At 58.8% G+C, this 50593-nt stretch carries 43 protein-coding genes and 1 riboswitch (1 of these 44 running past the window's edge); of the genes, 13 read left to right on the forward strand and 30 right to left on the reverse strand.

Annotated features, from left to right (window positions below; genetic code table 11):
* The 7 genes from ACUTJJ_RS02710 to ACUTJJ_RS02740 all read right to left on the reverse strand — a co-directional run.
* Nucleotides 1-159: the beginning of a glycosyltransferase family protein gene (locus tag ACUTJJ_RS02710; RefSeq protein WP_445541211.1), read on the reverse strand. It extends 993 nt beyond the left edge of the window; only the first 159 of its 1152 coding nucleotides appear in the window; its start codon is at nt 157-159; its stop codon lies beyond the left edge, outside the window.
* Nucleotides 156-1403: a glycosyltransferase family 4 protein gene (locus ACUTJJ_RS02715; protein WP_445541212.1), complete on the reverse strand. Its 1248-nt coding sequence runs from the start codon at nt 1401-1403 to the stop codon at nt 156-158. Before ACUTJJ_RS02715 ends, ACUTJJ_RS02710 begins: the two co-directional genes overlap by 4 nt.
* A 37-nt stretch (nt 1404-1440) precedes the next feature.
* Nucleotides 1441-2649, reverse strand: coding sequence for a glycosyltransferase family protein (locus ACUTJJ_RS02720; protein ID WP_063948401.1), 1209 nt, complete (start codon nt 2647-2649; stop codon nt 1441-1443).
* Nucleotides 2650-2721: 72 nt separating this feature from the next.
* Entirely contained in the window at nt 2722-3897 is a 1176-nt protein-coding gene (locus ACUTJJ_RS02725) for an ABC transporter permease (RefSeq protein ID WP_445541213.1), read from the reverse strand.
* Complete coding sequence (locus tag ACUTJJ_RS02730) at nt 3894-4892, reverse strand: ABC transporter permease (RefSeq protein WP_296071364.1); 999 nt, start codon at nt 4890-4892, stop codon at nt 3894-3896. Before ACUTJJ_RS02730 ends, ACUTJJ_RS02725 begins: the two co-directional genes overlap by 4 nt.
* Before the next feature lies 1 nt (nt 4893).
* Nucleotides 4894-6795: an ABC transporter substrate-binding protein gene (locus tag ACUTJJ_RS02735; protein ID WP_445541214.1), complete on the reverse strand. Its 1902-nt coding sequence runs from the start codon at nt 6793-6795 to the stop codon at nt 4894-4896.
* Complete coding sequence (locus ACUTJJ_RS02740; RefSeq protein WP_445541215.1) at nt 6792-8684, reverse strand: ABC transporter ATP-binding protein; 1893 nt, start codon at nt 8682-8684, stop codon at nt 6792-6794. The genes ACUTJJ_RS02735 and ACUTJJ_RS02740 overlap by 4 nt, the downstream gene beginning before the upstream one ends.
* Nucleotides 8685-8893: 209 nt before the next feature.
* Between ACUTJJ_RS02740 and ACUTJJ_RS02745 the strand changes: the two genes are divergently transcribed.
* Nucleotides 8894-9856 (forward strand): glycosyltransferase family 32 protein, encoded by a 963-nt coding sequence (locus ACUTJJ_RS02745; RefSeq protein WP_445541216.1) that lies wholly within the window; start codon nt 8894-8896, stop codon nt 9854-9856.
* On the opposite strand, the gene ACUTJJ_RS02750 is transcribed toward ACUTJJ_RS02745, so the two are convergent.
* Nucleotides 9848-10591 (reverse strand): polysaccharide deacetylase family protein, encoded by a 744-nt coding sequence (locus tag ACUTJJ_RS02750; protein WP_445541217.1) that lies wholly within the window; start codon nt 10589-10591, stop codon nt 9848-9850. The genes ACUTJJ_RS02745 and ACUTJJ_RS02750 overlap by 9 nt on opposite strands.
* The gene (locus ACUTJJ_RS02755; protein ID WP_445541218.1) at nt 10588-11685 is read right to left on the reverse strand and encodes a glycosyltransferase family 4 protein; all 1098 of its coding nucleotides are present in this window, start codon (nt 11683-11685) and stop codon (nt 10588-10590) included. Before ACUTJJ_RS02755 ends, ACUTJJ_RS02750 begins: the two co-directional genes overlap by 4 nt.
* A gap of 127 nt (nt 11686-11812) precedes the next feature.
* On the opposite strand from ACUTJJ_RS02755, the gene ACUTJJ_RS02760 reads away from it, so the two are divergent.
* Both ACUTJJ_RS02760 and ACUTJJ_RS02765 read left to right on the forward strand, forming a co-directional pair.
* Nucleotides 11813-13153 (forward strand): nucleotide sugar dehydrogenase, encoded by a 1341-nt coding sequence (locus ACUTJJ_RS02760; protein WP_404496028.1) that lies wholly within the window; start codon nt 11813-11815, stop codon nt 13151-13153.
* A 4-nt stretch (nt 13154-13157) separates the two neighbouring features.
* Nucleotides 13158-13640 (forward strand): class I SAM-dependent methyltransferase, encoded by a 483-nt coding sequence (locus tag ACUTJJ_RS02765; RefSeq protein ID WP_063948420.1) that lies wholly within the window; start codon nt 13158-13160, stop codon nt 13638-13640.
* A 35-nt stretch (nt 13641-13675) separates the two neighbouring features.
* Here the strand turns inward: ACUTJJ_RS02765 and ACUTJJ_RS02770 are convergent, their stop codons facing one another.
* The 4 genes from ACUTJJ_RS02770 to ACUTJJ_RS02785 form a co-directional block, all read right to left on the reverse strand.
* Nucleotides 13676-15370, reverse strand: coding sequence for an adenylate/guanylate cyclase domain-containing protein (locus ACUTJJ_RS02770; protein WP_445541219.1), 1695 nt, complete (start codon nt 15368-15370; stop codon nt 13676-13678).
* 209 nt (nt 15371-15579) lie between these two features.
* Entirely contained in the window at nt 15580-16440 is an 861-nt protein-coding gene (locus ACUTJJ_RS02775; RefSeq protein WP_144579231.1) for an MBL fold metallo-hydrolase, read from the reverse strand.
* A gap of 190 nt (nt 16441-16630) precedes the next feature.
* On the reverse strand, nt 16631-17086 hold the full coding sequence (locus tag ACUTJJ_RS02780; protein ID WP_063948480.1) for a cyclic nucleotide-binding domain-containing protein: 456 nt from the start codon (nt 17084-17086) through the stop codon (nt 16631-16633).
* 43 nt (nt 17087-17129) lie between these two features.
* On the reverse strand, nt 17130-19847 hold the full coding sequence (locus ACUTJJ_RS02785; RefSeq protein WP_445541220.1) for an ABC transporter transmembrane domain-containing protein: 2718 nt from the start codon (nt 19845-19847) through the stop codon (nt 17130-17132).
* Nucleotides 19848-20188: 341 nt separating this feature from the next.
* Here ACUTJJ_RS02785 and ACUTJJ_RS02790 point away from each other — a divergent pair, with 341 nt between their 5' ends.
* Complete coding sequence (locus ACUTJJ_RS02790) at nt 20189-22009, forward strand: alpha/beta fold hydrolase (protein WP_445541221.1); 1821 nt, start codon at nt 20189-20191, stop codon at nt 22007-22009.
* On the opposite strand, the gene ACUTJJ_RS02795 is transcribed toward ACUTJJ_RS02790, so the two are convergent.
* From ACUTJJ_RS02795 to ACUTJJ_RS02815, 5 genes are read right to left on the reverse strand one after another with little or no spacing between them, the layout of a single operon-like run.
* Nucleotides 21977-24433, reverse strand: a complete 2457-nt coding sequence (locus ACUTJJ_RS02795; protein WP_445541222.1) for a beta-mannosidase — start codon at nt 24431-24433, stop codon at nt 21977-21979. The two genes, ACUTJJ_RS02790 and ACUTJJ_RS02795, sit on opposite strands and share 33 nt — an antisense overlap.
* Nucleotides 24430-25413: a DUF1839 family protein gene (locus ACUTJJ_RS02800; RefSeq protein WP_445541223.1), complete on the reverse strand. Its 984-nt coding sequence runs from the start codon at nt 25411-25413 to the stop codon at nt 24430-24432. Before ACUTJJ_RS02800 ends, ACUTJJ_RS02795 begins: the two co-directional genes overlap by 4 nt.
* A 6-nt stretch (nt 25414-25419) precedes the next feature.
* Entirely contained in the window at nt 25420-26328 is a 909-nt protein-coding gene (locus ACUTJJ_RS02805) for an amino acid--[acyl-carrier-protein] ligase (protein WP_063948434.1), read from the reverse strand.
* A 4-nt stretch (nt 26329-26332) separates the two neighbouring features.
* Nucleotides 26333-27514, reverse strand: a complete 1182-nt coding sequence (locus ACUTJJ_RS02810; protein WP_296071338.1) for an acyl-CoA dehydrogenase family protein — start codon at nt 27512-27514, stop codon at nt 26333-26335.
* Complete coding sequence (locus ACUTJJ_RS02815) at nt 27514-27765, reverse strand: acyl carrier protein (RefSeq protein WP_063948438.1); 252 nt, start codon at nt 27763-27765, stop codon at nt 27514-27516. The genes ACUTJJ_RS02810 and ACUTJJ_RS02815 overlap by 1 nt, the downstream gene beginning before the upstream one ends.
* A gap of 181 nt (nt 27766-27946) precedes the next feature.
* Nucleotides 27947-28058: riboswitch (TPP riboswitch) on the forward strand.
* A 95-nt stretch (nt 28059-28153) separates the two neighbouring features.
* Here ACUTJJ_RS02815 and thiC point away from each other — a divergent pair.
* The 6 genes from thiC (at nt 28154) to ACUTJJ_RS02845 (ending at nt 33397) form a co-directional block, all read left to right on the forward strand.
* Nucleotides 28154-29977: a phosphomethylpyrimidine synthase ThiC gene (gene thiC / locus ACUTJJ_RS02820; RefSeq protein ID WP_445541224.1), complete on the forward strand. Its 1824-nt coding sequence runs from the start codon at nt 28154-28156 to the stop codon at nt 29975-29977.
* Nucleotides 29978-30925 (forward strand): glycine oxidase ThiO, encoded by a 948-nt coding sequence (gene thiO / locus ACUTJJ_RS02825; RefSeq protein ID WP_445541225.1) that lies wholly within the window; start codon nt 29978-29980, stop codon nt 30923-30925.
* A gap of 25 nt (nt 30926-30950) precedes the next feature.
* Nucleotides 30951-31148: a sulfur carrier protein ThiS gene (thiS, locus tag ACUTJJ_RS02830; protein ID WP_144579224.1), complete on the forward strand. Its 198-nt coding sequence runs from the start codon at nt 30951-30953 to the stop codon at nt 31146-31148.
* 4 nt (nt 31149-31152) lie between these two features.
* A complete protein-coding gene (locus ACUTJJ_RS02835) occupies nt 31153-31926 on the forward strand; it encodes a thiazole synthase (protein ID WP_404496048.1) in 774 nt (257 codons plus the stop codon).
* A gap of 87 nt (nt 31927-32013) precedes the next feature.
* Nucleotides 32014-33027 carry a P1 family peptidase gene (locus tag ACUTJJ_RS02840; protein WP_445541226.1) on the forward strand — a complete coding sequence of 338 codons (1014 nt, stop codon included), beginning with the start codon at nt 32014-32016 and terminating at the stop codon, nt 33025-33027.
* The gene (locus ACUTJJ_RS02845) at nt 33020-33397 is read left to right on the forward strand and encodes a winged helix-turn-helix domain-containing protein (RefSeq protein ID WP_144579221.1); all 378 of its coding nucleotides are present in this window, start codon (nt 33020-33022) and stop codon (nt 33395-33397) included. The genes ACUTJJ_RS02840 and ACUTJJ_RS02845 overlap by 8 nt, the downstream gene beginning before the upstream one ends.
* Here the strand turns inward: ACUTJJ_RS02845 and modC are convergent.
* From modC to ACUTJJ_RS02865, 4 genes are all read right to left on the reverse strand, one after another.
* Entirely contained in the window at nt 33384-34460 is a 1077-nt protein-coding gene (gene modC, locus ACUTJJ_RS02850) for a molybdenum ABC transporter ATP-binding protein (RefSeq protein WP_445541227.1), read from the reverse strand. The two genes, ACUTJJ_RS02845 and modC, sit on opposite strands and share 14 nt — an antisense overlap.
* Nucleotides 34457-35164 (reverse strand): molybdate ABC transporter permease subunit, encoded by a 708-nt coding sequence (gene modB / locus ACUTJJ_RS02855; protein ID WP_445541228.1) that lies wholly within the window; start codon nt 35162-35164, stop codon nt 34457-34459. Before modB ends, modC begins: the two co-directional genes overlap by 4 nt.
* 53 nt (nt 35165-35217) lie before the next feature.
* Nucleotides 35218-36009 (reverse strand): molybdate ABC transporter substrate-binding protein, encoded by a 792-nt coding sequence (gene modA, locus ACUTJJ_RS02860; RefSeq protein WP_445541229.1) that lies wholly within the window; start codon nt 36007-36009, stop codon nt 35218-35220.
* Between the two features lie 174 nt (nt 36010-36183).
* Nucleotides 36184-37467, reverse strand: coding sequence for an NAD(P)/FAD-dependent oxidoreductase (locus tag ACUTJJ_RS02865; RefSeq protein ID WP_445541230.1), 1284 nt, complete (start codon nt 37465-37467; stop codon nt 36184-36186).
* Between the two features lie 130 nt (nt 37468-37597).
* On the opposite strand from ACUTJJ_RS02865, the gene ACUTJJ_RS02870 reads away from it, so the two are divergent.
* Nucleotides 37598-38506: a LysR family transcriptional regulator gene (locus ACUTJJ_RS02870; protein WP_445541231.1), complete on the forward strand. Its 909-nt coding sequence runs from the start codon at nt 37598-37600 to the stop codon at nt 38504-38506.
* A 118-nt stretch (nt 38507-38624) separates the two neighbouring features.
* A complete protein-coding gene (locus tag ACUTJJ_RS02875) occupies nt 38625-38861 on the forward strand; it encodes an Lrp/AsnC ligand binding domain-containing protein (protein WP_003521320.1) in 237 nt (78 codons plus the stop codon).
* Between the two features lie 197 nt (nt 38862-39058).
* Here the strand turns inward: ACUTJJ_RS02875 and ACUTJJ_RS02880 are convergent, their stop codons facing one another.
* From ACUTJJ_RS02880 to epmA, 3 genes are all read right to left on the reverse strand, one after another.
* Nucleotides 39059-39250, reverse strand: coding sequence for a hypothetical protein (locus tag ACUTJJ_RS02880; RefSeq protein WP_003492264.1), 192 nt, complete (start codon nt 39248-39250; stop codon nt 39059-39061).
* A gap of 379 nt (nt 39251-39629) precedes the next feature.
* Nucleotides 39630-40694, reverse strand: a complete 1065-nt coding sequence (locus ACUTJJ_RS02885) for a lysine-2,3-aminomutase-like protein (RefSeq protein ID WP_445541232.1) — start codon at nt 40692-40694, stop codon at nt 39630-39632.
* Entirely contained in the window at nt 40691-41755 is a 1065-nt protein-coding gene (gene epmA / locus ACUTJJ_RS02890) for an EF-P lysine aminoacylase EpmA (protein ID WP_445541235.1), read from the reverse strand. The genes ACUTJJ_RS02885 and epmA overlap by 4 nt, the downstream gene beginning before the upstream one ends.
* 252 nt (nt 41756-42007) lie before the next feature.
* On the opposite strand from epmA, the gene efp reads away from it, so the two are divergent.
* Nucleotides 42008-42577: an elongation factor P gene (gene efp, locus ACUTJJ_RS02895; RefSeq protein ID WP_063948464.1), complete on the forward strand. Its 570-nt coding sequence runs from the start codon at nt 42008-42010 to the stop codon at nt 42575-42577.
* A gap of 109 nt (nt 42578-42686) precedes the next feature.
* Here the strand turns inward: efp and ACUTJJ_RS02900 are convergent, their stop codons facing one another.
* From ACUTJJ_RS02900 to ACUTJJ_RS02920, 5 genes are all read right to left on the reverse strand, one after another.
* On the reverse strand, nt 42687-44138 hold the full coding sequence (locus ACUTJJ_RS02900; RefSeq protein ID WP_144579215.1) for an efflux transporter outer membrane subunit: 1452 nt from the start codon (nt 44136-44138) through the stop codon (nt 42687-42689).
* 145 nt (nt 44139-44283) lie between these two features.
* Nucleotides 44284-47373: an efflux RND transporter permease subunit gene (locus tag ACUTJJ_RS02905; protein ID WP_445541233.1), complete on the reverse strand. Its 3090-nt coding sequence runs from the start codon at nt 47371-47373 to the stop codon at nt 44284-44286.
* Between the two features lie 53 nt (nt 47374-47426).
* Nucleotides 47427-48629, reverse strand: coding sequence for an efflux RND transporter periplasmic adaptor subunit (locus ACUTJJ_RS02910; RefSeq protein ID WP_296071306.1), 1203 nt, complete (start codon nt 48627-48629; stop codon nt 47427-47429).
* A 199-nt stretch (nt 48630-48828) separates the two neighbouring features.
* Nucleotides 48829-49479, reverse strand: coding sequence for a TetR family transcriptional regulator (locus ACUTJJ_RS02915; protein ID WP_063948484.1), 651 nt, complete (start codon nt 49477-49479; stop codon nt 48829-48831).
* Between the two features lie 11 nt (nt 49480-49490).
* On the reverse strand, nt 49491-50441 hold the full coding sequence (locus ACUTJJ_RS02920; RefSeq protein ID WP_445541234.1) for a phosphoribosylaminoimidazolesuccinocarboxamide synthase: 951 nt from the start codon (nt 50439-50441) through the stop codon (nt 49491-49493).
* Nucleotides 50442-50593 lie beyond the last annotated feature (152 nt).

Genomic DNA, 50593 nt, shown 5'->3' on the forward strand with positions numbered 1-50593 from the left:
CGGAAAACCCGGAACTGGAGTACCGCCGGTGACGAGAACAACGTCAAAGCCATCCGCCTGCAGAGCATTGGCGATGCGGCTGGCGCGGGCAATATGGCCGATGCCGAGAAGATGCTGGACGTAAAAGAAAACACAGGGACGTTTTTCCATCTCGGTCATGGTGTCTTTTCCCACTCGGTCTCGAACAGAGCCTTCAATTCCGCGATACTAGTGCGATGATCGAAGGCGGTTCGCACACGGTTTTCTGCGGCAGCGCCCAGACGTTGGCGCAGTTGTGGATCGGTGATCGCGCTGCGCAGCGCTTCCGCAAAGGCTGCCGGATTTTCCGGCTCCGTCAGCAGACCGTTTTCGCCATTGACGAAGAACTCCGGAATGCCTGAAATATTGGTGGAAACGCAGGTCAGCGCCTGGCTCGCTGCCTCGACCAGCACATTGGGTAGACCGTCGCGATCGCCATCGCTGGTGATGCGGCAGGCAAGCGCGAAGAGGTCCGCCTCGCGGTAATTTTCCAGCACCTGCTTTTGGTCCATGGCGCCGGTCCAGACGATCCTGTCGGCAATGCCGAGTTCGTCGGCCAGTTTTTTCAGCGCGGAGAGTTCATCGCCACCGCCGATATGGGTGAAGCGCCAATGGATGGTCTGGGGAAGCGACGAGAGCGCCCGCAGCAGAATATCGATGCCCTTTTTCTTCACTGCCCGACCGACGCTCAAAATCCGAACGGGGTCATCCGAATTGGATCCGTCCCGCGCTGGGCGGGGCGTTTCGAAATGCGGAAATCGGGTGAGATCGAGACCGTGATAGCTTAGATGCACATTCCGCCGCGCCCCGGAAAGGGTCTGCAGGTGCTGAAAGCCACCAGCGGTGCAGGTAACGGCCCAGCGGGCGCTTTGCAGCTTGGCCGCAAGGTCGCGGTCGCCGGAGGTCCAGATGTCCTTTGCGTGCGCCGAAATCGTCCACGGCACGCCCGTGATGAGATGGGTATAGGCTGCGACCGACGCGGGCGTGTGGATGAAATGGACATGCAGCCATTCGGCATCCTCTGGCCATTCATGCGCGAGCACCGCGGCCTGCCCAAAGCGGCGGAAGCGGTTGCGGCTGAAATCATGCGGCAGGTCGCTGAAAAAACGGCGAAGCGCTCTGCTGAAACCGCGCTTCTTGCGGCAGGCCCAGAGCGCTTTCAGGACCCGCAAAGGCTCTTCATGCAGATATTCCGGCAGATATGTGACGGGTGCCCGGATTTCATCGTGGACAGGATGACGCTTCTTATCCGTCGGCCGGCGCATCGACACGAGTTCGAGTTCCAGCCCCGCCTTTTCCAGCCCCAGAAGTTCCTGGGCGATGAACGTCTCAGACAGGCGCGGGTAGCCCTTCAGGAGCACCACGATTTTTTTCGTATCGGTCACAGCGTGTATGTCTCTAAAAATTGGTGCCGAGCCGACATCAGGCGCTCAGCGTCATCTGTGATCTCTCACCCTCGGGCGGCAGCCATTCGGCAATTCTGCGGGAGATGTTTTCGAGACCGTCGAGCTTCAAGCCGCGCGCGCTGACCGAAGGCGGCGCGCGATTGGGCAGGGCCTTTAGCGCTGCCGCCATTTTTGCCGGGTTTTCGGCATCTTCCGGCAGCAGCATGTCGAAAAGACCAAGCTCGGATGCACGACTGGCGCGGATCAGCTGTTCTTCCCGCGGTACCGTGCGGGGCACAACGAGGGCGGGCTTATCGAAGGATAATATCTCGCAAACAGTATTGTAGCCGCCCATCGATACAACGGCCTGCGCACCAGCGACGAGGTCTTCCATGCGGTTGTCGAATTCGATGATCTCGATATGCGGGATATCGGCGACGCTGCTCATGAAGCGCTGGCGCTGATCTGCCGGCATATAGGGGCCAAGCACGACGAGCGCCTTGTGGGTCAGTTCTGGGTCATGGTGATAGGCGTTGATGACGTCGTCGATCAATTCACTGCCGTCGCCACCGCCGCCGGTGGTGATGAGAAGATAATCGCCTTCCGGCCGGTGAGCCACTGTCTCGGCCTGCGTCTTGGATCGCTGGAGAAAGCCGACGAAATCCATCTTGTCGCGAACGGTCTTCGGGACATCGAGCCCTGTCAGCGGATCGTGAAAATCAGGCGGACCATAGACCCAGACATGGTCATAGAGCTTGCCGATCTTGTTCATGACATTGTTGCGCTTCCACTCGGCCTCGAGCAGCTGCGGCGCGTCCATGACATCACGCAGGCCGATGACGAGCTTTGTGCCCTGTCCCTTGAGATAGGCGAGCGTCTCTTCCACCTCGCCGCGCAAGCCCATGGGCTCCTTGTCGACGATGAAGATGTCAGGCTTAAAGCTTTCGGCGGTATGATAGATGATGGAGCGGCGCATCTTCAGCGTTTCCTGAAGATCGATATGCCTGTCCATCGAGGTGTATTCACCATTGCGGAGCTTGATGACGCTCGGGATTTTCACGAAATCGACGCGGGCGCGGTAATCGAATGCACCGGCAATGGTGGCGCCTGAAATGATGAGAACGTTCAGGCCGCGATAATCCTCCACCAGCGCGTGCGCGATCGTGCGACAGCGCCGCAGATGGCCGAGACCGAAGGAATCATGGCTGTACATGAGAATGCGCGCGTCGTTCAAACGGGAGCTCATGGGCCACACCTCTTTTTGCCTTCCACAAAAAAGGCGATGGCTGAAGGGCAATAGATCAAGGTGTATTCCATTTTATCTGAAGGGGTCCGCCGCATCACGTAGTCCGTCGCCGAAGAAATTAAAGGCCAGGATGACGAGAACGACCGGGATCGTCGGGATGAGAAGCCACGGATATAGCGCAATGACGCTGACGCTGCGCGCCTCCGTGAGCAGAATTCCCCAACTTGTGATCGGTGGCCGAAGACCGAGGCCGAGGAAGCTCAACGCAGTCTCGCCGAGGATCATGCCGGGAATGGTGAGCGTCGCCGAAGCGATGAGATGTGACATGAAGCCGGGAATGAGGTGTCGGCCAATGATGCGCGAAGTTCCGGCGCCCATCAATTGTGCTGACAAAACATAGTCTTCTTCGCGAAGCGCCAGCAGTTTGGAACGCACGGCGCGCGCAAGGCCCGTCCAGTCCAGCATGCCGAGAATAATGGTGATGCCGAGATAGACGAGGATGGGGCTCCAGGTCACCGGCATGATTGCGGCGAGCGCCAGCCAGAGCGGAATGCTCGGAATGGATTGCAGCACTTCGATGATGCGCTGGACGATCAGATCGAATGTGCCGCCGCGATATCCCGCGAGACCACCGATCACAATGCCGAGAACGAAGCTCATCGCGACGCCGAGAAGGCCGATAGTCAACGAAATTCGCGCGCCGTAGATGATGCGGGAAAGCACGTCACGGCCGAGCCGGTCGGTGCCAAGCAGGAACATTTCTCCGCCTTCGGCCGGGCAGACGAAGTGGGTTCTGCCTTCGAACAGGCCCCAGAAACGATAGGTGTCACCCTTGCAGAAGAAGCGCAGCGGCTGGATATCCGTTGGCACGTCGCGGTAGACGCGCCGCAGATTATTCATGTCGAGCGTCATCTCGCGGCCATAAACGAAGGGCCCGACAAATTTACCATCGTTGAAGAGATGAATGGACTGCGGCGGCGCAAAGATATGATCGATGTTTCGGGTGTGCAGATTATAGGGCGCAAGGAATTCGCAGATGAGGATGGACAGATAAAGCACCAGCAGGAAAGCGCCGGACCAGACGGCAATCTTGTGCTGGCGGAACTGCCACCACATCAGGCGCAGCTGCGACGCCTTGCTAAAGGCGGCCATGCCCGATGTGTTAGGTTCGATCAGAGAAGGATCGAAAGGCGCTGTCGAGACATAATGGGGAAGGGCGTCGCCGGGCTTCGGGATGGATGAAGTCATTTGACGTTACCACCTCCAAAACGGATTCGGGGATCGAGTATGGCAAGGGCGATGTCCGAAACCAGAACGCCGATGACCGTCAGGAAGGCAAGGAACATCAGGAACGAGCCGGCCAGATACATGTCCTGACTCTGCAACGCCCTGATCAGCATCGGGCCGGTTGTTTCCAGCGACAGGACGACCGCTGTGATTTCCGCTCCCGATATAATGGCGGGCAGGATGGAGCCGATATCCGAGATGAAGAAGTTGAGCGCCATGCGCAGCGGATATTTGGTCAGCACCTTGAAGGGGTGCAGACCCTTGGCGCGAGCGGTCACCACATATTGTTTCTGCAGCTCATCCAGAAGGTTGGCGCGCAGCCGACGGATCATGCCGGCGGTGCCCGCCGTGCCGATGATGAGCACCGGTATCCAGATATGTTCGAGGATCGACTTGAACTTTGCCCAGCTCATCGCCTGATTGAGGTACTCCCGGTCCATCAGGTGGCCGATGGAGATGCCGAACCAGATGTTGGCGAAATACATCAGGATCAACGCCAACATGAAGTTTGGAATGGCAATGCCGAGCAGGCCGAGGAAGGTCAGGCCATAATCGCCCCAGCTGTATTTGTGGGTGGCGGAATAGATGCCGATCGGGAAGGCAATGAGCCACGTGACGATGATCGTCAGGAAGGACACCAGCACCGTCAGCCAGAGGCGGTCGCCCACGACATCGCTGACGGGCAGCTGATATTCGAAGGAATATCCGAAATCGCCGACCAACATACCTGTCGCCCAGCGGAAATAGCGGATCGGTGCGGGTTGGTCGAAACCATAGCGGGTGCGCAACTCCTCGATTTCAGCAAGGTTCGCCGTCTCGCCCATGGCGCGCAACTCGGCGACATAACTTTCGAAATAGTCACCCGGCGGCAGCTCGATGATGGTGAAGACAAGCATCGAAATCAGGATCAGCGTTGGGATCATGACGAGGATGCGCTTTAAAATATACCGCAGCATATCAGGCCTCTCCGTCATACCAGAACGTATCCGGCATGTAGACGCCGAGATAGGATGTCGGTTCATAACCGAAAAGCGCCTTGTCCGGCACGTTTCGCATGCGCTTCACATGAACAACCGGTTGCAGCGCGCCGTTGACAATGCCGATGGAGAAGACCTGCTGGGTGTAAACACCAAGCATTTCCAGCCAGATCGCTTCGCGTTCTTCCTCTGTCACGCTTCTGCGCCAGGTCTTCAGGAGATCGAGCAGATGGGCGGCTTCCTTCAGGTCGGGCTCTTTACCTTCGCGGCCGCCCGAGAGATAGTGAATGCCCCAGACCGGCCATTGAAGCTGGTCGTCGCCTGTGGGGGCAAGCCCTGACGGCAGCATGTCGGCCGTGGGCACGCCATTATCCATCCCCATCCACACCGACATCAAGACTTCGCCGCCCATGGCGCGCTTTCGGAAAACATCACGCTGGGTAGGACGAACGGAAACCGCGATGCCGATATGCCGCCAGTGGTCCGTGACCAGCTCCATCACGTCGGTTTCCAGCGTGCTTTCGCCCGTGGTCTCGACGATAATGTAAGCCGGGCGGCCGTCCGGCAGAAGACGAAGGCCGGCATCGTCGCGTTTGTCGAGACCGACCTCATCGAGCAATCTATTTGCCGCTGCGCGGTCAAAGACGCTCCAGGCGTCCGCAAATTCCTGCCGGTAAAGCGGGCTTTCCGGTAGAACGGTGTCGGCGCTTTCCTTGGCGAGCCCGTAAAAGCAGACCATGTTGATTTCGTGCCGGTTGATGGCAAGCGACAGAGCACGGCGCACACGCACGTCCTGGAACGTGCTTCGCCAGACCGGATCAGCGCAGTTGAGATTTGGCAGGAGCGCGATGCGCGAGCCCTGGGAGCGCTTGTAGAGATTAACCTTCAGGGGAAAACGCTTCTCCGCGTCCTTCAGGAACGTGTAATCGGCAAAATCAAGGCCGAAATATTGCAGGTCGCTATCGCCCGAGGCTGTCTTGGCGGAAATGATATCGGATGAGGTGACGTTCAGCAGGAAGCGGTCGAGATAGGGCAGTTGCAGCCCGTTTTCATCGACGCGGTGGTAATAGGGATTGCGTTCGAAGACGAATTGTTCGGCCGGTGGTGCGGTGGTGTTGCGCCAGGCGTCAAGCGTTGGCAGAGCAGGGTTTTCCGGGCGCACCTGCCGCGACATCTTGATGTGCAGCCCGCTCCAGTCATCCGCCTTGTTTTTCTTGATGAGCTTGGCCAGGTTTTCCGGCGTCTGATATTTGACGTGGAACTGCTTCATGTACGCGGCTGGCAAGAACAGCCGCGCCGGCGACGCTGCCGCAAGCTTCGCCAGAAAATCCGGGTTCGGGCCATCCCAGCTGTAACGAACGGTCAGCTTGTCGATCACCTCGATCTGGGGTGGCTTGTTGTTGACGAGAAGCTCGATTGGCGGGCCGCCCTTGTGGATTTCCTTATTGAGAGCGACATCCTCCCAGAAATAGCGAAAATCCTCTGACGTGAAATCGCTGCCATCGGACCATTTGTGGCCCTCACGCAGCTTGAAGGTGAAGATGCGCTCTTCCTGGACCTCGTAGCTTTCGAGGATATCCGGATGCAGCTCGAATTTCTCATCATATCCGACCAGCCGGGCATAGTTGCTGATGGGCATCAGGCGGATATCTCGCTGCCCACCGATCAGCATGCGCACCGTGCCGCCGTGTTTTCCGGGCTCACGACCGAGCGCTTTCACGTCGATCACACGCGGGTTTTTCGGCAGCCGGTCGGCGACGCCCGGTAATTCGCCTTTCTCGCGCTTTTCCTTGAAGTAGTCAGGATCAACATAAGCGGCGCGCGCAAAGGCCGGCATAAAAACGGAGGCCAGAAGGGCAAGGGTGGTGCGACGCGTGATCAAGGGCGAAGCTCCCGGATATCGGCATTGCCGTTGGCCAGCACGAAATGACCCTCGCCGAGGTCGGCTGAAACCATCTGGCCGTCGCCGTCATCCCGGAATTGTTTGCCCCAGTCGAATTTGCCCGTCGCGCTGATTTTGCCGATGGTGCTAAAATCAAGCGGGCGATCGAGATCGGGGAAGGGCACGGCTGCGAGCAGCGATTTTGTATAGGGGTGGACGGGAGCGCGCATCAGGCTCTCGCGCGGCGCCAGCTCCACGATACGGCCTTCACACATGACAGCTACACGGTCCGCCATATAGTCCACGACCGCCAGATTGTGCGAGATGAAGAGATAGGTCAGCCCGAGATCCTGCTGCAAGTCCTTCAGTAGATTGAGGATTTGTGCCTGCACGGACACGTCGAGGGCAGAAACGGGTTCATCGCAGATCAGCAGTTCCGGTCCGAGTGCCAGCGCCCTGGCAATACCGATACGCTGCCGCTGGCCACCGGAGAAGCTGTGCGGATAACGGTTCAGTGCGCTTTCGCCAAGGCCGATCGCCCTGACCAGACCACGAACTTTTTCCGCCCGGTATTTGGCGTCGCCGCGTCCATGGATTTCAAGCGGTTCGCTCAGAATGTTGCCGATGGTCATGCGCGGCGAGAGCGAGGAAATCGGGTCCTGGAAGACCATCTGTATCTTCGAGCGAAGCTCTTTCAGCTCGCCGTCCTTGGCATTGAGCACATCGATATCGCCTTCCTTCCGATGGAAAGTTATCGAGCCTTCATCGGGGCGAACCGCGCGCATCAGGATTTTGCTGACGGTTGTTTTGCCGCTGCCGCTTTCGCCGACCAGGCCGAGACATTCGCCACGGCGGATTTCGAAACTGACGCTATCGACAGCCTTCGTCGCATTGGCAGCGCCTTTGCGGAACCAGCTCGATTTGCGGGTCGTGAAGGTCTTGCTGATATTGTCTACCGTCAGCAGCGGGCCGGGGGTCTTGTTAACCGCGGCGGTCTTCTTGCCGACCAGACTTTCGTGGTCGATGTTGATTTCACGCAGCGCCTTCAGCCTTTCGCCCGGCTTCATGTCGAAGTGAGGCACAGCCGCCATCAGCCCCTTCAGATAAGGGTGGGCAGGCGCCTTGAAAATGTCGTTGACGGTGCCGGCTTCCATGATTTCGCCCTGATAGATCACGGCAACCTCGTCGGCGATGTTTGCCACCACGCCCAGATCGTGGGTGATGAGCAGCATGCTCATGTTGAGCCGGCTCTGAAGATCGCGCAGCAGTTTCAGAATCTGCGCCTGTATCGTCACATCAAGCGCGGTCGTCGGCTCATCGGCGATGAGAAGTGCCGGACGACAGATGAGCGCCATGGCGATCATCGCGCGCTGTCGCATGCCGCCCGACAGTTCGAACGGATACATGTTCACGACCTTCTTTGGATTCGAAAAGCCGACGAGGTCGAGGGTCTCGTACATTTTTTCAGCACGCTCTGCCGGTGACAGAATGCTGTGAATGCGAAGCGCTTCATCGATCTGGTTGCCGATTGTGTGCAGCGGCGAAAAGGAGGTCATGGGCTCCTGAAAGATCAGGCCGATGCGATTGCCGCGGATCGAGCGGATTTCCCGTCCATCCTTCGGCAATTGCAAGAGATCGACGGGGCCGGCGGCGGCATTTTCTGGATCGGTAAAGAGCACGCGGCCGCTCACCCGCGCCGTCTTGGGATGAATGCCCATGATCGTCTGGCCGATGACCGACTTGCCTGAGCCGGATTCGCCCACCAAGGCGGTCACTTTTCCCGGAAGAATGCGAAGGCTGGTGTCCCTGACGGCATCGATGGTGCCGCCCATGAGAGAAAATGAGACCCGCAGATTTTCGATACGGAGCAAATCTGCGCCAGCGCTCATGCCAAAGTGTTCCTTGCCGTCTCTCTATCGTTGCCTTGTGACAATTGCTCAGGAGGGCTTAAATTCACGTTATCGTAGGGCTTGTTGTCTGTCTATGCCTCTGAAACAATGAATTGTTTAGCGAATTCAAAGCCGGCTTCCGAAATGCGGTGCCTGCCTCATGCCTTTTGTTTGACGATAAGTTAACGAGCCTTTCTGAACGAGGATCCATGCCCGATAAGAAATATTACGACGGCCAGCTGGAGAAAGCCCGTCAGTTGCAAACTGAGGGCCAATATGCGGAAGCGCATGCGCTTCTCCTATCACTGGCTGCAGCAAAAGATGCGCACCTGATGGGGGAGCAGACCGTGCTTGGCCTGCCGCGCCGGCTGCATGCGGCAAGGTTGCGGCTTGCCAAGGCCGAAGGTGATCTGGTCGCCAGGATCGGGTATCAATATACGCTGGTTCCGCCGCCGCAGGCGCTGGAGAAATATGCGCGGTTTTCCACGGAGGAGCGCCGCTTGATCAGCCTCAAAAGCCGCGAGCCTGTGCCAAGATGTATCCACCAGATATGGATCGGAAACAAAGCGCCCCCCGTGTCGGTTGAGGCGTGGGCGGCGCACGCTGCTAAGCACGGCTATGACTATCGCCTCTGGCGCGAGGCCGATCTGGAGCGGGAAGGGGTTTTATCGAACGGCGTCTTTAAGGCGATGCTGGATGAAGCCGATTATCCGGGCGCGGTGGATGTTGCCCGTTACATCCTGCTGGAGCGTTTTGGCGGCATCTATCTTGACTGCGACTGGTATCCGGCCAGCGACGATGTGAGCTTTGACGCCTTTCTCCCTTTGGTGGGGTTGACGGTGTTCGATGAAAAAACGCCGCGCGACACGGGGCAGGGCAGCACGCTGCTTGCCAATTCCTTCATTGCCACACCCGCTGGCCATCCGGTCTTCCGCAAGATGCTCGAGTCATTTCCAGGGATTTTGAGGGACATGCCGCGTGCGCCGGCCTGGTGGTCCACAGGCCCGCTGATCTTCACCATCACAGCGCGAGCGGGAAGCATCAACCTTGCGCCGGCGGGTTTCGTCGCCGCGTCTCTGCCGGATCGCGCGCCCTTTGAAGAGGTCGAGGCGATCAGACGCACACTTTCGAACGCGGCGAGCGGCATACTCATCGCCTGGAAATCATGGTGAGAGGTTGTCGATGAGGTCCTTCGAAGACCGCCAGCGGGCGGCCGGATGACCGCAGGTGACCTCAAAAAGCCGTCTCAGGAAACCCCAAACCGCGCCATCATGCACGAGATGATGGGCAAGGATCCCGGTCGTTGCGCCGCTTTCGGCTGCGCTCAGAATACGGGCGGCGGTTTCTGCAAATAGCACATCAGCGTCGCGACCACCTCGGCTGCCGTGCCAGTCAATCACGTCAACATGGGTGTTCAGGCGTGGCGGAAGACCGGGTTTCTCCGGACCGAAAACGGAGAGGGCGCGGTAGCCAAGACCCGCCAGCCTTTCCACGATACCGGCGTCGATGCGGTTCCATGGTGGCACGAGCATTGGCACGAAACGGCTGCCATGCAGATCGTGCAGCTTTTCAAGCCCGGACTGCAATTCGTCAAGCACCACAGCCGCCTCACGATGCGATCCGAGTTCCTGCTTCTTTTCTTTTTCGCTGGCATAGTTCGTGTGCGACCAGCCATGGACGGCAACCTTCGCGATATGAGAAGCCTCAAGACGGCGTGCGAGTTTCTCCGTCGTCTTTTCGGGAATGACCGCGAGCGTCACTGGAACGCTGAAGTCGGCGCAGAGATCGAGCAGCGTTTCGAGTGCCGGTGTCGGTTCCACCGCATCGTCGTCCCGGAGCCAGAGATCGGCCTTTATGCCGCGCCGGCTGCATTCATCCAATGCCGCGTTAAGTTTTTCCAGACTCATGATCGTCGCGCCTTTGCCTGCAAAAGGATATGGTTCAGCTTCGTTGCGGCGTTTTCCAGAGATCGTTCATTGATGACGAATTGGCGGGCCGCTTTTGCCAGTTCCTCACGCTGCCTGTCATCGCCGAGCAGGGTCTTGATCGCCTCGGCATAAGCGGCTGTATCATTTTCCGGTGTCAGTAATCCTGTTGTGCCGGATTTTACCACTTCGGGAACACCGGCCACTTTTTCGGCCACGACGGGCAGGCCGGCAGCCTGCGCTTCGAGATAGGCGAGACCATAAGCCTCGCCATGGCCCGGCCAGACGTAGAGGGATGCTCTTGAAAGAAGTGCCGCGATGTCCATCGGGCTCTTTTCCCCATGCCAGACGAGGCGGTGATCGGGAAACGCGCTGAACATGGTCTCCACGGCCGTGCGTTCCGGGCCGTCGCCGACGATGTCCAGCCTCCAGCCGAGAGTTTCAGGCAATAAAGCGAGCGCTTCGGACAGGCTACGATAGCTTGAGAGCTTATCGCCCGCGCGCATCATGGCGACGGTGATGAGCCTTGATGGCTGTGGCCGAGGCGCCTTGCCGCGAAACGACCCGGCGTCGATAAAGGGTGGTAACATGGCCCATTGCAGGCTCGGGGAAGCGCGTACAAGCCCTTCACGATCCCGCGCGGTAAAGCAGATATTGACCGCGGCCCCGTTCAGTGCGGCGAGCAGCGCGTCCTGAACCGCCTGCCAACCCACATCGTTGCGTTTCGGCGAATAGGATGCCTCGGCCGTGACATAGGGGATGCCGAAACGCTTCACCAGTTCCGGTCCGAGCAGATCCGGGGCCTTGTAATAGGGATGGTAGCAGAACCAGAGGTCCGGTGCGCCGTCCTGACGCCATAGCTCCGTGATCGTTTCGATTTCGAGCCTGGCCTCATCGGCAAGCGATGACCGTGCCGGATCGTCCGGTTGTTTCAGAAAGCTGCGCAGCTCGGAAGCGACAAAAACCTCATGGCCACCCATCGTCATCGCCTTCATCAGCAAACGTGCCATCAGCCGGTCGCCGGAGGGAACGGGATGGTTGGGCGATTTGAGCGGCGCATAAAAGGCGATCTTCATGGCGATGGTTGTGCGTTGCCGACGGCTTGGGCGTCAACCGGAATTTGAAAGGGCCGAGCCTTGACAGGCTCCTCATTCTTGCCCAACTGAGAAGCATCTTTTGCACATGCGCGGAGCGTGACACGCTTTGACTTCCCCAGACATCTCCAAGAACCTGCTTTCCAGCATTCAAAACAAAAGCGCCAAAGCTGGCGTGATCGGGCTTGGCTATGTCGGCCTGCCGCTTGCCATGACGATCGCCAGGGGCGGTTTCAAGGTTGTGGGTTTCGATATCGATCCCGGTAAAATCACGGCGATCGACGCCGGTCGAAGCTATATCGAGGCGGTTTCGGACGAGGTGCTCGGCGATGTCCGGCAGGACGACGGTTTCGTCGCAACCAACGATTTTTCCAGACTGGCCGAATGCGACGTCATCGCCATCTGTGTGCCGACGCCCTTGACCAGATATCGTGAGCCGGACCTCTCCTACGTTGAAAAAACCTGTCGGGACATTGCCGCCCATCTGCGCAAGGGACAGCTGATAGTTCTGGAATCGACTACCTATCCCGGAACGACTGATGGTGTGGTGAAGACCATTCTGGAAAGCACCGGGCTTGTTTCTGGCGTCGATTTCTTCCTTGGCTTTTCACCCGAACGTGAAGACCCCGGCAATCGCGATTTCGAGACCTCGACGATCCCCAAGGTCGTTGCCGGCGATGGGGTCGCGGCCGGCGAGCTGATGGCGGCTTTTTACGGCTCAGTCGTCAAAAAAATCGTTCCGGTCTCGACCAACGCCACCGCCGAGGCCGTGAAGATCACCGAAAACGTCTTCCGTGCCGTCAATATCGCCCTCGTCAATGAACTGAAGGTCGTCTACGAGGCGATGGGTATCGACATCTGGGAAGTCATCGACGCGGCAAAAACCAAGCCGTTTGGTTTCATGCCTTTTTATCCAGGTCCGGGTCTCGGCGGCCATTGTATCCCGATCGACCCATTCTATCTCACCTGGAAATCGCGGGAATACGAGCTGCCCACGCGCTTCATCGAGCTTGCCGGCGAAATCAACACCGGCATGCCGAGGCATGTCATCGGCCGGCTTGCCGAAGCGCTCGATATTCATGCCGGCAAGGCGCTCAGCCGTTCCAGGGTGCTGGTGATTGGGCTCGCTTATAAAAAGAACGTGCCCGACATTCGCGAAAGCCCTTCGCTCAAGCTGCTCGAGATTATCAAGGAGCGTGGCGGCGACGCTGCCTATTTCGATCCTTTCGTTGCCGAAATCCCGAAAACGCGTGAATACAGTCATCTCATGGGCATGAAATCGGTGGCGTGGGACAGAGCCACAATTGGCCGCTTCGACGCGGTTCTTGTGGCAACCGACCACGATGATGTCGACTATGCCGCCCTGAGCACATGGTCACCCCTAATCATCGACACACGCAATGTCTTCGCGCGGCGTAATATCGCTGCAAAACACATTATCAAGGCCTGATAGCATGAGCAGACTGGACAGTTTCATTCGACGGCTGAGCGCGCAGCGGGACATCCTTAATCATGTCGCCGCTGATCTCGACTTGCCGCGCGAGGGGGCGCTCATGGAAATCGGGCTCGGAAACGGGCGAACGTTCAATCATCTGCGAGAGCTTTTTCCCGACCGGCGCATCATTGCCTTCGACAGGGCCATGGGCGCACACGCTTCCTCGGTTCCAGCGGAGGGCGATCTCGTGATTGGTGAAATTGCGCAAACCGCCCCAGCCTTTATCGGCGCGGAGGCGGCCATGGTGCACGCCGATATCGGTACGGGGTACCCCGAAAAGGATGCCGTGACCCTTACCTGGTTACCCGATCTTGCGGCCGGCATGCTGGCGAAGGGCGGCGTCGCGATCAGCGGGTTGCCTCTGGATCACGCCATGCTGAAGCCGTTGCCGGTGCCGGAAAGCGTGCCGACGGACCGCTATTTCCTTTACAGAAAGATCTGATGCCGGCGGTCGCCCATGCCTGGCACGGCGCTATTTCATAGATAGCGTTGGCTCTCTTCTGCAGAAAGCAGGAAGACCTCCATCTGCGAATTACGGCCACGAATGACGATCTGTTCGCTTCTGAGATCGGCAATCGGCTGCCCCGCCTGAATGATGGCAGGTTCGGAAACCACGATGGCGGCGCCGAATTCCTTGGCTTTGGATTCGAGCCGGCTTGCAACATTGACGGTATCGCCGATGGCGGTCAGCGTTTTTGCCGCACCGTATCCCATGACGCCGACGATGGTCGGGCCCGAATGAATGCCGACCACCACGTCCAGCCGGACGGAAAATTGCTTTTCTAGCCCCTCGTTAAGCGTTGCTATATCGCGTAAAATGGTTGCGGCCGCCTTCATGACATCGCGACAGCCATTCTCCGCATCGTCACCCAGTCCGAAGAGCGCCATGGCGCCGTCGCCGATAAATTTGTCCAGATGGCCGCCCGCATGTTCGACGGCCTGGCCGACGATGGTGAAATAGCGGTTGAGCAGGAAGACGACGTCATAAGGAAGCTTTGCTTCGGATAGCGTTGTAAAGTTTCTGAGATCGCAGAAGAGGATGGCTATTTCCTCTTCGCGGCCAGGCCTGGCCGGCTGGGCATCTGCCGGCAGGTCGCTTTGCTGGGGCGGTGAGACCAGAAGTGCGATATCCAGATCTTTGGTCGGGCGCAGCTGGCAGCCCAGCCGCACATCGGAATCGGCATGAATGCGCCGTAACGTTGTCTGTTCGATATCGCCGGGCGGGGGAAGCGGCCCATTGCTATGCAAAACCTTGACGCGACAGGTCGAGCACCGTCCCTTGCCGCCGCAGACGGAGTAGTGCGGGATGCCCGCAAGCCGGCTCGCTTCGAGAATACTGAACCCCGCCGGAACGCGCGCCTGCGCGCCATGTTCGTAGTTGATGCCGATGGCGGTCAATCGTTGGCGAAAACTGCGCACCCCACGCAACATGAAGACGAGGAGAACAGCGCCGGCGAAAACCGCTTCTATTGTGCCTGCGACGAAACTGATCCGGGTCTCCATCTCCCGCTGCAGCGGCAGTTCGTCTCTTTGGATGGTGCTGTCCATCAGCCCAGGTGGAAGAGCATATTTCTGATCTATTTCCTGAAGCCAGCGGCCGGCATCACTGAAGCCCAGGAGCGCCAGAAGCGGCAGCATGACCGCCACGGTCATGAAAAGGCCGGCGATGCGCGGATACCAGTCCCGGTACCGCAGCCAGAAATAAAGGCCGATACATCCGTGGACCCAGATGACAACCAAGGCGAGGCTTTGCCAGGCGCCGCCCATGGGATTGTTGATCCAGAGCCGCCGCACCACCGAATAATAGCCGACATCGATGCCATACATCATATGCGACACGCGGATGTTGACCGCGTGGCTGATGATCAGGAATGGGATCGAAAGGCCAAAGACGATCTGCAGCGCTTCCCGTAGCGGCATGCGCAGTGTCTGTCGCAGGTAGAGCGAACGCAACACGAGACAGACGTGAACCAGAACCGAACCGTAAAACAGCAGGCTGCTGACAGGGTTGAGCCAGATCAGGCTGAACCATTTGCGCGCGCGCTCAGCAGTGTCGATCGAGATGAGCGCGAGGGAGTGGTTGAAAAGATGGGAGAAAACGAAAGAAAATATGATGAGGCCGGAGAGGATCCGGGCACGTCTCAAATTGGTTTCTGAAAAGAAACGGATCATGCAAGTCCCGTCAGATAGCCTTCACGGCATGGAATCAAAATGCAGTATGATGTGGTGGCCCCTTAATGCGGGCCGCCTCGTGGCAATATCGTGGAGCAATCGATCGCATGCGGTCAATTGTGCGTGTTCGATCGCACGCTCCAATGAAGCTACTTCATAGGCGCCGGGAAAACTATCGCGCCGGCGACAGCCATATCAGATTGGCTCGCTTAGATGTCGATAATCTGGCCATCCATGGCGGCAAACGCACCGCTGAACTCGGCTTTCGCCAGTTTGACGATAGTATCCAGTTCCTCGTCGCTGCGGCTGGGCGCGTGGTGGATGAAGCCGACATTCTTGGCATCGGCAAGTTTGGCAAGACGGATCGCCTGTTGCCAGGAAGAGTGGCCATAACCGCGGTAAAGACCCATTTCCTCATCTGTAAACATGGCGTCGTAGAGAAAGAGATCGACGTCCCTGATCAGTTCGAGCACGTTTTCGTCGATTTGTCCCGGCTCATGCTCCGTATCGGTGATGATGGCCAGCGACTTTCCTTCCCAGTCCAGACGGTACCCAACGGCGTTGCCGGGATGATTGAGCATGCCGGTTCTGATCGAGAGTCCGGGATGAACATCGAGCACATCGCCCGGCAGGAAGTCCCGCGTCGCCATCTTCGCGCAGCAAATCTCCAGTGGGACCGGGAACCAGGGGGGGCTCATGAAGTCTTTGAGCATTTCCCTCGTCGTCATGGAGCCGCAGAGGTGGCCCGACCAGATGGCAACGTCATTGGCGCTGTTATAGAAGGGTTTAAAATAGGGAAAGCCGACGATGTGATCGTAGTGACAGTGGGAAAAGAAGAGATTGACGTCGGTGACGCCTTCGGCGCGCAGGGCAAGACCCGCCGGATGAAGGCCCGAACCCGCATCGAACAACAGAACGTGATCACCGCATCTCACCTCGATGCAGATGGTATTCCCGCCGTATTTTCGGAAGTTTTCACCTGAAACGGGAAGCGTTCCCCGCGCACCCCAGATCTTTACCCGAAAATTCCTATTACTTTCCCGACGTGTTGTGTCGGAATTGAACGCCATGGCACACCCCAATAACAACGGAAACTTGCACGCTTTCCTCCCATGAAGCCCGTTGTCTCTATAGATTCTTATATCCGCCCTCGTTGGAGCGGCCGCCTTTCCCCTTATTCAGTCAGCATTTCATTTATATTGCAATAGTACGACATTTATTTTTCCAATGTCGCCGCGTCCGGTAGCACAGATATGCCATTCATGTTTTGGAGGTGGTACGCGCTTTGCTGAGTTCTGCCGTGGTCTGGGTGAGGCGTTCGGCAAGGACGCGCATGACCTTGATCGTGATATCGGGGAAGTCCGACATCAGTTTGAAGAACTGCTCCTTGCCGATGCGCAGGGCTTCCACATTGGTGGAGGCACGAATGGTCGCCGTTCTGACGCTGTCGCACAGGATGGCGATTTCGCCGACGATGGCGTTTCCCGTCATTTCGGCGACCTTCAGGGTGCCAGACGGGGAATCGACCAAGACATCCACCTTGCCGGTAAGAAGAACATAGGCGGCATCGCCCACATCACCCTGGCGGAACAGTGTATCGCCAGCGTGATAGGAGACCCGGTCTGATGCGAATGCCAGCAGCTTGAGTTTCGATGGCTCCATTTCCGAAAAAAACGGAACCCGCTTCAGCATCTGAATTTCGTCTTTAAACAGCATTGTCTTACCCTGTTCCTGTTCCACCTCGGCCACATTGTTTACGTTATGTCGCGACCATTTCCTTGAATGTACCGTTTTCCTCGGTCAAAGTCTCGAAACTTCCGTCAGCCGTTATCGACCCCTGGTGCACAACTATGATCCGCTCGAACAGGCGCGACAGATGCGCGTTCGACAGAACCCAGATGATCGCCGGATTATTGTTGTTCTGTTTCAGGAGTGTGATGACGCGTTCGACGATTTCTTCCTGCTGTCTTGGGTCGAGCCCCGGGAGAGGGCGGTTGAAGACGTAGTAGTCGGATTTGCGGATAAGCGCCCTTGCAAGGTTGAGCTTCTGGCGCTGGAGTGGTCCGAGCCGCTTGCCACCGGCGCCGAGGTTGAAATCGAGACCCACGGCCAGCACCCGCTCGTAAACGCCCTGCTTGCGCATCACATCGGCCACGATCCGGGTGATGCGGCGCGAGGCGTCGGTGTAACGGTGGCTGACCTTGCCGAAGAGGATGTTGTCCAGAAGGCTGGTCGCGCTCATGTATTTGGTTGGATCGTAGATTTCGATCACGTTTTTCAAGCTGTCGGGCAGGTTCTCATGGAACATGTGCCGGACCTCGACTATCCTGTTCATGATCTCAGGCGTCAGAAGACCAAAACGCTGGCGAGGTTCGATGTAGAAGAAGCTGAGCCGCAGCATCGCCCGTTTTTCGTTTTCATTGGCCTCGTCGAAACTGCGGCTCTGAAGACGTTGCAGCATCTGCTGATAGACCGGAATGTCATCCGGCGTCATGAAGGTCAGCTGCTGGAAGAACGGGTGGTCTCCCGGCAGGTCGGCGAAGATTTCCACGATGTTTTCCGCGATTGTGTACCCCATTTCGAACAGGGTTTTGACGAGCCCCGTTTCACGCATCAGCGAGCGGAAATAATCGCTTTCGATAACGGTCCTGATGGATTGCGACGAGTCGCGCATGGTGCCGAACAGCAGGTTTTCACCGACCGTCGCCTCGCTATTGTAGCTCTCCAGTTCGAAGGGAGCGATAAGGCCGCTCAGGTTTTCCTTTTCCAGTTCGGCACGCAGCACATGCCGCAGCTCCACGATACGGGCGGCAAGATGCAGGTCCGTCAGAGGATCGATCGAGGAGCGCAGGGCAAACTCCAGAATATCCTGGGAGAGTTCGACGCTGTCGAGTACGTCTAGAATGGCCTGGATCAGATTTTCCGGGCGGCCGTCGCCTGCGGGGCTAGAGGCGTAGTCGATCCATTCACTGTTGATGTCGATCAGCGGATTTCCCGCCATCTTCGCCTCACGGATTTCCCACTTGCGGTGTTCCAGTGCGGCGCCCTCATACTCCTTGTCCGAAAGAGGCGCGTGTTTCAGGCCGTAAAGCAGATTATCCTTCAGGCTGGCGTGGAAGAAATAGCTGTCCGACGACACGTAGGAAATCCGTCGCCCCGTCAGCGATTCCGGCAGTTCCAGGATGTCGACGTCATTGAGGCTGATCTTGCCCGATATCGGCCAGAGCGTGCGGCCGATCGCATCCGCAAGCGCCTCGGCTCCGGACCCGCCGACGATCGCGATCACCTCGCCCGGTTCGATCTTCAGCGAAGCCTGCTCCAGAAGGCGGCTGCCGCTATCGTCTTCCAGCGTCAGATTGGCGACGACGAGCGGTGCGCTGATGGCCGCGACGGCGCCCGGCGAGAGTTTCTGCACCTTCTCGTCGATCATGTTCGGCGCATCGAACTGTTCGAAGACCTGCTCGTATTTCACCTGCACGTCCTGCCGGGCCTGATCCCAGTCGATCAGCTCCTTCAGAGGGCCGGGAAGTTCCTTATAGGCATTAATGACGGCGACGAGCTGGCCGACGTCGAGGCTGCCTTTGAGGGTGAGATAGCCTCCGAGCGCATAGAAGAAAAAGGGGGTAAGCTGGGCAAGGAAGTTATTGATGAACTTGACCAGAAACTTCCACTGGTAGAGATCGTAGCGGATCTTGAAGATATCGCCGAGGCGATGGGAAGCATCCGCGCGCTCGTAGTTGGACGTGTCATATGCATGGATCGTGCCGATACCGTCAACCATTTCGCCGATACGTCCGGCAAGCTGACGCGCACTCAGCTGCCGCTGGCGGCCGAGTTCGATCAGGCGGCGGCGCATTTTCGGAATGATGCCGACCTGGATCGCCGCCATGAAAGCTGCGATCAGGCCCAGCCAGAAGTTCTGGACGAGGATGAAGAACAGCGCGGACAGCGCCTGACCGCCGAGAAGCGCCGGCTGGACGAAGGCGTCGCCGGTAAAGCCGCCGAGCGGCTCCACCTCGTCCTTCACCATGCTGGAGATTTCCGCTCCCTTGACCCGCTTGAAGTGGGAGGGCGGGAACCGCAAAATCTTGTCGATGAGCTCAAAGCGGATACGCCGCAAAAGCCGTTCACCAAGCCGGCCCTTGTAGGTGTTGATGTAATATTTGAAGAGGCCGTTGATAATGACAAGCGCAAGGAACGTGAGGCTGAGCGCCATCAACATCGACATGCGGTTGAGCTCAAGGCCCGGAAACAAGGTCACGGTGCCCCAATAGGGAATATCCACCGTGAGATGCATGAAGAGCTGCGTTGCATTCGCGCCTTCGAACCCGTCGCCCTGAATAGGACCATTAACGATCTGTTTGGGCAGGTCGAATGCCAGGAAATAGGGGATCATGGACAGGGCCACGATCAGCAGAATAAAAAGCTGCTGCCGCTTTGTGTGCGACCAGATATAACGCGTAAGGCTTTGTTCCATGTAAAACTTCTATGACCTGTCGGGCGAGGCCCGGCGTGTTGGTTTGCGCGGTGTCTAGACGATCCGGTGGCGGGGGGCGCAACCTCCTCCTGCAAATGGGAATGAGACTCGCTATTTATCAGCATATTCAAGCGGTTTCGAGCAAAATAGCGGAACTGGCGTGACTTCTGTGCCTTCCTGCGTTTGCTTTTGCAACATGCGGGCGTAGGCGATATAAATGAGACTGTATTTTTAGATTTCGCTAATATTGTTGTTTTTATTGTAGAACAGGCACTGTGATGCTCCGATATGATGATCCCGTAACGGTTGAGCCGGACACTGGCGCAACGATGGCAAGGTCGATGGCGATAGATATTTCAGAGCATGCAGGCAGCGACCGTTCTTTCGATTCATTGTTGCTTTCGGGCGACGCTGCGAATGGGGCGGTTGCGCATCCCGTGTCCTTTGGCGGGCTGACCGGAATTTTTCATCCCGCCCCCGGGGATGTGAGACAGGACCATGCTGTTCTTTTCGTCAGTCCCTGGGGTATGGAGGAGCTGTGCAGCCGCAAGTTTCAGCGTGTTCTGGCCGAGAGGCTGTCGGCGCGCGGCGTTGCAAGCCTGCGCTTCGACTATCTTGGCGCGGGTGATGCCCTTGATCCTGACGATGCGGGCCGCGCGGCCGACTGGATTGCAGACGCGCGCGCGGCGCTAACTCATCTGAAACGCGTTTCGGGATGCGCCAAGGTCGTGGTTGTGGCGCAGGGACTAGGCTGCCTGATCGCGTCAGAGGCGTTTGCCACCTCGGCCGACGTAAGCGCGATGGCGCTTTTGGGACCCGTCGTTTCCGGCCGCGCGTATCTGCGTGAGGTGGCGATGTGGTCATCCATGATCGATGACGGTTTGGGTCTTTTGCCTCAGCAACGAATGACCGACGCCGGCTCAATCGCCGGCATGGTTATGCCCCTGGGTGTAGCGGATGCGATCAGGAAGACCAATCTTTCCAACCTGACCACCGCTCCGGCAGGTGCACTTCTGGTCCTTTCGCGACCCGGTCGTGTGACCGATGCGGATTTCGCAAGGCATCTTCAGGCTATCGGCGGTTCGGTGGAGGAGGCCGCTTTTGCAGGCTACGACGATCTTGTCTCAAGCCCGACGCTTTCAAAAATATCTGGCGATGTGGTGAACCGGCTGGTGAACTGGATTCTGTCCCAGACCCATGTTTCGAGCACTTTCCAAGTCGGTGAAGACATCGTGCTCAATGCGCCACAAGTCGGTCGGGGTTTCATCGAGCAACCGGTACAATTTTGCGAAGGCGGTCGACTCTTCGGCGTCTTTTGCGGGCCTGAAAATGGCGAAGCGGTATCCTCGGTTCTCCTGCTTGGCGCTGCTTATGATCGCCACGCGGGGTGGGGCAGGCTCTCCGTGCAGATGGCCCGCGCCCTCGCGACGGAGGGTGTGGCATCGCTTCGCTTCGACGCGGCCAATATTGCTGACAGCCCTCCCGTCAAAAACGTGCCCGAGCAGGTTCTTTACGATGTCGCGCAGAATGACGATGTGTCTGCCGCGCTCGATTTTCTCAGCAAGCGGTCCAATGGGCCGATCATTGCGGCGGGACGGTGCAGCGGTGCTTATCTCGCCTTCAACGGCGCGATTGCCGATGACCGGATCAGCGCTGTGGTAGCCGTCAATCCGGTTGTTTTCCATTGGCGCAAGGGCCGCTCTGTGGACGAGGCGCTGCATAAGCGGCCCCGGTCCTTTGGGGAATACAGCCAGCGTTTTCGACAGGGTGCGACGTTCAAGCGCCTCATCAGCGGCGACGTCGACGTGGTGAGCGCCGGGCTGAACATCGTCAAGGCGACGCTCAAGCGGCTTTCGACAAAAACCGCGAGGCTTTTCCGCCGGGGCAGCGAGGAAGGGCGCGCCGTTTATGGTGCTTTCGACAGATTGAAAGCGAACAATACCGCCGTTCATCTGCTCTACAGCGAAAACGATGACGGTCTTGAGCACTTCCAGTATTATTTCGATGCCGATGGCAGGGGGCTGTCCGTCTATCAGAATGTATCGCTGACGATCATTCCCGACGCTGACCACAACCTGTCGACGCCAGAAGCCAAGGCAACGTTCATTGATGCGGTGAGGCGGCTCGCCCTAGAAGGAAAACCGGCGGCTGGAGCCCAGTGACATCACCTCTCCTGATGGAGGGCTTCCGACTGTCGCTATATCCGGCACGAGGCCTATTCTTCTGGTTTCGCCCGGGGCGAGGTGGAACCAGTTTTCGCTGGCGTGGTAACCGTCCGCCGCAATGTGGACGGATTGCGCCAGCCGGTCTGCGCCGATGTCGATGTGCCAGCTGCCGCTCGTCTCACGGAGCGTGACCTGAATGTTTGCGGCATGCAGCGCCTTCTTGCGGCCGAGCGGAAAATGGAATGCATCGGCAAGGATCTGTCCGGTCGCGACATCGCGAAGTCTGGCAACCGTGACGTCATGGGACGGCGGGCCGAAGCGATAGGCATAGGTCGTGTCGAAGAAGGCGCCGAACAGGTCGGTCGCAGCAATGGTCTGGCTCTGTCGCGGTCGCAGCGTAATTGATCGCTTGGCATGAACGACGGGCTGATTGCCGTCCCGCAGGCAGGTGAGTTCGAGCATGGCCTCGACGGCCTTGCCGGTCTCGTTGATGAGTTGAATATCGAGCCCATTGGTGCCTTCATCGAGCAGATTGACCTGAATGGGGCGAAATGCCCTTTTCAGGGCGTGCCACACCGACTTCGGCCTGCCCGAGGCATCGATGATGCCCCAGCCCGCACCGGGAACGAGGTCCTGCAATGTCCAGACCAGAGCGCCCTGACAGGAGGAACCGCTGCGCCGCCATTCGGCGAAAGTCGCCTCCATGACCTCTGCCGTCGCGGCCCGGGACATGTCGAGATAAAGGCCGCCGTCTTCGCGGCGCAGGACATCAGGTTCAACGTCATAAAGCAGCTTCAGATAGTGATCGCGGACATCCTCGAAATCCCAGGAGGCGCCACGGTCGCGCGGTGTGCGGGCCTTCCACCGTGGATCATGCACGGCGACGCCGGGAAGATATCTGTCCAACGTCTGCTGTTCAGGGATGTTGGAGAAGGCGAGACATTCGCCGGCAAAGCGCAGATTTGCCCGGCGGGCATCTTCCAGCGGCCGGCAATATGCGCCGACGCCGTAATAGTGGCCAACGCCCGCATTGGGGAAGAAAGGCAATGCACCGCCGGAGGGCGAGTTTGCAACATAGGCTGCGTCCGGCCGTTTTTCTGCGAGGAGGCTTGGCAGCACGTCCTCGGTCAGCATTCCCTTCCATATCTGTTCCGGCAGGCCGAGCATCGCGCCCTGCTGATATATTTCACTGCCGCCGCAGAAAACGGCAAGCGATGGGGAAAGTGCGGTGGCTTCCAGGAACTGCGCGATTTCCGTGACGATATGCTGGCGCAGGCTCTCGTCTTTTGCCGGATAGTCGAAATTGGCGAGCATCGCATCCTGCCAGACCATGATGCCGAGTTCGTCGCAAAGCGCAAAAAATTCCGGCGTCTCATAGGCCATGGTTCCGCCGATGCGGATCATGTTCATGCCTGCCTCGGCTGCTTTCCTGAGCCAGGGCTCGTAATCCTGCTTCGTGCCGGGGAGGCGTACAATATCGGCCGTCGTCCAGACCGCGCCTCGGCAGAAGATGGGTTGACCGTTCACCTTCAGGCCAAAACCATTGCCGTCTTCGCCCCGATCGACTTCGATCTGCCGGAAACCGGTTCGGCCGAGATGATGTTGTGCGCCATCCAGCTCGACAATAACGTCATGCAAAGCCGGTTGGGTGTGAGTGTGCGGCCACCAACGTTCGACCTCTGGCAGCCGCAGTTCCCCCGAAAGTTTGCCGCTTTCGTCCGCAGAGAGATCGACGCTGCAACCGGCGCAGACGAGCTTTGCCGTTTCTATCGGGCGTTGCGTTTGCAGTGTGATGCGGATAATTCCCGTTCCATCGCCCTGGAGCGAAGACTGGAGCGATGAGAGTACGGCGTTCTGCCGTATCAGGCTGATGGGCCGCCACGGACCGGCGGCGTGGATTTCCGGGCACCAGCCAGGCATGTAACCCAGCGCGGTGGTGCGGACCAGCCGCAACCCTTGGCTATTCATCATCTGCGGCCGCCAGCGGGCGCGGGGACCGGTTTTCTCGAGCCGTGGGGCAAGCGCCCGGAAGCAGATCGCAAGCTCGTCGGCGCCTGTCAGTTCGACGGGCACTTCCAGCCTTTCGAACATGCTTTGGCCAGCGGCAATCAACTCACCGTTCAGGAAGATTTCAGCGATGGTGGAAAGACCATCGAAGCGCAGGGTGGCCCGTTCACGGGCGCCTGAAATCATCGTCAGCCGATACCAGGCATCCCTGTCATTGAGGGGATGTGGAGCAAGGCGGTCGAATTTTCCGGCCGTTTCCAAGGCTTGCGCCACGGTCCCTGGAACGGAGACATGAAGGCCTTCGATCGAGGCGGGAATATCGGATGGGGTCTCAAAGGCATCGGCCGATGTCAGCGTCAGCGTCCAGCCCTCGCTCAGCAGCTCTTCGCTTTCGCCCGGCAGGTAAATCCTCACGCTGCCTCGCTGGCATCGGTCAGTTTTTTGCCAAGGCATTCCATCAGGCCATCCCAGGCATCGGCGGCCGGATCGAGCACTGAAGCCAGCGCATCGAACTTGCGGCGCGTGACGGCGCGCGCGAGCTGGAACTGCACGGTCTTGGCGACTTCGGCTATGCGCAGGGCGTGGTCCCTCGCTGCTGCATAGTCGTCCTTATCCAGCCACTCGAGATGGCTTGCCAACAATTCGAAATTGGCGCCAAGCTGGCGCAGCGTGTTGAAGGCATATTTGTGGAAAAAACCGAAAGGCCGGTCGGCGACCTTTTCAACCTGGGTCGGAAATACCTTTGCGAATGCCCTTACCGGATTGGTCGAGGGCCGCCTTGTGAAATGAAAATTCAGCAGCCGTTGGGCAGTCTTTCGACTATGCGCCGGCGAAGGATTATTGTCCGCGAATTTGGCAAATTCCGTATAGGGCAGGAAGGGCGGGTCCGTCTCCGTGAGATGATGCTGGAACAACCCGTCGAAGTCTTCGCCAGAGAGGTGGAAGAAGCCGGCATTGTGGAAATAGTCCAGCTCCCGCTTGTCGAGATCAAGCCGGTTGATGGCGATGGTGGTCTTGCCGTGTTCTTTCCGGTAGCCCACTCCATGGGTGTCGGGCATGTAGAAGCTGTCCATCTCGATGAGGCAGATGCGGCCGCGTTCCAGTTGCGCCTCGATGTGGTTTTCCACTGTGTCGAAGATCGCAAGCTCGGTGGCGCGGACGCCATAAAGCGCCTCCAGATCCTCCAACGGCACCTTGAAAAAGGTGAACTGGTCGCCTTCGAAATCCTGCGTCAGGGTGAACCCGAACATGGCTTCCGGGGCCAAGCCCTTCGAGGCCAGCACCTCGATCCACAAATCGATGTAGCAATTGGTCTCCGGCCACATTCTCTCGGAGGAATGGAGTGGATGCTGCACATAGTTTTTTGGATCGAGACCGGGAAAAATCTGCCGCATGAATGATCAGCCCCAGAGCGTTTCCCGGACAGGCGCAGGCCATGCCTTCACGTCCAGGCCGTGATGGGCAAACAGTGCAAGCGCGATGCGCTCAAGCCCGAAGCCGACGCAGGCAGTATGCGCGACCTCGCCGTTTGCGAGATTGAGGCCCCATTTCTGGCCGAAGGCATCCTGATGGTAATTGAAGCTCATGCAGGCCGTCGGGTTGGTCGTTGATGTCACGGGGATCAGCAGTTCGAATTTCAGGTTCTGGTCGCGCTGGTTGTTGGCGAGCATCTTGCCGGCGCGGCCGAAGAAGGGATCGTTGGCAATATCGATGGTGACCTCAAGGCCGACCGCTTTCATCATCTCCACGCCGCGATCCATCCAGGTCTGGCGGAATTCGGTGACGTTCGCCTCGGTGCCCATGCAAACATATTCGCGCATGCGGAAAAGCTGCTGGCGCGCGGGGTCTCTGGAGGGCTCGTGGCGGAAGCAATAGGACTGGATGTCATAGAGACCGCCGCCGGCGGGAAGCGCGCCGCGCTTGGCGATTGTCGGGTAAAGCGGATAGCAGGCTGCTGGCGTCAGCACGATGTCGGTTGCTTTCTGGTCCTTGGTCCAATCGCCTCCCTCATCCATGGTTTTCAGCAGGCTGACATGATCCAGTTCGCAGCCGCAGAAGGAATGGACCGTGCCGGCAAGCTGCGGGAAGCTCTTCATGTAACCGCTTTTTTCGAAGTAAGCGCGGTTGATGCCGGGCGGAAAACGGATGGCCTCGGCACCGTCGGCACCACCGGTTCGGTCGATCAGCCGCTCGAATGCGGCAATGACGTCCTCAAACTGGCCACTGCGGCCATAAAGACCATCCACACCCGTTTCAATCAGCAGGCCTTCTTCGAACAGTCGATCGAGGAACGATGTTTGCATGTCCATGGTCTTATCCCAAAAGGCTCGTGTCCTGCTTGTGAACCAGCAGGAGGTTGGCGGAATTGCCGAGAATCCGGTCATTGGAAATCATCAGGCGTGCGGAATGCGCGTCGCGCAGGTGTCGGCCAAGGCTATAGGGCGTGCCGTTCTTGTAGCCCATGATGCCGCAGACCAGCATGGCGTGATCGATGATTTCAAGAATGGTTTCCGAAGAGCAGATTTTCACGTTGTTCATGGCGACGGCAAAAGCCATGGACATCAGCTTTTCCGGGTCGCTCTTGGTGTCCTCATAGGCCTTGACGCCAGCGATGACGTTGGACTTCACCACCTGCAGCTTGCTGGAAACCTCCGCAAGGCGAATAGCGCCGGGAGGGGCGGTGCCGGGCGACTTGCGGGCTGCGGCCCTGACGAAGGACTGGGCGCGCAGCACCGCGTCGGAGGCAATACCGTACCAGACGGCGCTCCACAGCAGATGCGAACTTGCAAGCATGGATTGTGCAGCGATTTCCGCGAAGGGCTTCGGGAAAATCTGCGCTGCCGGCGCTTGCCCGCGAAACAGGAAGCCGTCCGAACAGGTGCCGCGCATGCCGAGCGTATCCCAGGTGTGGGTCTTTTCGAGCGTGTACTGGTTTTTCAGGAAGACGGTCATCACCTGATCGGCGGGCGCTGCATCCTTGTGGGCGCGCGAGGTGATGAGGATCGCGTCGGCATTGCTGCCATAGGAGATAACGGTCGCATCCTTTTCCAGCTGGCAGCTGTCGCCTTCGACTTCAATCGCGCAGATCGAATTGCGCAGGTTGCCGCCGATGCCGCCTTCAGTGGTGGCCGAGGCGAGCAGCAGTTGCTCACCGGCCACCCGGCGCATGAAGCCGGTGTGCCAGGCGCTGTCCACCCCGTGTTCCACAAGACTGGAAAGTTTGATGTGGTGCATGGCGAAGATCATCGCCGTCGCTGAACAGGCCTGGCCGAGCCGGGCGCAGATATTGGCGATCTCCTGAAGGCTCGCGCCTTCGCCGCCGAGAGGAGAGGGTATCTGGATGCCGAGCAAGCGCTCTGCACGCAATGCGTCGATGGCTTCCTGTGGAAACCGACCGGCAACATCGACGTCATCCGCATGCTTGGCGGCTACGATTGCGACACGGCCCGCGCGCGCGGACAGCGTGTTATCCTGCGGCGCGACGGTCACGTTCATCAGGCTGCCTCTTTACCATCCAGAATGAGCTTAACGGTGTCTTCAATGGCCTTGATGCTGGCAAATGACTTGCGGTTCAGCAGGTTATCCGGAAACTCGATGTCGAATGCCTCTTCTATTCCCAGCATCAATTGCACGGAAGCAAAGGAAGAAAGGCCAGCCGCGTAAAGATCGGCGTCATCTGCAATCGTATCGACGGGGCTTGGAAGCTGGCCGAATTTCGCCAGTATTTCACGTATAGTCGCGTTCATTCAGACGTATCTCCCATGAATCTCACATCAGGATGGTTTGTGCTTATCGTTACGACGCAAACGATAATATTCGCCTAAGCCAATAGGTTAATTGCAACTAACGGAAGAATGCGCCATTTGGGCATCTTTGCCAAGCGCGGATCGTGGTCTTGACAAAAGGCCGGGGGTGTTTTTTCCTGTCGCCATTCACCAGGGGTGTCCCGTCAAGGGGCTGAGATTCTGCTTTCATGCGCAGTGACCCGTTGAACCTGATCCAGTTCATACTGGCGTAGGGACGGTGCAAAGACCTGAAGGCGGGCGGGCGCATGGCGTTTCGTGTCGGCACCCAGGTATTTTCCATCATTCCGGCTCGAACTGGGTCTCCACTGTCAAACTTTGGAGCCTCAAGATGAATATCGCTGCCAAGACCATCCCTCTCTCCGTCACAACCGGGCCGCATGCCGCTTCCACGAAAATCCACAAGCCGGGCATTTTGCATCCGCAAATCCGCGTGCCGATGCGCGAAATCGCCGCGCACCCGACGGCCGGCGAACCGCCGGTCACTGTCTATGATTCCTCGGGTCCCTATACCGATCCCTCCCATCCTGTCCTGATCGAAAAGGGTCTGCCGCGTCTGCGTCACGAGTGGATCGTCGCCCGCGGCGATGTCGAGGCTTATGAGGGAAGGCACGTCAAGCCGGAGGACAACGGTTTTGCTACTGGCGAGCGCCTGACGCCTGAATTTGCCGTGCGTCATCGGCCGCTGAGAGCGACCGAGGGCAAGGCGGTGACGCAACTTGCCTATGCCAGGGCCGGCATTATCACGCCGGAAATGGAATTCATCGCCATTCGCGAAAATCTCGGGCGTGAGGCAGCGAAGGAGAAGCTCGCTCGTGACGGCGAGAGTTTCGGCGCGCATATTCCTGATTATGTCACGGCGGAATTCGTGCGTCAGGAAGTGGCGGCCGGCCGTGCCATTATCCCTGCCAACATCAATCACCCGGAACTTGAGCCGATGATCATCGGCCGCAATTTTCTCGTCAAGATCAACGCCAATATCGGCAATTCCGCCGTCACCTCCTCCATGGCGGAAGAGGTTGAGAAGATGGTGTGGGCAATCCGCTGGGGTGCGGATACCGTCATGGACCTGTCGACTGGCCGCAACATTCACAATATCCGCGAATGGATCATCCGCAATTCGCCGGTGCCGATCGGAACCGTGCCGCTTTATCAGGCGCTGGAGAAGGTCAACGGCATTGCCGAGGATCTCACCTGGGAGGTGTTCCGCGATACGCTGATCGAGCAGGCGGAGCAGGGCGTGGATTACTTCACCATCCATGCCGGCGTGCGGCTGCACTACATTCCGCTGACCGTTAACCGTGTCACCGGCATCGTTTCGCGCGGCGGCTCTATCATGGCCAAGTGGTGTCTGCATCACCACAAGGAAAGCTTCCTCTATGAGCATTTCGAGGAGATTTGCGACATCTGCCGGGCTTACGATGTCTCCTTCTCACTGGGCGATGGCCTGCGTCCCGGCTCGATCGCCGACGCCAATGACGCTGCGCAGTTCGCCGAGCTGGAAACGCTGGGCGAGTTGACGCAGGTCGCCTGGGCCAAGGATTGCCAGGTGATGATCGAAGGCCCCGGCCATGTACCGATGCACAAGATCAAGGAGAATATGGACAAACAGCTGAAGACCTGCGGTGAGGCGCCCTTCTATACGCTGGGACCGCTGACCACGGACATTGCGCCGGGTTACGATCACATCACATCCGGCATCGGCGCGGCGATGATCGGCTGGTTCGGTACCGCGATGCTCTGCTATGTTACGCCGAAGGAACATCTTGGCCTGCCCGATCGTAACGACGTGAAGGTCGGTGTCATCACCTATAAGATCGCCGCCCACGCCGCCGATCTCGCCAAGGGCCATCCCGCCGCACAGGTGCGGGACGACGCGCTGTCGCGCGCAAGGTTTGAGTTCCGCTGGGAGGATCAGTTCAACCTGTCGCTCGATCCCGATACGGCGCGGTCCTTCCATGATGAGACCTTGCCGAAGGAAGCGCATAAGGTCGCGCATTTCTGCTCCATGTGCGGACCGAAATTCTGCTCGATGCGGATTTCCCACGATATCCGCGCTGAGGCGCAGAAGGAGGGGCTGGAGGCCATGGCCGCACGTTTCAAGGAAGGCGGCGAGCTTTACATGCCGCTTCCGACTCCCGCGAGCGCCGAGTAAATGCGTGTTCTCGTCAAGGGAACGGGGGTCGCCGGTTTGACGGCGGCCTTCGAACTGGCGCGGAGGGGCGTTGTTGTCGCGGTGTCTGAGCGCGCTGCCGCGCCTTTTCGCGGGGCGTCGTTTTATGCGGGCGGCATGCTGGCGCCCTGGTGTGAGCGCGAAAGCGCGGAAGAACGGGTTCTGACGCTGGGCAAGGCCTCGCTTGGCTGGTGGGATGACGCGACACCCGGTCTGGTGGTTCGCAACGGAACGCTGGTCATCGCGCCCGCTCGTGACAAAGCGGAGCTTTCTCGTTTCGCATCCAGGACGAGCGGCTATCGCTCGGTGAATGAGGCCGAAATCGCCGATCTGGAGCCCGATCTTGCCGGTCGCTTCCGATCAGGGCTCTACTTTGCGGATGAGGGGCATCTCGATCCGCGCCTTGCACTGCAGTCACTCTACGAGCAGCTTTGCGGAATGGGGGTGCTGTTTCATATGGGCGTTTCGGTGGATGAACAGCGGTTCGACCGAGTGGTGGATTGCACCGGATCTGCGGCAGTGGGAGAAATTCCCAGCCTTCGCGGCGTGCGGGGAGAGATGCTCTACCTCGCCACGTCGGAGGTTTCGCTTTCCCGTCCCGTCCGCCTGCTGCATCCGCGCATTCCGCTTTACATCGTGCCGCGCGAGCCGGGGCGTTTCATGGTGGGTGCGACGATGATCGAGACGGAGGATGCGGGCGCCATTTCGGCCCGCTCGATGATGGAATGTCTCAATGCCGCCTATGCCGTGCATCCGGCCTTTGCGGAAGCGGGCATCATCGAGACCGGCACGGGCGTGCGTCCCGCCTATCCCGACAATCTTCCCAAAGTCACGGAGGATGGTCGGACCATCTGCATAAACGGCGCGCACCGACACGGTTTTCTGCTCTCGCCCGCGATGGCGCGGCAGGTCGCGCGGATTATTTGCTAAAATCTATCTCATAAGGAACGGGATCATGAAACTTCTGGTCAACGGCGACGAGCTTGATATCGCCGCTGAAACGCTGGCTGGTCTGCTTGCCCGCCTCGATTACGAAGGCGAGTGGCTGGCAACGGCGGTCAATGGCGATCTGGTGCATTCGGAAGAACGCGCCAGCTACGTGCTGAGAGCTTTCGACCGTGTCGAAATCCTCTCGCCGATGCAGGGAGGTTGAGACCATGCTGACGCTTTATGGCCGCGAGGTATCTTCCCGCCTTCTCCTCGGCACGGCGCGCTATCCATCGCCCGCCGTGCTCGCGGATGCGGTGCGGGCGAGCGATACGGATATTCTGACGATTTCGCTGCGCCGGGAAATGGCGGGGGCTAAGAAGGGCGGCCAGTTTTTCGAGCTGATTCGCGAATTGGACCGCCATATCCTGCCCAACACCGCCGGGTGCCACACCGCCAAGGAAGCGGTGCTGACGGCAAAGATGGCGCGCGAGGTTTTTCGTACCAACTGGATCAAGCTGGAGGTCATCGGTCATCACGACACGCTGCAGCCTGATGTCTTTGCGCTTGTCGAAGCCGCGAAAATCCTCTGTGATGAAGGGTTCGAGGTGTTTCCTTATACGACCGATGACCTGGTCGTGGCGGAAAAGCTGCTGGAGGCGGGATGCCAGGTGCTGATGCCCTGGTGCGCGCCAATCGGCAGCGCCATGGGGCCGCTCAATCTGATGGCGCTGAAGTCGATGCGGGCGCGTTTTCCTGATGTGCCTCTGATTGTCGATGCCGGCATTGGTCGGCCGTCTCACGCCGTCACTGTCATGGAGCTTGGCTACGATGCCGTTCTCTTGAACACGGCGGTGGCGGGCGCAGGAGACCCGGTCGGCATGGCCAAGGCTTTCGCCCGCGCAATTGAGGCCGGCCATCAGGCATACCTCGCCACTCCGCTGGAGCCACGGGATATGGCCGTTCCTTCGACACCGGTTATTGGGACAGCGGTTTTTTCCTGATTATCGTTCGGGTCGACATCAGGCACGTGGCGTTTGGCGTTGACAGCGTCAGATGGTGGCGAGATACCGGGAGAAAAGGGAAACGGCATGACGCTACTCACCAATCTTCTGACGGATATTTCAGGCGTTTCGGTCGGCAATGTCACCGATCTTTCCCTTGGCTCCGGGGTGACGGCGATTGTTTTCGAAAAGCCGGTCATTGCCTCGGGTTCTGTTTTGGGCGGCGCGCCGGGCGGGCGTGATATCGGCCTGCTCGATCCGGCGATGACGGTGGAAACGGTGGATGCCTTCGTGCTGTCGGGCGGCTCGGCCTTTGGGTTGGATGCGGCAGGCGGTGTTCAGGCCGGGCTGCGGGAGATCGGCCGCGGACTTCAGGTGGGTTCTACCCGCGTACCCATCGCGCCACAGGCGATCCTCATGGATCTGCTGAACGGCGGTGACAAAAATTGGGGATTGCATTCGCCCTATCGCGAGATGGGATATGCAGCTTTCAAGGCGGCGCGTGCGGCGCCTTTCGAACTCGGGACGGCCGGCGCCGGAACCGGGGCGACGACCGCGACCTTCAAGGGAGGGCTCGGCTCGGCAAGTGCTATCAGTTCCAGCGGTTATAAAGTGGCAGCTATTGTCGCCGTCAACGCGCTTGGCTCGGCAACCCTTGGCGCGAGCCGCCACTTCTGGTCGGCGCCGTTTGAAGTGTCTGGCGAGTTTGGCGGAAGCGGGTTTCCGCAAAGCTTTGAACCGGACGATACCGGCTTGCGCCTGAAGGGCGTCAACCTCACGGCAACGACCATCGGCGCGGTCGTGACGGATGCCGCACTCACGAAAGCGCAGGCGCATCGCCTTTCCATCACGGCGCATGACGGGCTGGCCCGCGCCGTGCTTCCCGCCCATCTGCCGAGTGACGGCGACACCATGTTTGCAGCGGCGACCGGGGAAAAACCGCTCGAAGGCGGCATTCATTTCGCCGAGCTTTGCCACCTCGCCACCCTCACCATGGCGAGGGCAGTGGCGCGCGGCGTCTATGAGGCAACAGCCCTGCCGGTGGAGGGGGCGCAAAAAGCCTATCGTGATCTTCATGGGTTGAGGTCGACCGATGAGTGAAGCCCGCTCCCCCCTGAAACCCGTTTTCCGTATCGACTTTCCACCCGGGGACCGTCTCGGGCATGGCAAAATCGAGTTGATGGCGCTCATTGCCGAAACCGGGTCCATTTCCGCCGCCGGGCGGGCAATGGATATGTCCTATCGTCGCGCATGGTTGTTGGTGGATGCGCTCAACCGTATGTTCGCGCAGCCGGTCATCGAATCACAACGCGGTGGAAAACAGGGTGGCGGCGCGTCGCTGACGGCTTTCGGAACCGAGTTGCTAGATCGGTATCGTGGCATGGAAAAGCGGATCGCCGACGCGTTGCGCGCGGATATTGACTGGCTGGAGAAAAACCGCAATCCCGATGCGGCCGTCAATAGGGATTGAGAGCCGCCGACTTTATGATCAAATGCACCGGTTTTCCCGGTTCCAGTTGCAGCCGCTCATGGGAGAGGGCTGTGATGCGCGACTGTATGAGATCGCCGCCGCAATCCACCTGAACCGTCATCATGCCGTCTTCGCTGAGAGAGACCGTCGCGACGTGGCCTTCGAGAATGTTGAGGGCGCTAAGCCCCCCGGGTTTGACGGTTGCCAGCATCACATCGCGTGCCGGTATCAAAACCCGCGCGGGGCTGCCGGACATTCCCTTTTTTGCCGGAACATGAAGCAGCATGGTCTTTAACCGTACGGCGGCGAGTTCATGCCGCTCGTCGAAGCTCTCAATCTGCCCGGAGAGAATGCTGCCTGCCTCGCGCCTTTCGAGGTGGGTGCTGAAATCCGGTCTCGCCAGCACGTCTGCCGCTATGCCCTGCGCTTCCACCTTGCCGTCTTTCATCACGATGATGCGGTCTGCAAGGCGGGCGACCTCCTGAATGGAATGGCTGACATAGATGATGGGGATTTTTGTCTCGTCGCGCAGCCGTTCGAGATAGGGAATAATCTCGGCCTTCCGCTGCTCGTCCAGAGAGGCAAGCGGTTCGTCCATCAGCAGCAGCCTTGGAGAGGAAAGCAGGGCGCGGCCGATAGCGATACGCTGTTTTTCACCGCCCGAGAGTTTGTCCGGACGTCGATGCAACAGATGGCCAATGCCGAGCATGTCGACGACAGGACCTTCCTGCGCCACCTTGGATTTGTCTTCGGTGAACCATTTGCCGTACTGCAGATTTTGCGCAACGCTGAGATGGGGAAAGAGCCGCGGCTCTTGAAAAACATAGCCGAACCGGCGTCTATGGGCCGGCAGAAACAGCCGCTTTTTGCTGTTGGCAAAAACCTCCCCATCCAACGTGACTTCACCTTCGTCCGGCCGCAGAAGGCCAGCGACGATGCGGATCATCGACGTCTTGCCAGAACCGGACCGACCGAACAGGGCGGTAACGCCGCCTTCTGAGGTGAAGGACGCATTGAGCTCGAATGACCCGAGGCGATGGCGGGTGGTGACTGAAAGGGTCATTCCATGCTCACCCGTTTGCCGATGATGCGCGCCAGAAACTCCGAGACGAGCAGGGCGAGCATGGAAATCACGACGGAGACGACGGTCAGCCGCAATGCGCCGGCGTCTCCGCCCGGAACCTGGGTGAAGGTATAGATGGCGGCTGAGAGCGTCTGCGTTTCACCTGGGATGTTGGAAACGAAGGTGATGGTCGCGCCGAATTCGCCCATCGCCTTTGCGAAAGCGAGAATCATGCCGGCGATGATGCCGGGCAATGTGAGGGGAAGCGTAACCGTGAGGAAGACCCAGAGCGGACTTGCGCCCAAGGTTTCCGCTGCCTCCTCCAGTTTGCGGTCCACCGCTTCGACGGAGAGGCGGATGGAGCGCACCATCAGCGGAAAAGCCATGACTGCGCAGGCGAGCGCTGCTCCCGTCCAGCGAAACGAAAAGACGAGACCGAACCAGCTGTCGAGAAATTGCCCGATCGCGCCCCTGCGGCCGAACAGGACGAGCAGAAGATAACCTGTGACGACGGGCGGCAGGATGAGTGGCAGGTGAACGATGCCGTTCAGCAGTGACTTTCCCCAGAAGCGGCCGCGCGCCAACGCCACGGCGACCGCAATACCGAAAGGCAGGCTGGCAAGCATGGCGATGGAGGAGACCCACAGGCTGAGCCGGATCGCCGTCCATTCTTCAGGGCTGAGTGTCCACCAATGCAATGCCATATCCTGCAATCGTCATCTCTCGCGGCCAATATGCTGGGCTCACGAAAGGCAGTTTATTTCAAAACGGTAAAGCCTTGCTTTTCGAAGAAGGGCGTTGCCTTGGCCGACTTCAGGAAATCAAGATAGGCTTTTGCTGCCGGGGACTTGGCTTCCGATAGAATGGCGACCGGGTAGATGATCGGCGGATGGCTGTCTTCCGGGAAGGCGCCGACGATCTTCACACCCGGATCGGCGGCGGCATCGGTCTGGTAGACGATGCCATAGGGGGCTTCGCCGCGGGAGACGAGCAGCAGCGCGGCACGCACGCTTTCCGCACCGGCGACCTTTTGTTCGATCGAGGACCAGACCCCGAGTTTTTCCAGAGCGGCCTTGCCGTATTTGCCCGCCGGTACGGAATCGACTGCGCCCATGGCTAGACGGCCGTCGCCAACCAGAGCGGCAAGATCGAAGCCCTGCTTGATTTCAACTGGCTTTGCCTTGTCTGCCGGGGCGACGAGAACGATGCGGTTGCCGAGAAGGTTGGAGCGGCTGTCAGCGTTGATCAGCTTCTTTTCGGCAACATAGTCCATCCAGGCAAGGTCGGCGGAAATGAAGATGTCGGCCGGCGCCCCCTGCTCGATCTGCTTGGCGAGCGCGGAGCTCGCGGCATAGGAGACGATGACCTCGTTGCCGCTGTCCTTCGCCCATTCCGCGTTGATGGCGTCGAGTGCGTTTTTCATGCTCGCCGCGGCAAACACGGTCACTTTTTCGGCGGCATAAGCTGGAGCGCTCACAAAGGACGCTGCGATGGAGAAGGACGTAGCTACGGCAATGGTTTTGAAAAAGCTGCGGCGCGAAGGTCTCATGATGCGTGTCCCCGATACGTGATATTCGTATGAATATATCGATATGGCGAAAGGGCAAGCATTATATTTTCATGGATATATCGCGTAAAATGGGCGTGACGATCGCAGAGGTTCGGGCGAACCACTAGCTGTTGAAGAATCCCTTGCCCCGCAAATGGTCGACCCTGTTAAGGATCAAAAACGCTCGCCGGCGAAATGAGCGATCTGCGCGCCGGCTTCGTAATAGGCTTCCTTCACCGCCCGCAAGGCCTGTGCTTTCGGCTCTGTCAACGGCAGGGGCATTTCGGCTTCGCTGATCTCACCGAGAATATGTTGCGCGAGCACCTTGCCAAATGCCGTGCCGGGCGCGATGCCGCGGCCATTGTAGCCGGAGAATCCGATGACATTGTCCGCGAAAATGTGGAAGCGCGGCACGGCGTTGTCGGTCATGCCGATCTTGCCATACCATTCATATTCGAATTCCGTGTCTCCAAGCTGCGGGAAAAGCCGCTTCAGCGATCGTTTTGCCCAGGCACGATGAATGGCGGCGCCGGTGCCGCGCAGGGCGCCGACACTGCCGAAGACCAACCGGCCGGCTTTGTCCATCCGGAAGGAGGAGAGAATTTCCTTCGTGTCCCAGCAACCCTCACACCCCGGCAAGATACTCTTTCGCAGGTTGTCGCCAAGCGGTCTGGTGGCGAAATTGAAATAGGGAAGGTAGGTCTGCTCATCGCGGACGATCCGCCATGGACCGGTGCTGTAGGCTTCCGTGGCAACAACGATCCAGTTGGCAGTTACCGAGCCTTGCTCGGTTTTGACCAGCCATTTTCCATGGCTGCGCTCGGTGGCGATCACCGGGCTATCGGTATGCAGACGCGCACCTTTCTTCCGGGCAGCTGCGGCAAGGCCCCGAACATAGGCGAGCGGCTGGATCGTGCCTGCCCGCGTGTCGAGGAGGGCGCCGGAATACGCGGTGCTGCCGATTCGTCTCGCTGTCTCCTCGGCATCTAGAACACGCACCGGCGCGCCCCTCGCGGCCCACTGCGCACAGCGCTCGTGGATTTCAGCAAGTCCCCTTTCGCCGACAGCGCAATGAAGCGTACCGTTCTTCTCGATTTCGCAGGCGATGTCGTGTCTTTCCACCAGTTCTCGGACAAGAAGCGGCGCATTGCCCAGCAGGCCGAGAAGACGTTCGCCAAAGGTTGAACCCAGCACGCCGGGCAATTCTTTGGGCATGACCCACATGCCACCATTGATGAGCCCGACATTGCGCCCGGCGCCCCCGAACCCGATCTCTTTTGCTTCCAGGAGAACGACGTCGACACCTTTTTCGGCCAGATGAAGGGCGGCGGATTGTCCGGTGAAACCACCACCGACGACGACGACATCGGCAACGGATTCGCCTTGCAAGGCGGGTGTTACGGGCGGTTGCGGCGCGGTCTTTTCCCAGAGACCGTGGGAGCGGGGGTCGTTATACATCGTTCCACCATGGTGCGGGCAAGTTCATTTGGTTTCCGTATGGGTGACAAGCCCTTGTTAATGAGACTTTACAAGCCGCGGCGTCTGTTGAATATCGACATATCGTCAAGAGTTCATTCCGCGAGGGAATATGGTGCTGCCACCCCGCCGTTTTCTGCCGTCGCTTTCGCTGCTCGCCGCCTTCGAGGCCGCTTCGCGCACCGGCAGCGTCACTGCAGCGGCGAGAGAACTCGGCCTGACGCAGGGTGCCGTGAGCCGACAGATCCTCGCCCTGGAAGAGCAGCTCGGCGTCGCGCTGTTCCTGCGCGAGCGTCAGACGATCCGGCTGACACGGGCGGGAGAGGGATATGCGCGCGACATCCGCGAGGCGTTGCGGCGCATATCGACGGCCTCGCTCAACCTGCGCGCCAATCCGGATGGCGGCACGCTCAATCTCGGCGTCCTCCCGAGTTTCGGAACCCGCTGGCTCGTGCCGCGGCTTCCCGATTTCATCGCCCGGCATCCCGGGGTTTCGGTCAATCTGCTGACGCGGGCGTCACTCTTCGATCTCCGAACTGACACCGTCGATGCGGCGATCCACTTCGGGCTGCCGCACTGGCCGGGTACAGAGCTGATTTTCCTGATGCATGAAAAAGTTATTCCGGTGTGCAGCCCGGCGTTTAAGGAACGTCACGGGCTTACGCGCCCGGAAAATCTCCTGCATGTGCCGCTTTTGCACATGACGACCCGCCCCGATGCCTGGGAGCAATGGTTTCGCAGCCACGATGTGGATTTTGACAATGTGCATGGCATGTTGTTCGATCAATTCACGACGATAGCGGAAGCGGCGAGCGCCGGCGTCGGGGCGTCTCTCATTCCCTCTTTCATGATTGAGGAAGAAATCGAGAGCGGTCGCCTCGTCGCGGCAGTTGCCGGGCAAGTGGAGAGCGAAGAAGCCTATTATCTCGCCTGCATGCCTGATCGTGCAGGCTATCCGCCGCTCGACAGTTTTCGAGACTGGATCGTTTCCCAGGCGGCAATCGGCAGTAGCGGCAGCTGAAGAGTTTTCGCCGTCAACCGGTGTCGGTCTTGCAAGAGGCGCGCGGCTGAGCCAATAGTGCCCCATGACAGGTGGCGGACGGCGCCACACACTGCACGTTCCAATACGGGAGATATCCGTGAAGCCCATTTTTGTTCAGCTTCAATGCGAACCCGGCAAGACCTACGATGTCGCCGATGCCATTTATAAGACCGAACTGGTTTCGGAACTTTACTCGACGAGCGGCGAGTATGATCTGCTGCTGAAAATCTACCTGCCGCAGGAAGAGGATATAGGCAAGTTCATCAACCAGAACATCGTCAATATTCCGGGGATCGTGCGGTCCCTGACAACGCTGACTTTCACGGCGTTTTAAGGCGCAAGCGCCATCAGTGGCTCAAGGGATAATTCTGTAAGGCTTTCGGGTGAAGCCATCCGAGGATATGCGCGCCACAGGCGGCGCAGCTATAATCTCATGCAATAAAAGAGTGCGCCATCGGCCGGTCATGCGGCTTCAATATCGGGCGCACTCTGTGTTCTGCGTTTCGATGAGAAGCTGGAACGCAAGCCGCATCAGGCAACTGCGGCCAGGTTCCGGTTACGCACGAGATCACGGATGGCGATCCGCACGTCGTCGGCACTGTCGAACTTCTGTTCGTCCAGGTCGTGAACGTGGAACTTCACCGCGATGAACTTCAGCCGGTCGTTGTCGGGTATGACGATGCCGACGGGTTCGCCAGCGAATTCAATAACTTGCTTTTGCATAGGTATACTCCCGCTGTGGCTACTTCACACAGCATGTTGTCGAACAGATTTTCTGAAAATTGTGACCGTCAGGTCACATTCGACAGCAGCGGGAACACGTGGATTTAAATCCAGCATTCCAGGACTCAAGACCAAGGATTGCGTTAATGGCACTATGTTTTGACATGACACACTCCCTGTATTGGTGTTGGCCTAGAATCAGGAGACTCGTTCTCCAGTTCCACACTGATAATCCAGACCAGCGTTAAAATCAATGCTGATTGTTATAGGTAGAATATTTTTCTTTATGATGACAGGACAGGGGCGGAAATGTGAAATTTTTGTTTCCACATGCCTGAACCCTCAAAAGCCTTGCGGCGCAGGGCCGCTATGTCATTTTTTAATCGATGTCTGTCGTTCGTGGCGGGTAAATATGATCGTTGCCGTTGAAGTCTGAAACGGCATAACAGCCATCGCGAGTCTTCGCTGCCGCATTTCGGCCAATTGCTGCCTTGCCGTGACCACCGGGGATGTCAAGAACATAGGTCGGCTGACACAGACCGGAGACATGGCCGCGCAAAGCGGAAACGATTCGCTGGCCTTCCTCGATCGTCAGCCGGAAATGGCTGGTGCCCGGTGCGAGATCGGGATGATGAAGATAATAGGGCTTGATCCGTGCCTCGACGAAGGCGCGCATCAGGTCAGCGAGAACGGCGGGATCGTCGTTGACGCCTTTTAACAGCACCGTCTGGCTCACCATGGCGATACCGGCGTCGATCAGCCGTGCCGAGGCTTGTCGCGCCGCCTCGCTCAGCTCACGGGCGTGGTTGGCGTGCAGCGCGACGTAGGTCGTCTTGCCGCTGGCTTTCAGCGCATCGATCAATGTCACGTCGATTCGACCGGGGTCAACCACTGGAACGCGCGTGTGGAAGCGCACAATTTTAACGTGTGGGATGTCTTTGAGGCGCTTCATCAGCTCCGACAAACGCCGTGCGGAAAGAACGAGTGGATCGCCACCTGTCAGGATGACCTCCCAGATGGAAGGGTTCGCGCTTATGTAGCCGAATGCGGCGTCGAGTTCCTCCGGGCTCATCATGCCATTGCCCTGCGGCCCAACCATTTCACGGCGGAAGCAGAAACGGCAATAGACCGGGCAGACATGCACCGCCTTCAGCAGGACGCGGTCGGGATAGCGGTGGACGATGCCGTGGACCGGGCTATGCGCGTGATCGCCAATCGGGTCGTCGCATTCTTCGGGAAGGTGAACGAGTTCCGCAACGTCGGGAACGAATTGCCGGGCTATCGGATCGTCAGGATCGCTGTCATCTACCAGCGCTGCTATTGTTGGTGTTATCGCAAGCGCGTAACGCTCTGTCACAGCGCGCAGATCATCAAGCGCTCCGGTCTTGATCAGTCCGGCTTCGAGCAACGCCTCCGGTGTCTTGATGGCTTCCGAATGCTTCATCGGCCATAATCCGCAACGGGTGCCCACATGACGAGATCGATGCGGGGCGCGCCGGTTGCCAGCATGACAAGCCGATCGAAGCCGAGTGCGATGCCGCTTGCGGGCGGCATGATTGCGAGTGCCGCCAGAAAATCATCGTCCAGCGGATAGGTTTCGCCGTAAACCCGCTGTTTCTCCGCCATCTCCATGTCGAAACGCCGTCTCTGCTCGTTGGCGTCGGTCAATTCGCCGAATGCGTTGGCCAGTTCAACACCGCAGGCGTAAAGCTCGAAACGTTCCGCGACGCGGCCGTCTTTCGGCGACCTGCGGGCGAGGGCCGCTTCACAGGTAGGATATTCGTCGAGGATCGTCGCCCTGCCGAAACCCAGTTCGGGCTCGATCCGCTCGACAATGACGCGGCTGAACATATCGGCCCAGGTATCGTCCTCAGCCACGCGAATGCCGGCATCGGTCAAACGCGCGGCAAGCTGGCGGCTGTCGGTCTCGCCGTTTTGGTCGATGGTGGCCAGAAGATCGACGCCCGCATAGCGCAGAAAGGCTTCGGCGACGCTTATCCGCTCCGGTTCGAGAAAGGGGTCGACGCTGCGACCGCGATAGGTGAACGTCTTCGTGCCTGCGGTTTCCGCTGCCAATGCCAGAAGATTGGCGCTGTCCCTCATCAGGCTCTCATAGGTTTCGCCCACACGATACCATTCCAGCATGGTGAATTCCGGGTGGTGGAGGGGACCTCGTTCTCGATTTCGGTAGACATGGGCGAAGCAGGAAATGCGTTTTTCGCCGGCTGCAAGCAACTTCTTGCAGGCGAACTCCGGCGAGGTGTGGAGATAAAGCGGCACGGCGTCGCCGGCCGGAGTCAGGGCTCGCGTGGCGAAAGCATGCAGATGCGCCTCGTTGCCGGGCGACATCTGCAATGTCGCGGTATCGACCTCCAGGAAATCCGCGTCAGTAAAATAGTTTCGGAAGGCCGACTGGATACGATTGCGACCAAGCAGAAACGCGCGGCGATCGGCATGGACGTCGGGCGTCCACCATGGCGACATTGTTCCGTTGCTTTCGCGCATTCTCAGTTCTTTTCCGTCTTCCATGCGGGCGCTCGATCGTCAGGATATGGCCCGCAAAGCGCCTGATCGGGTCATTTAAAGCAGGCCCGGGCGGAAAACCGCTAGGCACTCTTCCGCGAATTGCTGTAGAAGGCTGGCAATTCGTGCGGATTTAAGGTAGTTGCGCCCCAGAAAACAGACAAAACGTCTGCCGGGGCAGGTGCTGCCGTGCAGTCCTTTACGACGCATTTCATCGAGTTACAAGGAAGTCATATGGTCAAGGTTATCGCCTCATCCGTCCGCAAGGGCAATGTTCTGGACGTCGACGGCAAGCTTTACGTCGTTCTCACCGCGCAGAACTTTCACCCCGGCAAGGGCACGCCGGTCACCCAGGTAGATATGCGCCGCATCGTCGACGGCGTGAAGGTCTCCGAGCGCTGGCGCACCACCGAACAGGTCGAGCGCGCCTTCGTTGAGGACCTGAACTTCCAGTTCCTGTATGAAGACGGCGAAGGCTTCCACTTCATGAACCCCGAAAACTACGACCAGGTCGTGGTCGATGCCGAGACGATGGGCGACCAGAAGGCTTATCTGCAGGAAGGCATGACCTGTGTTCTCTCGATCCACGAAGGCAATCCGCTGGCGGTCGAACTGCCGCGTCACGTCACGCTCGAGATCATGGAAACCGAGCCGGTTGTGAAGGGCCAAACGGCTTCGTCGTCCTACAAGCCGGCAATTCTTTCCAACGGCATTCGCACCATGGTACCGCCGCATATCGATGCCGGCATCCGCGTGGTCATCGCGACGGAAGATAATTCCTACGTCGAGCGCGCCAAGAACTGAGCCTTACGGCTGATGAGATAAAAAGCACCTGATGACGGGTGCTTTTAATGTCCGCAATAAAAAAGCCCGCGTCGAGACGCGGGCTTTTTGTTTGTCATTTTGGATGCTGTCACATGCCCTTGGCGACGGCGGCAGCGGCAATGGTAGGTCCGCCCCTGTTGGGAGCCGTCGTCTGGCCGACAGCATAACCGCCACCGAGCGCGATGCTGAGGGCGACATAATCCTGAGCCGTCTGCTGTACGGCCTGAGCAAGGCTCGCCTGCGCAGTGGAAACCTGGCGCTGCGCGTCCAGAACGTCGAGCAGGGACGAAGCGCCATCGCGGTAGCTTGCCGTCGAAAGCTGAAGTGCTTCACGATAGGAAGCCACGGTCCTGCGAAGAGCGTCTGCGGTGCGCTGGTCGCGGTTGACGGCGGCAAGAGCGTTTTCAACCTCTTCGACCGCGTTCAGAACCGTCGCCTTCCAGGCAAGGTATTGTTCGCGTGCCTGCGAGTTCGCAATGTCGACATTGGCGCGCAGGCGACCACCATCCAGAATGGGCAGAACCAGCGACGGGCCAAAGGACCAGCTGTTGGCCGAGCCGCGGCTGCCACCACTGATGAAGCTATAGCTCGGCGTGATCGAGCCGCTGAGTTCGATGCTTGGATAAAGCTGCGCTTCAGCTACACCGATGGCAGCGACCGCAGCGGCAAGATTGCGCTCGGCAACGCGAATATCCGGTCGGTTACGGATGAGGTCAGCGGGGATGCCTGTGCGCGGGATGCTGCGGGCAACCGGTTGACGTGCGCCCTTCTGCAATTCCGTAATGAGCGACGATGCCGGCATGCCGAGCAGGGTTGCGATGCGATGGGCGGCCTTGCGGAAATTGGTTTCCAGTCCCGGAATTTCAGACAGGGTCGAATTGACGAGACCCTCGGACTGTACCACGTCGAGACGGGAGGCAGCACCAGCTTCAAGCTGTAGCTTCGTCAGATCCAGCGTCTCGCGACGCGAACCGAGGTTCTGGCGGGCAATCGCCAGTCGCTCCTGATAATAACGAACGTCAATATAGGCTGACGCCACCGCAGAGATCAGCGTCAGACGCTGAACATCAACGGTCGAGTATGCGGCATCAAGATCTGCGCTGGCGCTTTCCCGGGCACGCTGGTAGCGGCCGAAAAGATCGAGCAGCCAGGAAACGCTGAGGCCGCCGGAAGAGGTGTTCGTCACCGGCACATCGCGCAGGCTGCCAGATGTCTGGCTGGTCGTATGCTGCCCCTGTGCATTCAGGCTCGGAAGCGCACCGGCGCCGGCGATGATGACATTTGCCTGCGCCTGATTGATGCGCTCGATAGCCTGCATCACGGTCAGGTTCTGTTGAAGGCCGGTCGCGACATAGCCATTAAGGCGGCTGTCGTTGAATGCGGTCCACCACGCGACGCTGCTGATGTCACCGTTGCTGGTCTTGCCGCCTTCCGCGAACTTGCCCGGCAACTGGATTTCCGGTGTCTTTTGGTCGGGCCCGACGACACAGCCTGCAAGCAGCAGCATTGTCAGGGGAGCGATAGCGCGAATAGACAGCATGTAATTTTCCCAATTCTTAGGTTGGCTTACCGAGCGTGGCTGACAAATGGGCTGCGCGGTCGATATGCCGTAGAAACGTGCACTTGCCAAATCGGCGATATTTCTAGCAGCGTATTAACGGTTGGCACAGCCCATTTTTGTTTTGTTAACGCCTTGAAAGGCGGCGAATGATGACGAAAAAGGACGGAACGAAGAAAATTCCGAGCAGTGTTGCAGAAAGCATACCACCCAGGACGCCAATGCCGATTGCATTTTGCGCAGCAGAACCCGCTCCGGTTGCGATGGCGAGAGGCACGACACCGAGGATGAAGGCGAGCGAGGTCATGATGATCGGGCGCAGGCGCAGCTTCGCCGCCTCCAGAGTCGCTTCCATCAGGCTCAGTCCGTGCTCCTGCCTCTCCTTGGCGAATTCGACGATCAGAATCGCGTTCTTTGCCGCAAGCCCGATCGTGGTCAGAAGGCCGACTTTGAAGTAGACGTCGTTCGATTGACCGAAGAAATGCGCCGCCGTCAAAGCACCGAGAACACCCACCGGAACGGCCATGATGACCGAGAACGGGATCGACCAGCTTTCATAGAGGGCCGCAAGGCACAGGAAGACGATCAGCACCGACAGCGCGTAGAGCATCGGCGCCTGCGAACCCGAGAGGCGTTCCTGATAGGAGATGCCCTGCCAGGCCACCGTGTAACCACCCGGCAGGCTCGCCGTCAGACGCTCCATTTCGTCCATTGCGTCGCCCGAGGCGACGCCCGCTCCGGCAGTGCCCTCCAGCGAGATCGCCCCCGTGCCGTTGAAACGCGCCAGCGATGGCGGGGCATTGATCCATTTGACTTCGCTAAAGGAAGAGAAAGGCACCATCTCGCCATTGGTGTTGCGGGCATACCAGAACTTCAGATCGTCGGGCTGCATGCGATAGGGGGCGTCACCCTGGACATAGACGGGCTTCAACTCGCCATTAAGCGTGAAGTCATTGACATCGCGCCCCGCAAAGATCGTCGACAGCATGAGGTTCACGGAGGACAGGTCGACCCCCATGGCCCCCATTTTCTCCTGATCGAGAACGATCTTCATCTGGGTTTCGTTGTCCTGGCTGTCGCTTCTGAGCGAGCTGATCTTCGGATTGCCTGTGGCAAGCGCGATCAGTTCTTTCGATGAGGCCGTCAGGGCATCGGTGCCGTTTCGGCCGCTATCCACCAGATACATCGAGAAACCGCTCGACGTGCCCATGCCCTGAATGGCCGGCGGCAGAAGCGGGAAGACCTGCGCATCGCGGAAACCGAAGAAGGTGCCCATGGCGCGTTGAACGATGGCTCCGGCATGTTGCGCCGGCGCCGTGCGTTCCTCGAAATCCTTGAGCTTGGTGAAGACGATGGCGTTGTTTTGGCCGGAACCGCTGAAGCTGAAGCCAAGCACGCCAAACACCGATTCGACATTGGCAGCTTCTTTTTCGCGGAAGTAGCTCTCGACCTGTTTTACCACCTCATTGGTGCGTTCGATGTTCGAACCCGTCGGGGTCTGGATGATGGTCAGGAGCACACCCTGGTCTTCCTGTGGCAGGAACGAGCTTGGCAGCTTGCTGAAAAACCAGACGCAGCCACCGATGACGACCGCAAAGATGATCATGACGCGCAACGGGCGTTTCAGGAGATAGCCGATGGTGGAGACATAGCCATCCGTCGTCCTGCCGAAGCCGCGATTGAACCACGCACCCGGCCCGCGCTGCTTCTTGTGGTGGTCGATCGGCTTCAGCATGGTGGCGCACAGCGCCGGCGTCAGCACGATGGCGACAACGGCCGAAAGCAGCATCGCCGACACGATGGTGATCGAGAACTGGCGGTAGATGATGCCCGTCGACCCGCCAAAGAAAGCCATCGGAATGAAGACGGCGGTCAGGACGAGTGCGATGCCGATGATTGCACCAGTGATTTCGCCCATCGACTTCTCGGTCGCCTCGACCGGTGACAGACCCTCTTCCGACATGATGCGCTCGACGTTTTCAACGACAACGATAGCGTCGTCGACGAGGAGGCCGATGGCCAGAACCATGGCAAACATGGTCAGCGTGTTGATGGAATATCCGGTGAGTGCCAGAACACCGAAGGTACCGAGGAGCACGACCGGCACGGCGATCATCGGGATGAAGGTGGCCCTGAGGTTCTGGAGGAAGACCAGCAACACGACGAAGACGAGGATGATCGCTTCGATCAGTGTGTGGACCACCTTTTCGATAGACAGCTTGACGAAGGGGGTCGTGTCGTAGGGATACTCGATCGAGACGCCCTCGGGCAGGGAACCTTCGACATTGGTCAAAGCCGCTTTGACGCGGGCCGCGGTGTCGAGCGCATTTGCGCCTGTCGCGAGGTTGACCGCAAAGCCGGCCGAGGGACGGCCATTAGAACGGGAATCGCCGCCATAGGTTTCCTGGCCGATCTCAATACGCGCGACGTCACTCAGGCGAACGGTCGCACCGTCTTTCTCGACTTTCAGAATGACCTTTTCGAAGTCAGCAACGGTGGTGAGCTGGCTCTGTGCCGTGACCGTAACATTCAGCTGCTGACCCTTGACCGCGGGCACAGCGCCGAGAGAGCCGACGGAAACCTGGGTGTTCTGGCTTTCGATGGCGCCGGTGACGTCGGCCGTGGTCAGCTGGTACTTGTTGAGCTTGAACGGGTCCAGCCAGATACGCATGGCATATTCCGAACCGAACACGTTGATGCTGCCGACACCTTCGAGACGCTTGATCTGGTCTTCGACGCGGGAGGAGAAGACGTCGCCAAGGTCGGCCGAGTTGCGCTTGCCATCGGTGGAAATGAGCGCGCCGACCATGAGGATGCTCGATGTCGAGCGGCTGACCTGGATGCCGCGCTGCTGCACGGTATCGGGCAGCTGCGACTGAACGAGCTGGAGCTTGTTCTGTACCTGAACCTGCGCAATGTCAGGCAGGATGCTGTTGCCGAAGGTCAGCGTCACTTCGGCGCTGCCCGTCGAGGATGACGAGGTCATATAGGTGAGGTCATCGAGACCGGTCATGCCGTCCTCGATGATGGTCGTCACCGATTTTTCGACGGTTTCGGCACTGGCGCCGTTATAGGTGGCGCTGACACGAACCGTCGTCGGCGCGATGTCCGGATATTGCGAAATGGACAGGGTCCAGATCGCAAGGGCACCGCCCAGCATGATGACGATGGCAATAACCCATGCAAAAACGGGGCGCCGGATGAAGAAATGGGCCATGGCAGTCCTGCCTTACCTTGTGCGAGCTTCGACCGAGGGTTTGCTGCTCATGCTTATTTCGTTGGGGCGGCGGCAGGCGGAGCTTGCTGCGGCAGAACGACGATACCGCGATCGTCGATGGTTACTTCGACCGGTGCCACGGTCGCGCCATCGGCAATCCACTGGAAGCCATCAACGATGAGCTTGTCGCCATCCTTGACATTTTCCGTCACCAGCCAGGCGTTGCCAGACTGCTGGCTGGACGGGAAGGTGCGGGTCTCCACCTTGTTTTCCGCCGATACGAACTTTGCGGTCAGGTCACCATTGGCGTTGCGGCTCGCCGCGCGCTGCGGAATGCGGAAGCCTTTTTCCTTACCGATCGTCAGTGTGGCGCGAACATAGGTGCCGGGCAGCAGAAGATCGTCAGGGTTTTCGAACAGGGCGCGGATGGAGAAGGTGCCCGTCGTTTCGCTCACCGCCATGTCCGACATGTCGATCTTGCCGTCGTGTTTGTATTCGGTGCCGTCTTCTAGAGTCAGATGAATGCCTGTCTCCTTCGTGTCGCCACCAAGCTGACCGGACGAGATCGCCTTTTTCAGACGCAGCAGGTTGATGCTGGACTCCATCAGGTCGATGTAGATCGGATCGATGCGGCGTAGCGTGGTCAGCGCCGTCGTCTGGTTTGCGGTCACCACGTTGCCGATACTGAAGGCGGTAGCGCTGGTAATGCCGTCGAAAGGTGCGCGGACCTTGGTGAGATCGAGATTGATCTCCGCCGTTTCCAGCGCCGCCTTCGTCTGGGCCACATCAGCCTGTGCCTGCAGCAGCGTTACCTTGGCATTTTCGTATTCGATCTGCGTTGCGCCGCTGTTGACCAGCCGCTCATAGCGGGCAAGATTTGCCTCGGCGCTCGGAATGCTTGCCTCGGCCTTTGCCACATTGGCCTTGGCCTGCGCCACTTCCGCCAGATAGGTATTGTCCTCGATCTGGTAGAGAACGTCGCCCTGCTTGACCTCGCTGCCCTCCTTGAAAGGGATTTCGCGGATGATGCCAGTGACGCGCGGGCGGATCTCCGCGGTCTGGAACGCGCTGGCGCGGCCTGGCAGCACCGTGGTCAGCGGATATTCGCTGTTCTTCATCACGATGACGCTGACGGGAGACGGCGGACGCGCGGCACCCTGGCCGGGTGCCTGATTGCTTTCTCCGCCATCGCTGCATGCGGCCAGAAGCGCGGTGACACACAGAGAAGCAAATAGGGGTAAAATACGTCGGCTCATCGTTCTTCCCTGCGTCCTGATCGCATTCAACTATAAGCGCAATGTCGCTCGGCGGATGCGCGTCCGAGGACCGACGTGACAGGCGAAGGCCTTAACAGGGACCCGATTCGCTCATTTCGTCCGAACCGCCAAGCGCATAGAAGCGCAGGCTAATGCGCTTCGCAAGCAATTGCGAGAAGGTGACGTAAATTGGGAATCGTCACTTAGCAAGTGGATTGCGTAATCCCGCATCGATCAGATCGACGAGTTGATCACAACGTGTTGCTAAATTGCCGATATCTTCCCGGGCGATGAGGACGGGATGGATGACGCTGGTCAACGCATGCAGCACGGTTTCGCCAAGAGAAAGAGCGTCGGTTGCTGCGTAGGTTCCAGCCTCAACGCCATCCTCTATGATTTCGGCCAGCAGTTTCACGATGACGGTTTTATAATAATCGCCGCATTTCATATCCTGCTTGGCGGTCATCAGGATCATCTCGAAGACGTAGGGATTTTTATTGAGATCCTGATGGTGCTGTTCCATCAGGTTGTGCGCGAGATGGCGCAGCCTCTCCAGCGGCGGGTGACTTTTGTCGAGCGGACAGATCTGCCGTTCGAAAACGCCGATCTGTTCGAAACCAAGCGCGTCGACGAGGGCGTTCTTCGAGCTGAAATTCTTGAAGACATTGGCAGGAGACATGCTGAGCGCTGCGGCAATATCGGCAATCGCCACGGCGTTGAAGCCACGCTCGCGGAAAAGCTCTTCCGCTTTTGCTAAAATGTCCCGCCGGGTCTCCTCGGCGGAACGGCGAGGCCGGCGTTTGACAGGACGGTCATTCTTCCTGTCTGCCTTGCTCGCGTGTTCGATCATCTTGGTCACGGTCAGACTCCGGGGAAAAACGGCTCCAGGTTCCGACGTACTCTTGCAAGCGGCGTTTCACCGCTGTCATCGGGAACGAAGCTCTGCCCGGTGATGCGCTCGTAAGCATCAATGTAGACCCTGGAGGTCTGGAGGACGAGATCCTGCGGGATTTCGGGAATGTCGTCCTTATAGGGATCGCAGCGCTCGGCGACCCAGGCTCTGACGAAGTCCTTGTCGAAGCTTGCCGGGCGGGTGCCACCCCGAAAGCTCTCGTCGTAGCTGTCGGCCATCCAGTAGCGGCTGCTGTCCGGCGTATGGATTTCGTCAGCCAGGATGATGTTGCCGTTTTCATCCGTGCCGAATTCATATTTCGTGTCGACGAGAATGAGACCCTGCTTTGCGGCAATCTCCTGTCCACGTTTGAAGAGGGCCAGCGCGTAGCGGGACAGCTTGTCCCATTGCTCTTGGGTCAGGAGTTTCTTCTCCACGATCTCGGTCGGCGTGAGCGGCTCGTCATGGCCGCCGTCAAAAGCCTTGCTCGTTGGTGTGATGACCGGCTGTGGCAAAATCTGATTGTCCTTCATCCCGTCAGGGAGGCTCATGCCGTACATCTGTCGTTCACCCTTCTTATAAAGGGTAAGGATGGAGGTGCCGGTCGTGCCGGCGAGATAACCGCGCACGACGATCTCGACCGGCAGGATATCGAGCCTCTTGCCGATGACGACATTGGGGTCCGGATAGCTGACAACATGGTTGGGGCAAATGTCCATCGTCCGGTCAAACCAGTAGCGCGCGGTCTGCGTCAGGACCTGTCCCTTATAAGGGATGCATGTGAGGATTCGATCAAAGGCGCTCAGGCGGTCGGTGGAAATAATAATGCGATTGCCGTCTGGCAGGTCGTAATTCTCGCGCACTTTGCCACGGTAATATTTCGGCAGCTCGGGAATGACGGCTTCATCGAGAATGCGCACGGGCTCTCCAATTCTTGTCTCTATAGGGCGTCAGACGCCCTCATGGCTCTAAAACTCCTGTAGGATGCTATTACATGTTTCCCGATACAGGACCAGACGCGATGTTATCGGCGGTTTCCCGGCCGTATTTTAGGTTGAACCCGAAACTACCG

It is taken from the genome of Agrobacterium sp. DKPNP3 (assembly GCF_052686535.1).

Bases quoted from the DNA above. Each gene is read 5' to 3' on its own strand.
- ACUTJJ_RS02720 (WP_063948401.1), bottom strand. From the start codon at position 2,649: ATGAGCTCCCGTTTGAACGACGCGCGCATTCTCATGTACAGCCATGAT.
- ACUTJJ_RS02725 (WP_445541213.1), bottom strand. From the start codon at position 3,897: ATGACTTCATCCATCCCGAAGCCCGGCGACGCCCTTCCCCATTATGTC.
- ACUTJJ_RS02730 (WP_296071364.1), bottom strand. From the start codon at position 4,892: ATGCTGCGGTATATTTTAAAGCGCATCCTCGTCATGATCCCAACGCTG.
- ACUTJJ_RS02740 (WP_445541215.1), bottom strand. From the start codon at position 8,684: ATGAGCGCTGGCGCAGATTTGCTCCGTATCGAAAATCTGCGGGTCTCA.
- ACUTJJ_RS02745 (WP_445541216.1), top strand. From the start codon at position 8,894: ATGCCCGATAAGAAATATTACGACGGCCAGCTGGAGAAAGCCCGTCAG.
- ACUTJJ_RS02750 (WP_445541217.1), bottom strand. From the start codon at position 10,591: ATGAGTCTGGAAAAACTTAACGCGGCATTGGATGAATGCAGCCGGCGC.
- ACUTJJ_RS02755 (WP_445541218.1), bottom strand. From the start codon at position 11,685: ATGAAGATCGCCTTTTATGCGCCGCTCAAATCGCCCAACCATCCCGTT.
- ACUTJJ_RS02765 (WP_063948420.1), top strand. From the start codon at position 13,158: ATGAGCAGACTGGACAGTTTCATTCGACGGCTGAGCGCGCAGCGGGAC.
- ACUTJJ_RS02770 (WP_445541219.1), bottom strand. From the start codon at position 15,370: ATGATCCGTTTCTTTTCAGAAACCAATTTGAGACGTGCCCGGATCCTC.
- ACUTJJ_RS02775 (WP_144579231.1), bottom strand. From the start codon at position 16,440: ATGGCGTTCAATTCCGACACAACACGTCGGGAAAGTAATAGGAATTTT.
- ACUTJJ_RS02780 (WP_063948480.1), bottom strand. From the start codon at position 17,086: ATGCTGTTTAAAGACGAAATTCAGATGCTGAAGCGGGTTCCGTTTTTT.
- ACUTJJ_RS02785 (WP_445541220.1), bottom strand. From the start codon at position 19,847: ATGGAACAAAGCCTTACGCGTTATATCTGGTCGCACACAAAGCGGCAG.
- ACUTJJ_RS02790 (WP_445541221.1), top strand. From the start codon at position 20,189: ATGGCGATAGATATTTCAGAGCATGCAGGCAGCGACCGTTCTTTCGAT.
- ACUTJJ_RS02800 (WP_445541223.1), bottom strand. From the start codon at position 25,413: ATGCGGCAGATTTTTCCCGGTCTCGATCCAAAAAACTATGTGCAGCAT.
- ACUTJJ_RS02805 (WP_063948434.1), bottom strand. From the start codon at position 26,328: ATGGACATGCAAACATCGTTCCTCGATCGACTGTTCGAAGAAGGCCTG.
- ACUTJJ_RS02810 (WP_296071338.1), bottom strand. From the start codon at position 27,514: ATGAACGTGACCGTCGCGCCGCAGGATAACACGCTGTCCGCGCGCGCG.
- ACUTJJ_RS02815 (WP_063948438.1), bottom strand. From the start codon at position 27,765: ATGAACGCGACTATACGTGAAATACTGGCGAAATTCGGCCAGCTTCCA.
- thiC (WP_445541224.1), top strand. From the start codon at position 28,154: ATGAATATCGCTGCCAAGACCATCCCTCTCTCCGTCACAACCGGGCCG.
- thiO (WP_445541225.1), top strand. From the start codon at position 29,978: ATGCGTGTTCTCGTCAAGGGAACGGGGGTCGCCGGTTTGACGGCGGCC.
- thiS (WP_144579224.1), top strand. From the start codon at position 30,951: ATGAAACTTCTGGTCAACGGCGACGAGCTTGATATCGCCGCTGAAACG.
- ACUTJJ_RS02835 (WP_404496048.1), top strand. From the start codon at position 31,153: ATGCTGACGCTTTATGGCCGCGAGGTATCTTCCCGCCTTCTCCTCGGC.
- ACUTJJ_RS02840 (WP_445541226.1), top strand. From the start codon at position 32,014: ATGACGCTACTCACCAATCTTCTGACGGATATTTCAGGCGTTTCGGTC.
- ACUTJJ_RS02845 (WP_144579221.1), top strand. From the start codon at position 33,020: ATGAGTGAAGCCCGCTCCCCCCTGAAACCCGTTTTCCGTATCGACTTT.
- modC (WP_445541227.1), bottom strand. From the start codon at position 34,460: ATGACCCTTTCAGTCACCACCCGCCATCGCCTCGGGTCATTCGAGCTC.
- modB (WP_445541228.1), bottom strand. From the start codon at position 35,164: ATGGCATTGCATTGGTGGACACTCAGCCCTGAAGAATGGACGGCGATC.
- modA (WP_445541229.1), bottom strand. From the start codon at position 36,009: ATGAGACCTTCGCGCCGCAGCTTTTTCAAAACCATTGCCGTAGCTACG.
- ACUTJJ_RS02865 (WP_445541230.1), bottom strand. From the start codon at position 37,467: ATGTATAACGACCCCCGCTCCCACGGTCTCTGGGAAAAGACCGCGCCG.
- ACUTJJ_RS02870 (WP_445541231.1), top strand. From the start codon at position 37,598: ATGGTGCTGCCACCCCGCCGTTTTCTGCCGTCGCTTTCGCTGCTCGCC.
- ACUTJJ_RS02880 (WP_003492264.1), bottom strand. From the start codon at position 39,250: ATGCAAAAGCAAGTTATTGAATTCGCTGGCGAACCCGTCGGCATCGTC.
- ACUTJJ_RS02885 (WP_445541232.1), bottom strand. From the start codon at position 40,694: ATGAAGCATTCGGAAGCCATCAAGACACCGGAGGCGTTGCTCGAAGCC.
- epmA (WP_445541235.1), bottom strand. From the start codon at position 41,755: ATGCGCGAAAGCAACGGAACAATGTCGCCATGGTGGACGCCCGACGTC.
- efp (WP_063948464.1), top strand. From the start codon at position 42,008: ATGGTCAAGGTTATCGCCTCATCCGTCCGCAAGGGCAATGTTCTGGAC.
- ACUTJJ_RS02900 (WP_144579215.1), bottom strand. From the start codon at position 44,138: ATGCTGTCTATTCGCGCTATCGCTCCCCTGACAATGCTGCTGCTTGCA.
- ACUTJJ_RS02905 (WP_445541233.1), bottom strand. From the start codon at position 47,373: ATGGCCCATTTCTTCATCCGGCGCCCCGTTTTTGCATGGGTTATTGCC.
- ACUTJJ_RS02910 (WP_296071306.1), bottom strand. From the start codon at position 48,629: ATGAGCCGACGTATTTTACCCCTATTTGCTTCTCTGTGTGTCACCGCG.
- ACUTJJ_RS02915 (WP_063948484.1), bottom strand. From the start codon at position 49,479: ATGATCGAACACGCGAGCAAGGCAGACAGGAAGAATGACCGTCCTGTC.